Annotated in this window: 58 protein-coding genes and 4 tRNA genes; 34 read left to right on the forward strand and 28 right to left on the reverse strand. The window is 69.4% G+C overall.

The genetic code is table 11. From position 1 onward, the window contains the following. Nucleotides 1-851 precede the first annotated feature (851 nt). Both ABGB14_RS45625 and ABGB14_RS45630 read left to right on the forward strand, forming a co-directional pair. Entirely contained in the window at nt 852-1,634 is a 783-nt protein-coding gene (locus ABGB14_RS45625; protein WP_347650145.1) for an SDR family NAD(P)-dependent oxidoreductase, read from the forward strand. A 138-nt stretch (nt 1,635-1,772) separates the two neighbouring features. Further along, nucleotides 1,773-2,972: an MFS transporter gene (locus ABGB14_RS45630; RefSeq protein WP_347650146.1), complete on the forward strand. Its 1,200-nt coding sequence runs from the start codon at nt 1,773-1,775 to the stop codon at nt 2,970-2,972. A 644-nt stretch (nt 2,973-3,616) separates the two neighbouring features. Here the strand turns inward: ABGB14_RS45630 and ABGB14_RS45635 are convergent. Continuing rightward, nucleotides 3,617-4,567 (reverse strand): MBL fold metallo-hydrolase, encoded by a 951-nt coding sequence (locus tag ABGB14_RS45635; protein WP_347650147.1) that lies wholly within the window; start codon nt 4,565-4,567, stop codon nt 3,617-3,619. Nucleotides 4,568-4,954: 387 nt separating this feature from the next. On the opposite strand from ABGB14_RS45635, the gene ABGB14_RS45640 reads away from it, so the two are divergent. From ABGB14_RS45640 to ABGB14_RS45675, 8 genes are all read left to right on the forward strand, one after another. Next, entirely contained in the window at nt 4,955-6,202 is a 1,248-nt protein-coding gene (locus ABGB14_RS45640) for a helix-turn-helix domain-containing protein (RefSeq protein WP_347650232.1), read from the forward strand. A 108-nt stretch (nt 6,203-6,310) separates the two neighbouring features. Next, nucleotides 6,311-7,147, forward strand: coding sequence for a fumarylacetoacetate hydrolase family protein (locus tag ABGB14_RS45645; protein ID WP_347650148.1), 837 nt, complete (start codon nt 6,311-6,313; stop codon nt 7,145-7,147). A 1-nt stretch (nt 7,148) separates the two neighbouring features. Next, nucleotides 7,149-8,060, forward strand: coding sequence for a VOC family protein (locus ABGB14_RS45650; RefSeq protein ID WP_347650149.1), 912 nt, complete (start codon nt 7,149-7,151; stop codon nt 8,058-8,060). After that, the gene (locus ABGB14_RS45655) at nt 8,057-9,892 is read left to right on the forward strand and encodes an acyl-CoA synthetase (protein ID WP_347650150.1); all 1,836 of its coding nucleotides are present in this window, start codon (nt 8,057-8,059) and stop codon (nt 9,890-9,892) included. Before ABGB14_RS45650 ends, ABGB14_RS45655 begins: the two co-directional genes overlap by 4 nt. Beyond that, nucleotides 9,889-10,308 (forward strand): TIGR03618 family F420-dependent PPOX class oxidoreductase, encoded by a 420-nt coding sequence (locus tag ABGB14_RS45660; RefSeq protein ID WP_347650151.1) that lies wholly within the window; start codon nt 9,889-9,891, stop codon nt 10,306-10,308. The genes ABGB14_RS45655 and ABGB14_RS45660 overlap by 4 nt, the downstream gene beginning before the upstream one ends. Beyond that, nucleotides 10,305-11,225, forward strand: a complete 921-nt coding sequence (locus ABGB14_RS45665) for an amidohydrolase family protein (RefSeq protein ID WP_347650152.1) — start codon at nt 10,305-10,307, stop codon at nt 11,223-11,225. Before ABGB14_RS45660 ends, ABGB14_RS45665 begins: the two co-directional genes overlap by 4 nt. Next, nucleotides 11,218-12,978 (forward strand): FAD-dependent monooxygenase, encoded by a 1,761-nt coding sequence (locus ABGB14_RS45670; RefSeq protein WP_347650153.1) that lies wholly within the window; start codon nt 11,218-11,220, stop codon nt 12,976-12,978. Before ABGB14_RS45665 ends, ABGB14_RS45670 begins: the two co-directional genes overlap by 8 nt. Nucleotides 12,979-13,052: 74 nt before the next feature. Then, nucleotides 13,053-13,166, forward strand: coding sequence for an integrase (locus ABGB14_RS45675; RefSeq protein ID WP_347650154.1), 114 nt, complete (start codon nt 13,053-13,055; stop codon nt 13,164-13,166). 384 nt (nt 13,167-13,550) lie between these two features. On the opposite strand, the gene ABGB14_RS45680 is transcribed toward ABGB14_RS45675, so the two are convergent. Next, complete coding sequence (locus ABGB14_RS45680; RefSeq protein WP_347650155.1) at nt 13,551-15,473, reverse strand: Xaa-Pro dipeptidyl-peptidase; 1,923 nt, start codon at nt 15,471-15,473, stop codon at nt 13,551-13,553. Between the two features lie 255 nt (nt 15,474-15,728). Here ABGB14_RS45680 and ABGB14_RS45685 point away from each other — a divergent pair, with 255 nt between their 5' ends. Next, nucleotides 15,729-15,872: a hypothetical protein gene (locus ABGB14_RS45685; protein ID WP_347650156.1), complete on the forward strand. Its 144-nt coding sequence runs from the start codon at nt 15,729-15,731 to the stop codon at nt 15,870-15,872. 130 nt (nt 15,873-16,002) lie between these two features. Next, complete coding sequence (locus ABGB14_RS45690) at nt 16,003-16,410, forward strand: hypothetical protein (protein WP_347650157.1); 408 nt, start codon at nt 16,003-16,005, stop codon at nt 16,408-16,410. A 763-nt stretch (nt 16,411-17,173) separates the two neighbouring features. On the opposite strand, the gene ABGB14_RS45695 is transcribed toward ABGB14_RS45690, so the two are convergent. The 5 genes from ABGB14_RS45695 to ABGB14_RS45715 all read right to left on the reverse strand — a co-directional run bounded on the left by ABGB14_RS45695 (nt 17,174) and on the right by ABGB14_RS45715 (nt 19,926). After that, on the reverse strand, nt 17,174-18,340 hold the full coding sequence (locus ABGB14_RS45695; protein WP_347650158.1) for a hypothetical protein: 1,167 nt from the start codon (nt 18,338-18,340) through the stop codon (nt 17,174-17,176). Continuing rightward, the gene (locus tag ABGB14_RS45700) at nt 18,337-18,603 is read right to left on the reverse strand and encodes a hypothetical protein (RefSeq protein WP_347650159.1); all 267 of its coding nucleotides are present in this window, start codon (nt 18,601-18,603) and stop codon (nt 18,337-18,339) included. The genes ABGB14_RS45695 and ABGB14_RS45700 overlap by 4 nt, the downstream gene beginning before the upstream one ends. Nucleotides 18,604-18,701: 98 nt before the next feature. Continuing rightward, nucleotides 18,702-19,091 (reverse strand): type II toxin-antitoxin system VapC family toxin, encoded by a 390-nt coding sequence (locus tag ABGB14_RS45705; protein ID WP_347650160.1) that lies wholly within the window; start codon nt 19,089-19,091, stop codon nt 18,702-18,704. Further along, the gene (locus tag ABGB14_RS45710) at nt 19,088-19,333 is read right to left on the reverse strand and encodes a hypothetical protein (protein WP_347650161.1); all 246 of its coding nucleotides are present in this window, start codon (nt 19,331-19,333) and stop codon (nt 19,088-19,090) included. Before ABGB14_RS45710 ends, ABGB14_RS45705 begins: the two co-directional genes overlap by 4 nt. Before the next feature lie 116 nt (nt 19,334-19,449). Then, entirely contained in the window at nt 19,450-19,926 is a 477-nt protein-coding gene (locus tag ABGB14_RS45715) for a histone-like nucleoid-structuring protein Lsr2 (protein ID WP_347650162.1), read from the reverse strand. On the opposite strand from ABGB14_RS45715, the gene ABGB14_RS45720 reads away from it, so the two are divergent. Both ABGB14_RS45720 and ABGB14_RS45725 read left to right on the forward strand, forming a co-directional pair. Next, nucleotides 19,919-20,557: a phage integrase SAM-like domain-containing protein gene (locus ABGB14_RS45720; RefSeq protein ID WP_347650163.1), complete on the forward strand. Its 639-nt coding sequence runs from the start codon at nt 19,919-19,921 to the stop codon at nt 20,555-20,557. The two genes, ABGB14_RS45715 and ABGB14_RS45720, sit on opposite strands and share 8 nt — an antisense overlap. Continuing rightward, nucleotides 20,536-20,961 carry a tyrosine-type recombinase/integrase gene (locus tag ABGB14_RS45725; protein ID WP_347650164.1) on the forward strand — a complete coding sequence of 142 codons (426 nt, stop codon included), beginning with the start codon at nt 20,536-20,538 and terminating at the stop codon, nt 20,959-20,961. The genes ABGB14_RS45720 and ABGB14_RS45725 overlap by 22 nt, the downstream gene beginning before the upstream one ends. A gap of 71 nt (nt 20,962-21,032) precedes the next feature. Here the strand turns inward: ABGB14_RS45725 and ABGB14_RS45730 are convergent. Next, nucleotides 21,033-21,105: transfer RNA gene (locus ABGB14_RS45730), tRNA-Lys, on the reverse strand. A gap of 49 nt (nt 21,106-21,154) precedes the next feature. Beyond that, nucleotides 21,155-22,309, reverse strand: coding sequence for an acyl-CoA dehydrogenase family protein (locus ABGB14_RS45735; RefSeq protein ID WP_347650165.1), 1,155 nt, complete (start codon nt 22,307-22,309; stop codon nt 21,155-21,157). 93 nt (nt 22,310-22,402) lie between these two features. Here ABGB14_RS45735 and ABGB14_RS45740 point away from each other — a divergent pair, with 93 nt between their 5' ends. Continuing rightward, entirely contained in the window at nt 22,403-22,696 is a 294-nt protein-coding gene (locus tag ABGB14_RS45740; protein WP_347650166.1) for a PspC domain-containing protein, read from the forward strand. On the opposite strand, the gene ABGB14_RS45745 is transcribed toward ABGB14_RS45740, so the two are convergent. Both ABGB14_RS45745 and ABGB14_RS45750 read right to left on the reverse strand, forming a co-directional pair. Then, nucleotides 22,697-23,962, reverse strand: a complete 1,266-nt coding sequence (locus ABGB14_RS45745) for an MFS transporter (protein WP_347650167.1) — start codon at nt 23,960-23,962, stop codon at nt 22,697-22,699. 110 nt (nt 23,963-24,072) lie between these two features. Then, a complete protein-coding gene (locus ABGB14_RS45750) occupies nt 24,073-24,414 on the reverse strand; it encodes a metallopeptidase family protein (RefSeq protein WP_132518794.1) in 342 nt (113 codons plus the stop codon). A 102-nt stretch (nt 24,415-24,516) separates the two neighbouring features. Here ABGB14_RS45750 and ABGB14_RS45755 point away from each other — a divergent pair, with 102 nt between their 5' ends. From ABGB14_RS45755 to ABGB14_RS45770, 4 genes are all read left to right on the forward strand, one after another. Next, entirely contained in the window at nt 24,517-26,016 is a 1,500-nt protein-coding gene (locus ABGB14_RS45755) for a metallophosphoesterase (RefSeq protein WP_347650168.1), read from the forward strand. Continuing rightward, a tRNA-Glu gene (locus ABGB14_RS45760) sits at nt 26,017-26,089 on the forward strand. Between the two features lie 91 nt (nt 26,090-26,180). Further along, nucleotides 26,181-26,255 (forward strand) — tRNA-Asp (locus ABGB14_RS45765). A 5-nt stretch (nt 26,256-26,260) separates the two neighbouring features. Then, nucleotides 26,261-26,334: transfer RNA gene (locus tag ABGB14_RS45770), tRNA-Phe, on the forward strand. 153 nt (nt 26,335-26,487) lie between these two features. Here the strand turns inward: ABGB14_RS45770 and ABGB14_RS45775 are convergent. Both ABGB14_RS45775 and ABGB14_RS45780 read right to left on the reverse strand, forming a co-directional pair. Next, nucleotides 26,488-27,189 carry an ATP-binding protein gene (locus ABGB14_RS45775; protein ID WP_347650169.1) on the reverse strand — a complete coding sequence of 234 codons (702 nt, stop codon included), beginning with the start codon at nt 27,187-27,189 and terminating at the stop codon, nt 26,488-26,490. Nucleotides 27,190-27,466: 277 nt separating this feature from the next. Beyond that, nucleotides 27,467-27,946 (reverse strand): hypothetical protein, encoded by a 480-nt coding sequence (locus tag ABGB14_RS45780; protein ID WP_347650170.1) that lies wholly within the window; start codon nt 27,944-27,946, stop codon nt 27,467-27,469. A 568-nt stretch (nt 27,947-28,514) separates the two neighbouring features. Here ABGB14_RS45780 and ABGB14_RS45785 point away from each other — a divergent pair. Further along, nucleotides 28,515-28,895, forward strand: a complete 381-nt coding sequence (locus ABGB14_RS45785) for a hypothetical protein (RefSeq protein WP_347650171.1) — start codon at nt 28,515-28,517, stop codon at nt 28,893-28,895. Nucleotides 28,896-29,034: 139 nt separating this feature from the next. Here the strand turns inward: ABGB14_RS45785 and ABGB14_RS45790 are convergent, their stop codons facing one another. Continuing rightward, complete coding sequence (locus tag ABGB14_RS45790) at nt 29,035-30,171, reverse strand: helix-turn-helix transcriptional regulator (protein WP_347650172.1); 1,137 nt, start codon at nt 30,169-30,171, stop codon at nt 29,035-29,037. A gap of 218 nt (nt 30,172-30,389) precedes the next feature. Between ABGB14_RS45790 and ABGB14_RS45795 the strand changes: the two genes are divergently transcribed. Both ABGB14_RS45795 and ABGB14_RS45800 read left to right on the forward strand, forming a co-directional pair. After that, nucleotides 30,390-30,962, forward strand: a complete 573-nt coding sequence (locus ABGB14_RS45795) for a dihydrofolate reductase family protein (RefSeq protein WP_347650173.1) — start codon at nt 30,390-30,392, stop codon at nt 30,960-30,962. Nucleotides 30,963-30,974: 12 nt separating this feature from the next. Further along, nucleotides 30,975-31,514: a YceI family protein gene (locus tag ABGB14_RS45800; RefSeq protein WP_347650174.1), complete on the forward strand. Its 540-nt coding sequence runs from the start codon at nt 30,975-30,977 to the stop codon at nt 31,512-31,514. A 45-nt stretch (nt 31,515-31,559) separates the two neighbouring features. Here ABGB14_RS45800 and ABGB14_RS45805 read toward each other — a convergent pair whose 3' ends face one another. Then, nucleotides 31,560-32,054 (reverse strand): hypothetical protein, encoded by a 495-nt coding sequence (locus tag ABGB14_RS45805; RefSeq protein WP_347650175.1) that lies wholly within the window; start codon nt 32,052-32,054, stop codon nt 31,560-31,562. 77 nt (nt 32,055-32,131) lie between these two features. On the opposite strand from ABGB14_RS45805, the gene ABGB14_RS45810 reads away from it, so the two are divergent. The 3 genes from ABGB14_RS45810 (at nt 32,132) to ABGB14_RS45820 (ending at nt 34,178) form a co-directional block, all read left to right on the forward strand. Then, nucleotides 32,132-32,632 carry a hypothetical protein gene (locus ABGB14_RS45810; RefSeq protein ID WP_347650176.1) on the forward strand — a complete coding sequence of 167 codons (501 nt, stop codon included), beginning with the start codon at nt 32,132-32,134 and terminating at the stop codon, nt 32,630-32,632. Nucleotides 32,633-32,731: 99 nt separating this feature from the next. Next, a complete protein-coding gene (locus tag ABGB14_RS45815) occupies nt 32,732-33,304 on the forward strand; it encodes an RNA polymerase sigma factor (RefSeq protein WP_347650177.1) in 573 nt (190 codons plus the stop codon). Beyond that, nucleotides 33,297-34,178: a CU044_5270 family protein gene (locus ABGB14_RS45820; protein WP_347650178.1), complete on the forward strand. Its 882-nt coding sequence runs from the start codon at nt 33,297-33,299 to the stop codon at nt 34,176-34,178. The genes ABGB14_RS45815 and ABGB14_RS45820 overlap by 8 nt, the downstream gene beginning before the upstream one ends. Nucleotides 34,179-34,295: 117 nt before the next feature. Here ABGB14_RS45820 and ABGB14_RS45825 read toward each other — a convergent pair whose 3' ends face one another. Then, nucleotides 34,296-36,338, reverse strand: coding sequence for a cellulose binding domain-containing protein (locus ABGB14_RS45825; RefSeq protein WP_347650179.1), 2,043 nt, complete (start codon nt 36,336-36,338; stop codon nt 34,296-34,298). Between the two features lie 175 nt (nt 36,339-36,513). On the opposite strand from ABGB14_RS45825, the gene ABGB14_RS45830 reads away from it, so the two are divergent. Continuing rightward, entirely contained in the window at nt 36,514-37,512 is a 999-nt protein-coding gene (locus ABGB14_RS45830) for a helix-turn-helix domain-containing protein (protein ID WP_347650180.1), read from the forward strand. A 237-nt stretch (nt 37,513-37,749) separates the two neighbouring features. Here the strand turns inward: ABGB14_RS45830 and ABGB14_RS45835 are convergent, their stop codons facing one another. Beyond that, complete coding sequence (locus ABGB14_RS45835; protein ID WP_347650181.1) at nt 37,750-38,268, reverse strand: hypothetical protein; 519 nt, start codon at nt 38,266-38,268, stop codon at nt 37,750-37,752. A gap of 309 nt (nt 38,269-38,577) precedes the next feature. Continuing rightward, a complete protein-coding gene (locus ABGB14_RS45840) occupies nt 38,578-39,936 on the reverse strand; it encodes an alpha/beta fold hydrolase (RefSeq protein WP_347650182.1) in 1,359 nt (452 codons plus the stop codon). Between the two features lie 110 nt (nt 39,937-40,046). Here ABGB14_RS45840 and ABGB14_RS45845 point away from each other — a divergent pair, with 110 nt between their 5' ends. The 3 genes from ABGB14_RS45845 (at nt 40,047) to ABGB14_RS45855 (ending at nt 42,459) form a co-directional block, all read left to right on the forward strand. After that, complete coding sequence (locus ABGB14_RS45845) at nt 40,047-41,084, forward strand: histidine kinase (protein ID WP_347650183.1); 1,038 nt, start codon at nt 40,047-40,049, stop codon at nt 41,082-41,084. Beyond that, nucleotides 41,081-41,713 (forward strand): response regulator transcription factor, encoded by a 633-nt coding sequence (locus ABGB14_RS45850; protein WP_347650184.1) that lies wholly within the window; start codon nt 41,081-41,083, stop codon nt 41,711-41,713. Before ABGB14_RS45845 ends, ABGB14_RS45850 begins: the two co-directional genes overlap by 4 nt. Nucleotides 41,714-41,871: 158 nt before the next feature. After that, nucleotides 41,872-42,459: a class I SAM-dependent methyltransferase gene (locus ABGB14_RS45855; protein WP_347650185.1), complete on the forward strand. Its 588-nt coding sequence runs from the start codon at nt 41,872-41,874 to the stop codon at nt 42,457-42,459. Here ABGB14_RS45855 and ABGB14_RS45860 read toward each other — a convergent pair. Then, nucleotides 42,444-43,064 (reverse strand): TetR family transcriptional regulator, encoded by a 621-nt coding sequence (locus ABGB14_RS45860; protein ID WP_347650186.1) that lies wholly within the window; start codon nt 43,062-43,064, stop codon nt 42,444-42,446. The genes ABGB14_RS45855 and ABGB14_RS45860 overlap by 16 nt on opposite strands. Before the next feature lie 67 nt (nt 43,065-43,131). After that, nucleotides 43,132-43,983, reverse strand: a complete 852-nt coding sequence (locus tag ABGB14_RS45865) for an alpha/beta hydrolase (protein WP_347650187.1) — start codon at nt 43,981-43,983, stop codon at nt 43,132-43,134. Between the two features lie 80 nt (nt 43,984-44,063). Here ABGB14_RS45865 and ABGB14_RS45870 point away from each other — a divergent pair, with 80 nt between their 5' ends. Next, nucleotides 44,064-44,924 (forward strand): fructosamine kinase family protein, encoded by an 861-nt coding sequence (locus ABGB14_RS45870; protein ID WP_347650188.1) that lies wholly within the window; start codon nt 44,064-44,066, stop codon nt 44,922-44,924. A gap of 7 nt (nt 44,925-44,931) precedes the next feature. Here ABGB14_RS45870 and ABGB14_RS45875 read toward each other — a convergent pair whose 3' ends face one another. The 3 genes from ABGB14_RS45875 to ABGB14_RS45885 form a co-directional block, all read right to left on the reverse strand. Beyond that, nucleotides 44,932-45,423 (reverse strand): hypothetical protein, encoded by a 492-nt coding sequence (locus ABGB14_RS45875; RefSeq protein WP_347650189.1) that lies wholly within the window; start codon nt 45,421-45,423, stop codon nt 44,932-44,934. Between the two features lie 155 nt (nt 45,424-45,578). Next, nucleotides 45,579-46,958 (reverse strand): dihydrolipoyl dehydrogenase, encoded by a 1,380-nt coding sequence (gene lpdA / locus ABGB14_RS45880; protein WP_347650190.1) that lies wholly within the window; start codon nt 46,956-46,958, stop codon nt 45,579-45,581. 39 nt (nt 46,959-46,997) lie between these two features. Next, entirely contained in the window at nt 46,998-47,372 is a 375-nt protein-coding gene (locus ABGB14_RS45885; RefSeq protein ID WP_347650191.1) for a tautomerase family protein, read from the reverse strand. 18 nt (nt 47,373-47,390) lie between these two features. Between ABGB14_RS45885 and ABGB14_RS45890 the strand changes: the two genes are divergently transcribed. From ABGB14_RS45890 to ABGB14_RS45900, 3 genes are read left to right on the forward strand one after another with little or no spacing between them, the layout of a single operon-like run. Continuing rightward, the gene (locus ABGB14_RS45890) at nt 47,391-48,041 is read left to right on the forward strand and encodes a response regulator transcription factor (protein ID WP_347650192.1); all 651 of its coding nucleotides are present in this window, start codon (nt 47,391-47,393) and stop codon (nt 48,039-48,041) included. 6 nt (nt 48,042-48,047) lie between these two features. Beyond that, nucleotides 48,048-49,106, forward strand: coding sequence for a quinone-dependent dihydroorotate dehydrogenase (locus ABGB14_RS45895; protein WP_347650193.1), 1,059 nt, complete (start codon nt 48,048-48,050; stop codon nt 49,104-49,106). 9 nt (nt 49,107-49,115) lie between these two features. Further along, the gene (locus ABGB14_RS45900; RefSeq protein ID WP_347650194.1) at nt 49,116-49,670 is read left to right on the forward strand and encodes a GNAT family N-acetyltransferase; all 555 of its coding nucleotides are present in this window, start codon (nt 49,116-49,118) and stop codon (nt 49,668-49,670) included. Nucleotides 49,671-49,772: 102 nt separating this feature from the next. On the opposite strand, the gene ABGB14_RS45905 is transcribed toward ABGB14_RS45900, so the two are convergent. From ABGB14_RS45905 to ABGB14_RS45920, 4 genes are all read right to left on the reverse strand, one after another. Further along, nucleotides 49,773-51,365, reverse strand: a complete 1,593-nt coding sequence (locus ABGB14_RS45905; RefSeq protein WP_347650195.1) for a beta-N-acetylhexosaminidase — start codon at nt 51,363-51,365, stop codon at nt 49,773-49,775. Further along, on the reverse strand, nt 51,362-52,237 hold the full coding sequence (locus tag ABGB14_RS45910; RefSeq protein WP_347650196.1) for an N-acetylmuramoyl-L-alanine amidase: 876 nt from the start codon (nt 52,235-52,237) through the stop codon (nt 51,362-51,364). Before ABGB14_RS45910 ends, ABGB14_RS45905 begins: the two co-directional genes overlap by 4 nt. A gap of 87 nt (nt 52,238-52,324) precedes the next feature. Next, complete coding sequence (locus ABGB14_RS45915) at nt 52,325-52,573, reverse strand: hypothetical protein (protein ID WP_347619506.1); 249 nt, start codon at nt 52,571-52,573, stop codon at nt 52,325-52,327. A 165-nt stretch (nt 52,574-52,738) separates the two neighbouring features. Beyond that, the gene (locus ABGB14_RS45920; protein ID WP_347619505.1) at nt 52,739-53,788 is read right to left on the reverse strand and encodes a LacI family DNA-binding transcriptional regulator; all 1,050 of its coding nucleotides are present in this window, start codon (nt 53,786-53,788) and stop codon (nt 52,739-52,741) included. Between the two features lie 145 nt (nt 53,789-53,933). On the opposite strand from ABGB14_RS45920, the gene ABGB14_RS45925 reads away from it, so the two are divergent. After that, entirely contained in the window at nt 53,934-54,584 is a 651-nt protein-coding gene (locus ABGB14_RS45925) for a TetR/AcrR family transcriptional regulator (RefSeq protein WP_246090052.1), read from the forward strand. Between the two features lie 146 nt (nt 54,585-54,730). Here ABGB14_RS45925 and bldC read toward each other — a convergent pair whose 3' ends face one another. After that, the gene (gene bldC, locus ABGB14_RS45930; protein ID WP_013133571.1) at nt 54,731-54,934 is read right to left on the reverse strand and encodes a developmental transcriptional regulator BldC; all 204 of its coding nucleotides are present in this window, start codon (nt 54,932-54,934) and stop codon (nt 54,731-54,733) included. Nucleotides 54,935-55,023: the final 89 nt, after the last annotated feature.

Here is a 55,023-nt window from a genome sequence, read left to right on the forward strand (position 1 = left end):
GCGCCTGCACCAGGTCGACCGGCCGCTGGTCGGTGGCGAGCATGCCGTCGACGAAGTGGTCGACGATGTCCTGGATGCGCGGGCGCAGCGCGGCCAGCCGCTTCACGGTGAACTCGCCGACGACCGGGCGGCGGGCCGCGGCGTGTTCCGCGCCGTCACCCGCACCCCATCGACCTAGCGCAGGTCGGCGTGGATGCGAGGCGCCCCGTAGATCGCCTCAGATGCCTGGTGGTGCCGGTGGATCCGCTCGGTCAGCACCTGGTCCTGCCGAGCCCGCTCCAAAGGGCCGCGACACTGCCGGGCCGCCCAGGCGGCTGATCGGTGTGGTCTCACATCGGGCTCGCCCAATCTGTGACATGGCACACATCATGCGACCACGTTGTCACAAACGATCGGGTCGCCATCGTCCCGTTTTCATCCGTGTTCAACACCACGAGTGAGGACGATTCATGGGATCCCGATTCAACCTGTTGGACAGCACGACTGCCGCGAAGTTTGTCAAGCGGTTCTACAACGCTTGGTTAGCCCTGGACCGGTCGACACTGCCGAAGCCTCTGCGGGAACAAGTCGAACTGCGCGTCGCGAGTCGACCGTGTTCGCGGAGGCCGAGCTATGTCATTGTGCGCAACCCAGGGGGTTCCTATCAGCCCGGCATGTTCGCCGCGCTGATTCAGGACTGATCGGAGATCATGAGCCCCGGCCCGGCCATGGTCGTTCGATCCGGGCCGGGCCCAGGGCGCTACGCACAAGCGCGATGGCCCGCGCCCGCGCCCGCATCGCCACCTGAGCGGTCTCGATTCCGCGCATGCACTTCGACGTACATCCACTGGAACTCATATGGAGGCAAAGCAATGGATCTGCACCTGACTAACAAGATCGCCGTCGTCACCGGCGCCAGCCGGGGGATCGGCCTCGCGATCGCCCGCGCGTTGGCCGCAGAAGGCGTCACGGTGATCGGGGCCGCCCGAACGATCACGGACGAATTGACCCGCAACAGCGCCGACGCCATCGCCGTCGACCTGTCGACCCCGACCGGACCCGGGGAGCTCGTCCAGTCCGTCCTCGACCGGCACGGCGACATCGACATCCTGGTCAACAACGTCGGCGGCGGCGATCCGGCCGACCTGCGCGGCTTCAACGACTACGACGACGCCATCTGGCAGCGGACGTTCGACCTCAACTTCTTTGCTGCCGTCCGCGCGTGCCGTGCCGCCTTGCCGAGCCTGCTGCGACGCCGAGGAGTGATCATCAACATCTCCTCGGCCGGCGCACGCCTGCCACACCTCGGCCCGGTCCCCTACAACGCCGCCAAGGCGGCACTCAACGCGTTCGGCAAGGCCCTCGCCCAGGAGTACGCCGACCGCGGCGTCCGGGCCGTCACCGTCTCCCCGGCCGGCACCCGAACCGAGCTCTGGACCGAACCCGGCGGCTTCGGCGCAACCCTCGCCGCCGCCCAGGGCATAAGTCACGAAGAACTGCTCAAGAACGCCGCGACGGCGGCAGGCATCAGCTCCGGGGAACTCATCGAGCCCGACCATGTGGCATCCATGGTGACGTACCTGGCATCGCCATTGGCCATCAGTGCTACCGGAAACAACTACCTCGTCGACGGGGGCGCGGTGAAAGCAGTCTGACCGGCAATCGCCTCTTCCACGTGCCCCAGCAGACAGGAGATCGACCGTGTACGACAGGAGCGCTGCTCTCAAGGTGATGCGGGTAAGGCCGAGATCGTGAATGTGCGTCTGGACGCGCCCGACAGTAGCGGCGTTCGAGTGACGAACTGGCTCGTGGTGGTGCTGTGCTTCCTCCCGATCGTCATGGACGGGTTCGACGCGACGGCGCTGTCGCTGGCGGTCCCCGCCCTCGCCGAGAGCTGGGGGCTGGCGCCGGCGGCCTTCACGGTTCCACTGGTGGCGACGAGCGTCGGCGTGTTCGCCGGCTACCTGGGGTCCGGATGGCTGGCGCAGCGGTTCGGCCGTCGCCGGTTGCTGATCGGCAGCGTCGGCCTGTTCTCCCTCGGCACGATGATCATCGCGGTCGTCCTCCCCGCGCACTCGATCGAGGCGCTGGGGGTCGTTCGCCTGGTGACCGGGCTGGGGTTCGGCGGGGCGCTCCCGTCCGCGGTGGCGGTCGCGACGGACTTCAGCTCGAGCCGGCGACGTGACGTCGTGTCCCTGCTGATGGCGCTCGGGGTCGCGTCGGGTGCCACCGCGGCGGGCTTCGTCTACCTGCCGCTGATCGCCTCGGTCGGCGTGACCGGGCTGTTCTGGCTGGCCGGAGCGGTCTCTGCGGTGCTGGTGCTCCCCATGGCGATGTTCCTGCCGCCGGAACCGGCCGCCCGACAGGTCGCCGGCGGCGCCCCGCGCGGCGAGCGCGTCGGGCAGCTGTTCGCCCGCGGCGTGCGGATCAACACGCTCCTGCTCTGGCTGTACGCATTCCTCGTGTTCACGGTGTCCACCGCGCTGTCGGCGTGGGCGCCCGTCCTGCTCACGGATCTTGGGGTCTCGGCGGCCGAGGCGCCGCTGGGGCTGGCGTTCATCTACCTCGGGGCGATCGTCGGCGGGGTGGCCATGATCCCGCTCGTGGCCTGGGCCGGTATAGGCCGGATGCTGATCGCGATGCCGGTGCTCACCGCGATGCTGATACCGGCGTCGGTCAGCCTGGGTCTCGGCGGCCTGGGGTTGCTGATCGCGCTGTGCGGGGTCGGTGCCGCGGTCAGCGCCAGCCAGAACGGCCAGCTGGCGATGGCCGTCGCGCTGTACCCGCGCGAGCAGCGGACGACCGGGATCGGGTGGTCCTCGGCCATGGGCCGGGCCGGTTCGGTCGCGGGACCGGGCCTGACCGGCGCCCTGCTGGCGCTGGGGACCTCGGCCAGCACGATCTTCTACCTCGCCGCGGCCGCCATGGTCGTCGCGGTCGGCTGCGCCGCGCTGCTGCGAGCGAGCATGCGCAGCGGGGCACGAGCGTCCTGACCCGCCGCGCGGCCTCCTCAGCCCGGCAGCGGGCGGCCGGTGGACTCGCTAGCGCAGCACGGCAAGCGTGGACAGCAGCGCCGGCATCATCATGTAGAGCCCCGGCACCACTGCCGGCCTTCACGGTTCCGCTGGTGGTGACGAGCGTCGGCGCGATCCGGGCCGGGCCACGGCGTCCCGGTCGAGCGGAGTCGCCTACCGCGCAGCACCATTTTGCGGTATTCAGGCTCCCACGCTGTCATAGCTCTGGGTCGCGTGGCGTCTCATGGCTAACTGGTCGGGTTCGTAAGTTCTTCGAGGGTTACGCGGCGCTCTCCAGCACGGCAAGCTGATCGGTGCAGTCAGCGGGTTGCATGACTACTTGGTGGCGTCTGGCCCGCGCGATTCGCGGACGGCGTCGATGAACACGGTTTCGGGGGTACCGGTGCGGCGGGCCGGCGCCTGGCGCTGTCCCAGGTCCCGACGTCGGCGCCCATGACGACGGAGAAGGGGTTGCCAAGCCCGTTATGCGGATCGCGGATGTCGACGAAGGCCGAGCTGAACACGACGGAGGTCCGGTGCGGCAGCGTCACCGGCTGGCCCACAGGCATCGCGGCCGGGGGACGACGTCGCATCGGGCAGGAGGCTCGACGTGTACGTGCGGCTCATAGGTTTGGCCAGAGGATGAAGAGGGGGTAGGCACGCCGGCTGGGCCGGTCGCCGATCTCTTTGATCGCCGTACGGATCTCGTGCAGGTGCCTGGTGGTCATCTGCAGTGGGGGCTCGTCGGGCTGGTAGGTGGTGCGGATCGGGTAGTCCACGCCTGGCTGTCTGGTCATCTCGATGTGGCAGCCCAGCACATGGGTGACCGGTCGGCGGTCGGAGAAGTCGATCAGGCGGTCGATGGTCCGGGCGAAGGCTGACCAGTCCTGGATGTAGAGGCGGCCCGGGTAGACCGTGTCGCCGGTGAGCAGGAACCCGGTCCACCGGTCGTAGAACGTAACCGCCGCCTCGTGGTGGCCCGGGGTGGCCAGGCACTCCAGCACGCGGCCTCCCAGGTCGACCTGTGTCACGGCGTCGGAATCCTTGCTGAACCCGAAGTACTCCCAGGCGGTGGCCAGATCCGCGCCGACCACCGTGGTATCGGGGCGGTCGGTGAACTGATCGTCGCCCGCGATGTGGTCACCATGCGGGTGGGTGTGCAGCACCAGCAGGTGGTACCCCTCCCGGGGATGGTGGGCGAGCCAGCCGGCGACGAGCTCATCGACCACCCGGCGCAAGGGGAAGAACTCGGCGGATACCGTGGCGCCGGTGTCGATCAACACCGCCCGTGCGTTTCCGAACAGCAGGAACAAGAACGGCGCCTCGTAGTTGATCGCCATGTTCTGCCGCAAGATGAACGTGTGCTCGTCGTACGCGTGGACCTGGATGTCCGGATCGGTGTTGTGCTTGGCCGACGGTGAACCGTGAATCCACCGGACATCCAGCGCACAAGGCTGTGGAGTCACTCCAGTGAAATCGATCAGGGGTATGCCCGCATCCATGACGTCTCCTCCGAGTGTGTGTGTGTCGTCTAGCAGGCCGGGTACGGCGCACATCTCGTCCGGGGCGAGCACTTGCGGGCTTCCACGGCGACGGTACCACGACAGCGATCACCCAATCTTCGCCGCCGTGGATCGTCTGGGTGCCTGTCGCCGCGGCAAAGCAGCGTCGGAGGATGACTTGGGATCATGGTTCATCGGGTCGCCCGTCGGGTCGACCAGGTCCAGGCGATCGGGAGGATGAGGCTGGCCACGGCAGCTCCGCACTGAGCGAGAGAGCCGTAGCCACCCATCGCCATGCCGAAGCGTCACCGACCAATGAGGTCGTTTGCCGGGATGACGCGACTGACCCGACGCCCGCATCGCCCGCCTTGCCACGTTCGGCTGGGTCACCTGCTACAAGGCGATCCGACGGCCTCAGCGCCGGGCTCAACATGTGCTAGGACTGGCCACGTGAGCGACATGCCGTGCCAGTGGTTGCCGGGCCTACGCGCTCAGGGGGGCGGGCATGCGGCTGCGGCCTCCAGCGCCACCCTGGCCCTCGCCCGCCAGACGCTGGGAGACGGGCCGACGGGATGGGCGGTGGAGACGGCGGTGTGGATGACGCAGCAGGTCATCGAGCAGGTACCGGCCTACGGTGGCGGCCGGACGCCGTTCGAGACGTTGCGGCGCTCGGTGGAGTCGAGTGTGCTGGCAGCGCTGTCCGGGCTCTTCCTGGACGCCCGTCCCTCGCCGGAGCTGGTGCCTGTGGAGGCGGTGGAAGGCAACGCGGACCTGGTACATCGGGGGGTGCCACTGGACCTGGTGTTGCGCGGGGTGCGGATCGGGCACGCGTGCCTGCACCAGCGGCTGATGGACGCCATCGACGCCGAGCCGGAGCCGGTGCGGGTGACGGAGAGCCATCGGGTCAGCGAGTTGTTGTTCTCCTACGCCGATGTGCATGCCAGCCGGATGGCCGAGGAGTACATCGCCGAGCGGAACCGCTGGCAGGCCAGCACCGAGGCGGCGCGGTACCGGATCGTGGACGACATCGTGGCGGGACGGCGTATCGACCAGAAGACAGCCCAGCGCACGCTGGGCTACGAACTGGCCCGCCACCACGTGGCGTTCGTGGTCGTCGCTGACGAGCTCGATACTCCGGCCGAGATGCTGCGGCGCTTCGCGGGGGAGGTGGCGCGGGCGATGGACGGGCAGGGCGTACTGACGGTGCAGGCAGGGCCGTCGGATGTGTGGGCGTGGACGGGACGGCTCTCGGGTTCTGCTCCCGAAGCAGGCGTTGAGGTGCCGGTGGGGCTGCGGCTGGCCGTCGGCCCTGTCGCGTACGGGGTGGCCGGGTTCCGGCGCAGCCATGTGGGCGCCAGAGAGGCTCAGGGGTTTCTGGGAGAGACCAGGTTGTGCCGTCATGCCGATATCCGGGTGCGGTCGTTGCTGGCTTCGAGCGAGGAGCGGGCGCGCTGGTTCGCCGAGGAGATGTTGGGAGGGCTGGCCGGCGGTGATGCGCGGCGGGCGGAGCTGCGCGAGACGTTGCGCGTCTACCTGGCCGCCGGCCGTAGCCCGCGACGCGCCGGTGAGGTGCTGCACGTCTCACGCAACACTGTGGGCTATCGGATCAAGCGGGCCGAAGAGCTCCTCGGCCACCCGCTGCCGGACGACCTGCTGGAGCTGCGGCTGGCGCTGGAGATCGTCCGCACTTCGCGCCGGGCCGACTGAGCCCGCCCAGAGCCCACATGTCGGCGAAAATCTGGGCTTCCGGCACAAGCGGCAGGCGGCAGAGCCTTCGTTGAATCGGCGTAACAACCCGCTGACGAAGGAAAGCCCATGCGTGTTGCCAACCTCGCCGGCCGAGCTGTGCTCCTGACCGGCGACGGCGCGATCGATATCGAGAAGGCCGGCGGTGGCCGCTTCCCCTCCGACCTGCAGGCCCTGTTCGAGCGCTGGGACGAGCTGCGTTCCTGGAATACCGATGCCACGCCCGTCCCGTTCGACGAGGCGGACCTGGAGGCGCCTGCCCCCGCCCCGCGCCAGGTGTTCGCAATCGGCGTGAACTACCGCGACCACGCCGAGGAGTCGGACATCGAGCCAGGGGCGAGGCCGCCGGTCTTCACCAAGTTCGTCTCCTGCCTGACGGGCCAGGACGCCATGGTCGCGCTGCCGCAGGGCGGGCTGACCGACTGGGAGGTCGAGCTGGTCGTGGTGATCGGCCGGCGTGCCCACAGGGTGGCCGCAGCCGACGCCTGGGGCCACGTGGCCGGGCTGACAGTGGGGCAGGACCTGTCCGAGCGGATCACGCAACTGTCGCTGCCACAGGCGCAGCAGTTCTCCCTGGGCAAATCGTTTCCGGGCTTCGGCCCGATGGGACCGTGGCTGGTCACTCCGGACGAGTTCGCGAACCCCGACGACCTGGAGATCTCCTGCTACCTGGACGGTGAGCGCATGCAGCACGCCCGCACCAGTCAGATGATCTTCGGTGCGCCCGAGCTGATCGAGAAGCTCTCGGCCGTGACCCCGCTACTGCCCGGCGATGTGATCTTCACCGGCACCCCGGGCGGCATCGGCGGCACCCGCACTCCGGCCCGCTTCCTGGCGCCGGGTGAGCACCTGCACTCCACGATCGAGGGCATCGGCACACTCCGCACCACCTTCACGGGAGCCTGACATGGCGCTGCACCGCCTGACCCGCATCACCATCGGCGTCCCGAACATCGCCGAGACCGCCGCCTACTACGCCGACTTCGGTCTCGCACAGATCGGCGAGCACACCTTCGCCACCGCCGACGGCGGCGAGCAGCTGCAGCTAGTCCACGCGCCCACCCGCCGCCTGGTCGAGCTGGGCGTCGGCGTGGACGACCCCGACGACCTCGCCCGGACGAAGGCGAGCCTGGCCCGGCTGGACCTGGCGCTGGACGCCGACGGCCGGGTGAGCGACCCGGGCACGAACGTCCGCGTCCGAGTGTCGATCGCCGACCGGATCACCCGTCCGGCCGAGCCCGCCCCGGTCTACAACGGGCCCGGTCGCGCAGACCGGATCGACGCCCGCGCCCCGGGCGTGCTGCGCGAGCAGCCGGTACGCCCCCGCAAGCTCGGCCACGTGGTGCTCGGCTCCACCGACCAGGAGGCCAGCCAGCGCTTCTTCACCGAGGGCATCGGGTTCAAGGTCAGCGACGAGGTGCCCGGCATCGCCGCGTTCCTGCGCTGCTCGACCGACCACCACAACGTGCTCGTCCAGCCGGCGCCCGTGCCGTACCTGCACCACACCTCCTGGGAGGTCGAGGACGTCGACGAGATCGGCCGCGGCGCCCACCACATGCTGGAAGGCCATCCCGAACGGCACGTGTGGGGGCTCGGGCGGCACCACATCGGCTCGAACTTCTTCTGGTACCTCAAGGACCCGGCGGGCAACTTCTCGGAGTACTACAGCGACCTGGACTGCGTGGTGGACGAGGCGATCTGGAAGCCCGAAGTGTTCTCCGACATGCGCATCCTCTACAGCTGGGGGCCGCCGGTGCCGCCGTCGTTCATCGAGCCCGAGGACCTGGCCGCACTGATGGCGGGAGCGCACAGCGCATGAGCCACCACACCGACGGCGACCGGCCGCTGGTGCTGGTCCCCGAAGATTTGCCGCTGGTGGAGGCGGTGCCGCTGACTGAGCGGAAACTGCCCGCCTCCACCTACCACCTCCTGGCCCGTACCGCCGCCGCCAACCCTGACGCCCCTGCCCTGCACCTGCTGGGCGAGGGCGCGGAGATGACGTGGAACTACGGTGAGTTGCTGCGACGCGTGCACCAGGCCGCGAATCTCTACGCGTCCCTGGGACTGACGCCCGGCGGGACGGTGGGTCTGCTGCTGCCCAACAGCGGCCACACCTACGCCGCGCTGCTGGGCGCCCAGGCCATCGGAGTGGCCAACCCGGTCAACCCGATGCTCGCCGATCACCGCATCATCGACATCTTCACCCTTACCCGTGCCGAGATCCTGGTGGTCGCCGGCTCGGCGATGCTGCCAGGACTGTGGGAGAAGGCGCTACGCGTGGCCGAAGGGCTGCCGGGACTGCGGGCGCTGCTGATCGTGGGCGGTAACGCCTCCATCGACGCCGCCCACGCTCCGGCGAAGGTGCGGGGCGGCGACTTCGAGCGACTGGCCGCCGACCAGCCCGGCGACCGCCTGATCACCTCGCACCGGCCTCAGCCCCAGGATCTCGCCGCGTACTTCCACACCGGCGGCACCACCGGCACGCCCAAGGTCGCCCCGCACACGCACGCCATGGAGGTCTACATGGCCTGGGCGCTCGGCTGCTCGGGAGCCTACGCGGGCGGCGACGGGGTGGCGCTGGCGGGGCTGCCGCTGTTCCACGTCAACGCGGTGCACGTCACCGGGCTGGCGCCGTTCATGCACGGCGCCGCCGTGGTCAGCCTCGGCCCGCTCGGCTACCGCGACAAACAGCTCATGGCGGATTTCTGGCGGATCATCGAGCGCTACCGGGTCACCGCGTTCTCGGCCGTCCCGACTGTGTACGCGAGCCTGCCACCGCTGCCCGACGGGGTGGACATCTCCAGCCTGCGCGCCGGCGCGGTCGGCGCCGCGCCGCTGCCCGCCCGGGTCCGCGCCGGATTCGAACAGGAGGTCAGGGTGCCCATGCTGGAGGGGTATGGGCTGACCGAGGCTACCTGCGCCAGCGCCGCCACCCCGGCCTTCGCGCCCCGGGCCGGGTCGGTCGGGCTGCGGCTGCCGTACCAGCGGATCAAGGCCGTCACCGTGGACGCCGCCGACCATCCCACCGGTGACTGCCCACCCGGCCAGGGCGGGGTGCTGGCCATCAGCGGCCCGGCCGTTTTCCCCGGCTACCTCGGCCCCGGCGGTCCCGACCCCACTGACAAGATCTTCGACGGCTGGCTGCTCACCGGCGACCTCGGCCACGTGGACGAAGAAGGCTACGTCTACCTGACCGGACGCGCCAAGGACCTCATCATCCGTGGCGGCCACAACCTCGACCCGCGGCCCATCGAGGAATCCCTGCTGGCGCACCCGCATGTCTCGGGCGCGGCCGTGGTCGGCCGCCCCGACGCGCATTCCGGTGAGGTGCCGGTCGCCTACGTCACCGTCACCGGCGTCGTCACCGAGGCCGATTTGCTGACCTGGGCGCGAGAGCACGCTTCTGAGCCCGCCGCCGCGCCCAAGGCCGTCCACGTCGTCGAATCGCTGCCGACGACCTCGGTCGGCAAGCTGTTCAAGCCCGAGCTGGTCGCCGACTCCATCCGCCGCCTCCTGGCCGGGATCGCTCCCGGCGCCCAGGCCGAGGTGGTGCTGGAGGATGGCCGGCCGACCGTGCTGATCGGCGCGGACCCGGAGTTGGCCGCCACCCTCGATCGCCACAACATCGCCCATCGGATGGTGTCCTCATGATCGACCAGCCGGTCCGCGATCTCCTCGACCGGCAACTCACCGGCGTCCTGGCCACCACCCGGCCCGACGGCACCGCTCGCCAATCAGTGGTCTACTTCGCCCTGGACGGTGACCGCCTGCTCATCTCCACTGAACCGGGTCGGGCCAAGGCCAGGGATGTGGCCCGCACCGGCCGCGCCTCGCTGTGCGTGATGGGCGGCGCGGCCCCCTATCCGTCGGCGACCTTGGAGGGCGGCGCACGCGTCCGCACCGAGGACGTTGGTGGCGACACCGCTCTCGTCTGGTCCCGGATCGGCGACCGGCCGGTGGAGCCGGTGAGCGACGCGGACCTGGCCACCATGAACCGGGTGATCCTGGAGATCATCGTCGAGCGTGTGTACGGCACCAGTTACTTGGATCAGGGAGAAACAACGTGAGCGGTCGTATCGACGTCCATCAGCACATGGTTCATGAGCGGTACGCGCGCTGGCTGCGCTCGCACGGCGTCGACGCGCCGGGCGGTCGGCCATTGCCGTCGTGGAGCCCGCACGAGGCGCTCGAGTTCATGGACCGCCTGGGCATCGCCACCGGCATCCTGTCGCTGACCACGCCGGGGGCCTACCTCGATGACGGCGCCGACGCCGCCTACGTGGCCCGGGAATCCAACGAGTTCGTCGCCGGGGTGGTGAAGGAGCATCCCGGCAGGTTCGGGTTCTTCGCCACGCTCACCCTGCCGGGCGTGAGGGCCGCCATCATCGAGGCCGCCCACGCCTTCGATGAGCTGGCCGCCGACGGGGTGATGCTCCTGGCCAACAGCGATGGCGCCTACCTGGGCGATCCGGCCTTCGACCCGCTCATGGCCGCCCTCGACGAGCGCGCCGCCATCGTCTTCGTCCACCCTGCCCAACTGCCCGGCCCGCCGGTAGAAGGCATCCCGCCGTTCGCCGCCGACTTCCTGCTCGACACCACCCGCGCGGCGTTCAGCTTGGTCAAGCACGACGTGCCGCGGCGCTTCCCGCGCATCCGGTTCATCCTCTCCCACGCCGGCGGGTTCGTCCCCTACGCCGCCCACCGCCTGGCGCTTACCGTCTTCAACGACACCGGCCGCGACCCCAATCAGGTCCTTGAGGACCTGTCCGGCTTCTACTTCGACACCGCCCTGTCGGCCAGCCCTGCCGCGCTGCCCTCCCTGCTGGCCTTCGCCAAGCCCGGCCACGTCCTGTACGGCAGCGACTGGCCCTTCGCCCCCGAACTCGCCGTCGCCTACTTCAACACCTGGGCCACCGACGAGGCGATCAACCACGGCAACGCCCGCAGGCTGTTCCCACGCCTGAAGGAGGCGCCCCGTGCATGACGTGCTCATCGTGGGCGGCGGCGGTGCCGGCCTGACCGCCTCCATGCTGCTGTCCCAGCTCGGCGTCGACCACCTGCTCATCAGCGCGCTGCCGACCACCTCCGTGCTGCCCAAGGCGCACGTGCTCAACCAACGCACCATGGAGATCCTCGCCGACCTCGGCCTCGCCGAGACCATCTACCAGCGCGGCACCCCGCCCGAGCAGATGCGCTACTCCGGCTGGTACGCCGGCCTCGCAGGCCCTACGGAGGACTACGGCCGCCGCTTCGGCCTGGTCGAGTCGTGGGGCTGCGGCGGCCTGTCGGACGACTGGGCCGCCGCCAGCCCGCAGCGCCAGACCAACCTGCCCCAGATCCGGCTGGAGCCCATCCTCAAGGCCCGAGCCGAGGAACTCGCGCCCGGTCGCATCCGCTTCGGCCACGAACTGGTCACCTTCACCACCGACGCCGATGGCGTCACCGCCACCATCCTCGACCGAGACAGCGGCCAGACGTATGAGGTGCGCGCCCGCTACCTGCTGGCCTGCGACGGCGGCCGGACCATCGGCCGCCATCTGGGCATCGTCATGGAGGGCGCCCGCGACCTGGCCCGCATCGCCACCGTCCACCTGAGCGCCGACCTGTCCGCCTACGCCCGCGACCCCGAGGTACTCATCCGCTGGCTGACCCTCCCGCACACCGGCGGCGGCGCCACCATGGTGCCCATGGGCCCCGACCATTGGGGCCCCGACAGCGAAGAATGGGTCGTCCACCTCAACTACGCCACCGACGACCCGCGCGGCCTCGACGACAACCAGGTGATCACCGACCTGCGCACCGCCCTCGGCCTGCCCGACCACCCGCTCACCGTGCACCTGATCACCCGCTGGTCGATCGAGGGCGTGGTCGCCGACCGCTTCCGCGACGGGCGAGTCTTCCTGCTCGGCGACGCCGCCCACCGACACCCGCCCACCGGTGGCCTCGGCCTGAACTCCGCCATCCAGGACGCGCACAACCTCGCCTGGAAGCTCGCCGCCGTCCTGCACGGCCACGCCCACGAGCGACTGCTGGACACCTACGAGCCCGAACGCAAGCCCGTCACCGCCCGCAACGTGCAACGCTCGGTCGAGAACGCCCTCAACCACATCGTCGCCACCCAGGCCGCAGGCATCACCCCCGGCGCCGACCCGGAGACGAACTGGCGGCAACTGCGCCGCCTGTGGAGCGGCCTGCCCGAGGACGCCGAGCACGCCCGCGCCGTCCACCGCGCCATCGCCAGCCAGTCCATGGAGTTCAACGAGCACAACATCGAGTACGGCTACACCTACCCCTCGGCCACCTCGGCCGCCGTCGTCGACGACGGCACCCCCGAACCCGCCAACCCCGATCCCATCCGCCTCTACCAGTCCTGCGCCCGGCCCGGCCACCCGCTGCCGCACGCCTGGCTGGAGGACGACCACGGACGGCGGCTGTCCACGCACGACCTGGTCCGGCCCGGCAGATTCCTGCTCATCGCGGGCGAGGACGGCCAGGACTGGTGTGACGCCGCCACCAAGCTCGCCGACGCCTGGCCGCTCGACGTCGTCCACGTCGGCCACCTGGACGGCGACCTGCTCGACCCCCGCTCCACTTGGACCCGCCACCGCGGCCACGGACCGGCTGGCGCGGTTCTCATCCGCCCCGACCGATGCATCGCCTGGCGCGCTCAGCAACCCGCCGACGCGCCGGCCCAGCTGTCCCAAGCCCTGCAGTCGATCCTCGGAGGGGTCCGATGACCCGCCTGGGCTTCCCCTCGTAACGTGGAAACGCGTCCTACTTGCTGGCCTGCGGCGCCTCGCCTCGAACCGTCATGAAGACACTCGGCCACAGCCAGATCGCGCTGACCATGAACACGTACGGCCACGTGCTTCCCGACATCGAACGGGCGGCGGTCGACGCGGTCGCCAAGCAGTTCTTCGGATGACCTTCAGAACGACCAAGGGCCGGACTCCCATCAGCGGGATTCCGGCCCTCTCGGCTGCAAAAGCTGTCACCAGCGTTTGTGTCAAGCCATGCCTCAATGTACTTTTTTGTACGCTCCGCCCCTTTTCGTCGTCCTCGAAATGCCCCAACATGCCGCCGCAGGTTCACGGGTGCCGTTGACCGAAGAGCAACTCCGGGCAATGGCACGGCCTTGACCATTCGGGTAGCCCAAGAGGGAGCATCGTGTCCTAAGGGGATGGCCGCGAGCTGCGAGAAAGGGAGCGGTCGGCCAGGAAGCAGGGGGCGGTGCCGGCCTGGCCGCACGCATGCGAAGGGCGGCGGCCAGGCTCCGGCAGGTGCAAGGTTGCCCCTTTCCGCTGACGATCTAGAAGAACCGGAACGTGGTGTCCGGCTTGGGCAGGTCGAGCTTCCCGGGACCGCGGAACTTCGTCGTGTCCTTCGGGACGTCCACCAGCGGCGTGCCCAGCATGAGAGGCACGCTCACGCTGCTCCTGGACAGGTCGACGGTGACGTTCGCGCCGGTGCCGGTCTCATCGCTGTAGGTGGAGTCGGTGCCGGCCAGCACGAGGCCGATCCTGTGTCCCTTCTTGAAGGTGTAGTCCTGCGGCAGCGTCAGCCACGTGACCGTGCCGTAGGTGCCCGGCGGCAGCGGCGTGGCCTGGCTGAGCGAGTCGCGGTTCTGCACGTCGATCCAGCCTCGGGCGACGATCTCCAGCGGGCGGGTGGCCACGTTCGTGACGACCTTGCGGTAGCAGGCGTCGTCGGCCGCGGTGCTCTCCCCGTGACAGTCCTCCTCTGCGAGATCGGTGATGCCCTCGTTGGTACGCCAGTCGACGCGGGAGTCCTCGCCGAAGTCCACCAGCAGTGCGGTCAGGTTGGAGGTGGGCTTGTCCAGCTTGACCCGCAGGTCGGCCGTGGGAGTGCCGGACAGGCGCAGGTCCTGCGACAGCTCGCCGGTGGTGAACGCCACCCGCCCCGGGTTCGCCGTGCCCACGTCGGCCACCATGTCGGTCTCGCTCATGGCGACGTCCTTGAAGGACGCGGCACTGTTCGCCGCGGCGGGCTTGGAGCCGAGCGAGCCGTCGGCGGCGGGGTAGAGCGACGTCTTGAGCGCGGACGGCGCCGGCCAGTCGGACTGGGTGATCCACTGCTTCGGGCTGACCTCGACGTCGGCGCGGGGCTCGCCGGTGATCCCGTTGCGCACGCCGTGCAGCCAGTGGTCGAACCAGCGGTGCAGCGTGTCCACCCACAGCCCTCTGCGGCCCTCGAAGTCGAACGGGTCCACGTGTCCGGTCTGGCCCACCCAGATCTTGCGCGGCACGTTCCTGTCGGCCAGAGCCTTCCACCAGGTCGAGAAGTTGTCGGGCTTGACGTTGAGGTCGTTGACCGTGTGCGCGACGAAGACGCTGGCCCTGACCTTGGAGACGTCTCCGAGCAGGCCGCCGATGTAGTCGCGCTCGGACCAGAAGTCGTTGTAATCGCCTGTGTCGTCGGCGTCCTCGGCGTCCATCCTGTCGCGTACCTGCTGGCACTTGGCCTCGGGGTCGGTGTCGACGTGGTTGGCCAGCCCGGCGGCGTAGTCGTAGTTGTAGACGACGCCATTGGATCGCTGGTATTTGTACCAGGAGCTGATCGCCGAGATGGGCACGATCGTCTCCAGACCCTCCACCCCGGTTGCCGCGACCGCGTTGGCCAGGGTGCCGTCGTACGATTTGCCGATCATGGCGGCTTTGCCCGTCGTCCAGTCCGCCACGACCGCGCTGCCGTCGGCCCTGAACGCCCTGGCACGACCGTTCAGCCAGTCGATGACCGCCTTGCCGCCCAGCACGTCAGCTTTGCCGCCGATGTCCGGGCAACCCTCCGACCGGGTGGTGCCGAGCATGTCGACGTTCAGGACGGCGTAGCCGCGAGGCACATAGAAGTTGTCATAGAAGAGCGGAAATTTCGTGACATTTCCGGCGGCGTCGTAGGCCTTGTGCTCCGACTCGTTCCCGCGACCCGAGTTGTCGTAGTACGGGCTCTCGTCGATGACCACCGGCACCTTGAGCCCCGGCCCGGACTCCTTCGGCCGGATGATGTCCACCCGCACCTTGTCAAGGTTGCCGTCGAGATCGCTGTCGACCGGCGACTCGACGTACACGTGCTCGCGGACGGCGTCCGCATAGGAGAAGACCGGCTGCGTACGGCCGTTCTCGATGGTGATCGCCGGACCGGCTGTCGCCTGGGCCGGGATCGGGATCGCGAGGGTGAGCGCGGCGGCGATCAAAGCTGTGCGTAATGATGACATACATGACCTCCGAGGCAGTTGAGTGGTAAGTCAGGGAGTCAGGCAAGTAGTTCGCGAGGCGGCAAGATCGGCAACCGCGGCTGTTGATCACGTCCCGGGGGAGCAAACACCCTCCAGGTCTTCAACGTCAACCCGGGAGCGGGACCGAACGGTCACTGGCCGATGGACGAAGGCCAGGTCGGGGGCCGGCCCGTACCGGGGACGCTCGGCCGCGGCCAGGCGGCGGGAGCAACGGCCGAGTTATGACCGGGCGAGGTGGACGAGGTGCGCGTCTACGGCCGCGTCATGGTCGCCGACCTGGTCGCCGGCGCCATCACCAACGAGGTCCGGGTGGCCGAGCGGGTGCGGAAGCCGCCTGCGGCGATCGCCAGACGGCTGGAGGTCCCGGCCGGGGCGTAGACTCGCGCGCCGCAGTGCAGGCATCGCTGAGCATCTGTGGACTGTCAGTTAACGACATGGCGGATGTTGATTCGGCATGCTTGGACAGCCAAGGAGTCATGTCCCCTATCTGGTCGTGGAGAGCTTTGTCATGCGAGTACGGAAGACGCTGGGCGCCATGGCCGTGGCGGTGGTGGCGGCGGCCGGTGTGAGCACGACCGCCGGGCCCGCCGGGGCCTCGTCGCAGGCGGCCACCGCGTCAACCTCCACCGCGTCAACCTCCACCGCGTCAACCTCCACCGCGTCGGCCTCCGCTCGCTTTTACTGCCGGTTCGGCGGCCGCGGCAAGGCGCCGAAAAACCTGACGATCTACGAGTCGACGGTTTTGATCAGCAACCCCGTGGGCGGGATTCCCAAGGGCAAGGTGTACAACTGCGACTACGGGGTGACCGGCAGCAAGTACACCATGTGCGGCCGGACCTGGAACCGATGGGAGTACGTCAGCTACAACGGCAAGAAGGGCTACATCGTGGCCGCCTGCGCCAAGCCCGCGAGTTAGCCCCACTCCCCGGACAGCGACGGCCGTGCGCGGCGCCGTCGGCCGTCACCGCGGCGCTGAGGTCGGCGAACGTGCTGACCGTCAGGCTGACGTCGCCCGTGCCGGTGCCTTCGGGTCGATGATCACCATGTGGATGCCGGGCGCGGTGCTCCCCAGCTCTCATTCCTGGGCGGCGCAAGAGTCGCCGTCGGAGTCGCTGCACAAGGGGGTCCGGCGCGAAGGCAGTTGTGCGTGTGGAGAGGCTGGGGCCGGCACCGCGATGGTCTGGCTGCGGTCGTTTTTGAGCTTCGGCCTGAAATGAAGCCGAGGGTGATTGCTTGATCGCCTCCGAGCACACCATTCCCGACCTGCAGGACAGCAGCCCTAGTCGCTCCGGGCACGCCGCCGCCGAGACCCGGAAACTCCCCTCGCGCTCTAGCAACCCGCCCCTCAAAAGAGGCTGTCACTAGTCCTGGAGTGATACCCCGATTGTGGAGCCGATGATCGCGTAGTCGGAGAGAGTGGCCTGGTTGTCGACGGGGCGCGGCTGCGACGGAACACCGCCCGCTGTCGAAACGTGCCCTTTTGCGTCGCAGTGTCATGCCTTGCCCGCGTTCGAAATGCCCGATAATGCCGCCCGGTGTTGTGCCGGACCAGTGCCGACGAGCACCCAACGAGCAATCGTGCGACGGTTGGCATCCCTTGACCATGCACTTCTCGGCTGGCCGGGCAGTGCGGGCTACGTGAATGTCGCTGGTGCGGACCGCTGGTCACCAATTGCCGGTCACTCGGTTGTGAGGCCCGCGTCGTTGAGCCGCTTGATGAGGCTGGGCTTGCCCTGGTGCCGTTCCCGGAGGTGAGTGAGGCGCTGGGTGAACGGGCCGACGTGCTTGTCGCGCAGGGCCAGGGCGTGCAGGTCACGCAGGAGCTCGACGGCCAGATCGTATTCGCGAGGCTTCTTGGTGCCAATGGAGGTCTCCACCACGTCCCACGCGGCGTCGAGATCCTTGGCAAGCTGGTTCAGGCGGAGTTCCCTGGCCTGCCGTCGCTCCTGTTCCTGGCGGGCCTGTTCTTCGGCGCGCCGGCCCGCCTCCTGCTGATCGCGTACGTGGCGGCGGGCGGCGGCGGCGTCCAGCAGTTCGGCGACCGTCCGATCTGTTTCCACCTCCTGGCCGGTGGTTCCGCCGCCGAACTCGCGCAGCAACTCCCACCGGACCTTCGCGCCGTCTTCTTCCATCACCCGCAGCAGCAGTGCGTCCTTACGCTTGGCCGGCAGAGTGCCGATCCAGGCGGCCAGGGCCTTTTTATCGTGCTGTACGGGTTGCACGGGCGGGCTGGCTTCGGCGGCGGCTGCGAGCAGGTCGTGGTCCAGGCGCAGGAAGTCGGCAAGGGCCCTTTGCGGCGCGCTGAGCGAGCCCAGCCCTGGTGGGACGGGTGGCTCCAATATGTCCTCGTCGTCGTAGTCGAACGCGTCCTCGTCACGCTCCCATGTCCCGTACGCCGACAGCCAGGCCAGATAGAGCGGCCGCAGGTCGCCGGCGGCCAGTTCGGCGCGGATGCCGACGATGGCCGACAGCGAGCGTTCGACGTCGTCCTCCCAGTACTCCTCTTCGGCTTCGCTGGTGAAGTCGAGGACGAGGTGTCCGCCGCTGGTCCAGGTGTTGACCTGCTCGCCTACGCAGTAGCGTTGGGCCTGCTCGTTGTCGAGCATGGCTTTGGGCAGGCGCAGCATGATGCGGTGGGTGCCCCAGTTGGCCAGGTACAGGTGGGCGTCGTAGTAACGCTCCATCATGCGGGACGGGTCGCCGTGGAAATCGCCCCAGTGGTACTCGTTGGTGAAGCTGGTGGCGGTGATGTGGGCCCGGGTGGACAGGGCGCGCACTTCGGCCTGCTGCTTGTCGGTGAGCGGCCGGTCGATGGCCAGGAACTCGTAGTACTGGTATTCGCTCATGCTAACCCGGCCCAGCGGCGGAAGGCATGGATCCATTCGGCTCCGGTCGGTGGCGGGTCGGGGAGCGGCAGATCGAGGATGCCGATCGCCTGCTCGTGATCGCCGTGGCGGCAGATCGCCACGATGCCACTCCCGAGTGGGAAGTCGATCGCGGTGACGGTGACCTGCAGGCCGAGCACGGTGGTTTCGAACGGCACCGCCAGGCTGTCACCGATCATCACATGGAATCCGGAGAGCTGCTCGTCATCGTCGTAGGCGTCCACGATCGCTCGCTCAATCAGTTCATCCAGATGATCGTCAGGGGGGCGGCGAGTCACAGCAGCACACAATACCCCGGCGAGGGTGGGGGAGTTGTGGACTCTCAGGGTGGTGCAAGGGTGATGTCGGTGTGCGGGAAGTCTTCACCTTTGAAGAGCAGGGGCTGGCCGAGGTCTTTGGCGAGGGCGTAGGCGAAGCAGTCGCCCATGTTGAGCTTGGCCTTGGAGTTGTTGCCCTTGCCGTAGATCTGGTAAGCCCGGCGCGCGATTCTGGCCTGATGGGGCGTTACCGGCTCGATAATGAGGCCCATCTCGTCAACGAGTGTGTCGAAGGCGTTGCGCATGGCCGCGCCACGGTTGTCCGCCACAATGGCTGCTTCGACGTAGTTGACGGCCGAGATGCGACACACGGCTGCGGCGATGGCGTGGGCGAATTGGGTGGCCTCGGGCTCGCCGTTGATGACGGCGATGATGGCACTGGAATCGATGATCACGCGGGAAGGCCGGTTTCCGGGTCATACAGATCATCAACAGACAGGCGATCCCGACCGAGGTGGGTTCGCATACCGGCGGCGACATTCAAGATGCGTTCGGCTCTGCCGGCGGCTTCGGAACGGCGTTCCAGCGCATCCAGACGGCGTTCGAGCACTTGAGCGGCATGCTGGGTTTCCTCGGCCAACCGGATGACCCGGCGGGCGAGGTCATGAATGGGCTCGTGTTCGAGGTCCACGCTCACCGTCGCTCGACTCCTTCCGTGGTGGCGCCTGTGTTGCACCTTCAGCGTAACTGGTGGCCGAGCCTCACTCACGTCGATGGGCGGTATCCGTCCGTGCCACACAGGTTCTCTTCGAGTCACGGGTTCTTCTCGGGCAGGGTGCCTGCGGCGGCATGCCAGGCTTCCCAGATCTCGGGGCGGAGTCTGCCGCGGTCGGCGACAGGGAGTCCTTGTTCGCGAGCCCACGCGCGCACCTGCGATGCGGTCGGTTCCTGGCCGGTTGGCCGGGCGATCTCTGGCGGAGTGGGGATCGAGGGAGCGGCGGCGGTCGGTGTGTGTCCGCCTGAGTCGGATGCTGTGGTGGTGAAGCCGAGGCGGGTGAGGGTGCGGCGCCGCTTGCCGTACATGCGTTCCAGCTGTGGGACCTGTGCGTCCAGATAGTCGTGCACCTCGACGTCGTGCTTGACGGCGGCATCTCGCATGATCCGGCCGACGTGCTGGATCACCTTTCCTTTGAACGAGATCGGCATCGCGAGGAACAGGGCGTCCAGCCGGGGCAGGTCGAACCCCTCACCCGCGCCGCTGAAGGTCAGTGACCTCACGTTGGTGAGCACGTACCGCCCCAAGGTCGAGCACTGGATCATCCCGCGACTGGGCGCCCATCGGCTCGACCGGCTACGCCCGGAACACCTTAACGCCTTCTACGCCTATCTCGCCAAGCAGGGTCTCGCCCAGAACACGATTCTTCAGATCCACCGGATCCTCTCCCGTGCGCTGAAGATCGCAGTGCGCCGAGAGAAGGTCGCCCGCAACGTCTGCACGCTGATCGACGCTCCCACCGCCGAAGGCGTCGAGATCGAACCGCTCGACGCCGACGAGGCCCGCGATGTCCTTGACGTGGCCAGCCGCCAGAGGAACGGAACACGTTGGTCCGTGGCGCTGGCTCTCGGTCTTCGGCAATGTGAAGCGCTCGGTCTTCGCTGGAAGTACGTGGACCTCAAGAGAGGTGTTATCCGCGTCTTCTGGCAGATCAAGCACCAGCGTTATCGCCACGGCTGCAAGGACCCGCACGCCTGCGGCGATCGGCTCCACCGCTACCCGTGCCCGAAGGACTGCCCCAAGGCCAAGCGCACCTCCGGCCGCAAGCACGTGTGCAATAAGGCAGGGCAGAAATTCTGCCCCCCCCCGACTGCACCAAGCACGCGCCCTCCTGCCCCGAACGCGTGGGCGGCTGGACCTTCGTGAAGCCCAAGGGCAAGAGCAAGCGAACCGTCATGATCCCGCCCCCGCTGATCCCGCTCCTCAAGCTCCACCAAGAGGCTCAGCGCGCCGAGAAGGAAGCGGCGGGGGAGCGGTGGCAGGACTATGACCTCGTCTGGTGCCATCCGGACGGACGACCCATAGACGCCGGCCAGGACTGGGACGAATGGAAAGAACTCCTTCGCCTGGCCGAAGTCGACAAGGACGCCCGCGTCCACGACGCCCGCCACACCGCCGCAACACTCCTCATAGAACAAGGGGTGGACATCAGCGTGGTTCAGGAGATCCTCGGCCACTCACAACTGACCACGACGAAGCGCTACACCCACATCACGGCGACACTCTCGACCGAAGCAGAAGCCCGCATGGGCCGCGCGCTCTGGGGATAACTGCAACTGAAAATGCAACCGGGCGGACTTTCTGATCATGAAGATCGGGGAGTCCGCCCAGGTCATTCGGGTAGGGCGCCCGGGGCTCGAACCCGGAACCTACGGATTAAAAGTCCGCAGCTCTGCCAATTGAGCTAACGCCCCCAGCTACAGCAAGGGTACAGAGATTACCGTCCTGTCCGCGACGCCTCCATCATCGGTAGGCGGCCAGCCCGGTCAGCGCTTCCCCCAGCACCAGTGTGTGGATCTCCTGCGTCCCTTCGTACGTCAGCACACTCTCCAGGTTGTTCATGTGCCTGATCACAGGGTACTCCAGGGTGATCCCGTTCCCGCCCAGGATGGATCGGGCCTGGCGGGCGATGTCGAGGGCGGCGCGTACGTTGGCCAGCTTGCCGAAGCTGATCTGCCGGGGTTCGAGGCGGCCCGCGTCCTTCAGCTCGCCCAGGTGCAGGGCGGTGAGCTGGGCCTGGGCGGCGCCGACGTACATCCAGGCGAGTTTCTCCTGCGTCAGCTGGAACGCGCCGATCGGCTTGTCGAACTGGACGCGGGTCTTCGCGTAGTCGACGGCCGACTCGAGGCAGGCGCGGGCGGCGCCGACGACGCCCCAGACGATGCCGTAGCGGGCTTCCGAGAGACACGACAGCGGGCCCTTGAGGCCGGTGACTCCGGGCAGGGCGGCGGAGGCGGGCAGGCGGAGGTCGTCGAAGTAGAGGGAGGAGGTGACGGAGGCTCTCAGGGAGAGCTTCTTGTGGATCTCGGGGGCGGTGAAGCCGGGGGTGGAGGTGGGGACGACGAAGCCGCGTACGCCTTCGTCGGTCTGGGCCCAGACCACGGCGACGTCGGCGATCGAGCCGTTGGTGATCCACATCTTGGAGCCGTTGAGGATCCAGTCGGATCCGTCCTTCTTGGCGTACGTGCGCATGTTGGCGGGGTCGGAGCCGTGGTCCGGTTCGGTGAGGCCGAAGCAGCCGATCGCCTCGCCGGCGGCCATCCGGGGCAGCCACTCCTCTTTCTGCTCTTCCGAGCCGTATCGCCAGATCGGGAACATCGCCAGCGAACCCTGGACGGACACGAATGATCGGAGCCCGGAGTCACCCGCTTCCAGCTCGCGGCAGGCCACGCCGTACGACACCGCGTCCGTGCCGGCGCAGCCGTAACCCTCCAGGTGCATGCCGAGCACGCCCAGCGATCCGAGCGCGGGCGCGAGCTCGCGCGCGGGGAAGGCGGCCTCCTCGAACCAGTCGCCCACGTGCGGGAGGACGCGGTCGGACACGAAGGACTTGACCGTGTCGCGGATCAGCCGCTGATCTGCGTTGAGCCGGTCGTCCAGGCGCAGCAGGTCGTCCATCGCAGAGGTCCTCTCGTCGCGTAAGGGACTACCAGGGTTCTACCAGGGAGAATCCGGATGTGCTATCACCGGCCCCCAGGGCAGTCTTGAGGCATGAGCGATTACGACAACGTCAAGAAGCTGCGCAGGACTCACAAGGGCCGGATCGTCGCGGGTGTCTGCGCGGGCGTCGGCGAGTACGTCGGGATCGACGCCAACATGGTACGGATCGCGCTGGCGATCGCGACGCTGTTCGGCGGGCTGGGCGTCGGCGTGTACGTGATCGGCTGGCTCCTCATCCCCGACGAGCAGGCCGAGACCTCGATCGTCCAGGACCTGGTCAACAAGCAGCAGAACCGGAGCACGCACACCGACTGGAACAGCGGCGAGCACAAGCCCCAGCCGTGATCATGACGGTGCGCGGGCCTTACCACGAGACTCGGTCCAGACCATGGCGAGCACGGCGGCGCTGACCACCCCGGTCACCCCGGCCAGCGCGACCACCGGCTCGGGGCCGAGTCTCTCCGCCGCGAACCCGCCGACCAGAATTCCGATCCCCTGTACGGCCATCAACCCCGACTGGACGAGGCCGAACGCCTGGGCACGCCGTTCGGCCGGTACGTTCTGGACGAAAGCGGCGTTGGCCGCGAGCTGGTAGGCCCCGCCGATCCCCGACAACACCCATGCCGCGAGGACCACGGCCAGCGGGGGTCGCAGCGCGGTCACGATCAGGGGTGCGCAGCTGAGCATGGCCATCCACCCCATGAGCCGCAGCCGCCGCGGCGGCGACACGAACCTGCTGAACAGGAACGCCCCCACGACGGTCCCGGCGGGCATGGCGGCCATCAGCAGCCCGGTGATCACCGGAATCGGCAGGGCTCCGGTGTGGAGCGTGGCCGCGTACGGTGCGGCGAGGCCCTCCGGCAGGATGTAGAAGCCGCACAACCAGGCGAACAGGACGATCGTCCGCAGTTTCTTCGACCCGAACACGAGCCGGGCTCCGGCCACGGTCATGGTCCACATGGACGGCTTGCCGCTCTCACCGTGGGCGGCGGGGCGGCGGTGCACGCCGGAGGCCAGGATCAACGCGGATCCGAGGAACGTCGCGGCGTCGAGGGCGAGCGCGCGGTAGGGGCCCATGGCCGCGATCACGGCTCCGCCGGCCGCGAAACCGAGCATCTGGACGGCCTGGTTCGTCATGTTCTGCAGGGCCGAGCCGATGACGTACATGTCGCCTTCGAGCACCTCGGGCAGCAGCGCCGCCCGCGCCGCCGAGAACGGCGCGCTGAGCAGCACCACGAGGAACACCAGCGCGCACAGCGCCCAGAACGGCATGCCGGGCACGGCCATCGCGGCCACCAGTGCGGCCCTGATCAGGTCGCAGGCCAGCATGACGCCTCTGCGCGCGAACCGGTCGGCCAGGCCGGCCAGCAGCGGCCCGCCCACGATCGAGGGCAGGTAGGTCAGCGCGTAGACGGCGGCGGTGGCCAGCGCCGATTGGGTGCGGTCGTAGACGAGCACCGCGAGCGCGACCTGGGCGAGCTGGTCTCCGAGGAGCGAAAGGCCCTGGCCGTACCAGAGTGCCCGGAATTCTTTGATCGCGATGACTTCGCGATAGGTGACTTGTCGTCCTTCGGCACGCCGATGTCGTCCTGGCAGTTGTCGCGCCCGCATGGCCCCCATTGGACTCCGCTGTGCCTGACTCACTGTGTTCGGTATGTCACCTAAGGTTGCCGAACACAAGGGCAAGCCGCAACCCAAAGAAGTCAACCGGAAGCAAAGGGTTACCAGCCGAGCTCGTGCAGCCGCGCGTCGTCGATGCCGAAGTGGTGCCCGATCTCATGGACGACCGTGATGCGTACTTCGTCGATCACGTCCTCTTCCGTATCGCAGATCTGGCATATCGCATTGCGGTAGATCTCGATCCGGTCGGGAAGAACGGCCGAGTACCAGTCGCCACGTTCCGTCAGGGGGATCCCGGTGTACAGGCCGAGCAGGTTGGGCTCTGGTGGATCGTCGACGACCGTGACGACCACGTTGCTCATGGTGCGTGCGAGGTCTGAGGGGATCGTGTCCAATGCCTCGGCCACGAGTTCCTCGAACTTCTCCCGGGTTACCTCGATCACACTTGCCATTGTGCCCCGTCTGTCGGGTATGCAAGAAACGGTATGAAGTTCGTCCACTGGTCAAAGGCAGCCATCCGGTCGAGGGCCTCGAAAGCCGTCGCGGTGCTCTTTGTCGCCGCTGTGGGCGCCTGGCTGGGCATCTTCTTCAGTGGCACCGTACGCGCCGAGATCGGTCCCGTGGAAACGGGCATGTCGCTGCGGCCGGCGTGGAGCGGCGAGACAGTCGTGGACGCCAGCCCGCTCGGCACCCTCACGTTCCGTACGCACGCGGCCCCGCTCAGGCTGCGCATCACCCTCGAGAACATCGACCAGGACCGCGCCCGGGCCCTCATCGAGGACCCCCGGCTGGCCGACCGCCTGCCGGCGCTGATCGAGTCCGACCTGCTGGACGGCGTGCGCGCGCTGGTCATCCGCTCCCTGCTGTGCGCGGGCGCGGGGGCGCTGGTGGCGGTCCTGATGGTGTTCAGGAGGCCCCGCGTGGCGCTCGTGGGGCTGCTGGCCGCCTCCGTGGCGCTCGCCGGCACGGGAGCGCTCGCCGCGCTCACCTTCCGCCCGAACTCGCTCGTCGAGCCGCGCTACTCGGGCCTGGTCGCCGCGGCGCCGTCCCTCGTGGGCAGCGCCGAGTCGATCGTGACGCGTTTCGAGTCGTACCGGTCGCAGCTCACAAAACTGGTGACGAACGTCTCCAAGCTCTACGACACGGTCTCAACCCTGCCGCTGTACGACGCCGACCCTAAAACCATTCGAGTCCTCCACGTCTCGGACATCCATATCAACCCCATCGCCTGGAACGTCATCAGGTCGCTCAAGGACCAGTTCGCCGTGGACATGATCATCGATACGGGCGACATCTCGGACCATGGCACCAAGGCCGAGAACAAATTCGTCAACGAGATCGGCCGGCTCGGGCTCCCGTACGTTTTCGTCCGCGGCAACCACGACTCGATGACCACCCAGAAGGCGGTCGCGAAGCAGAAGAACGCCATCGTCCTGGACGACAAGTCCAAAACCGTCGAAGGACTGACCATCTACGGCCTGGGCGATCCCCGCTTCACTCCGGACAAATCCGTGCCCGTCTCCGCGAAGCCCGGCACCCTCGACGAATATGCCCGCTCCCACCTGCCCAACGTCGGCGAGCCGGACCTGATCGCCGTACACGACCCCGATGTGGCCGAGGGCTTCTCCGGAGCCGCCCCCATGATCCTGGCCGGCCACACCCATGACCGCAGGACCAAGATGTTCCGCTCCGGCACCCGCATGCTCGTCCAGGGCTCCACGGGAGGCGCCGGCCTGCGCGCTCTCGAACACGCCCAGCCGACCCCGGTCCAGGCCTCGGTGCTGTACTTCGACAAGGAGACGAAACGCCTGCAAGCCTGGGACGACATCACGCTCGGCGGGCTGGGGGAGCAGTCGGTCTACATCCAACGTCACGTGGAGGCCGACCCAGACCGTATGATTTCTCCAGAGCCGACGAACGCCCCGTCGCCAACGGGATCCGTCACTGGCTCGCAGACGCCGACCGCCGGTTCGCCGCTTTGGCATCAGGGGCAATCGTCCCCTATGCTTCAGAGGTCTCCGACGGAAGGCGACAGGGAATCCTGAGCCCCCATCGTCTAGCGGCCTAGGACACCGCCCTTTCAAGGCGGCGGCACGGGTTCGAATCCCGTTGGGGGCACAGCGAGCGCCTGGCAACACCGGAAAAACGGTTGGTCGAGGATCACCGGAAAGCTGGTAAGCTAAGCGAGCGCAAACAGCAAGAAACGCAAGGTCCTGTAGAGCAGTTTGGAGTGCTCGCCACCCTGTCAAGGTGGAGGTCGCGGGTTCAAGTCCCGTCAGGACCGCTCTGGGTCAGGTAGCTCAGTTGGTACGAGCGTCCGCCTGAAAAGCGGAAGGTCGGCGGTTCGACCCCGCCCCTGACCACCTCACACGACCAGGAAGAATGCCCCGTAGCGATCATCGCTCCGGGGCGTTTTCATGTCAGCTGACGGCAGCGTCGTCGTACGGTGCCCGTACCCGCGACTTCCAGGTTTCGCCGAGGCGTGGACACACTCTTACCGGTGCCCGACGGATCGGTCACCCGGCCGCCGGCCGACGTCGCCCCGGAGCATCGGAGTCATTGCCGTGTGCAAGCGAGGGCCATCGGTCCGCGGCCCACTCCGGCCAGCCCAGGCACCCCGGTGGCGGGTCGGGGATGTCACCGCCGCGGAGTTCGGCGGCATCTGGTGCCTGGAACTGCTCGCGCCATGCGTCGATGTCCGCCTCGCTCATCGGAAACGTCGTGTGCGGTGCGGTTGCCTGGCGGTGTGCGATCCGAGCGCGCTGGACGTCCTTGTCGGTGGGCAGGTAGACGACTTGGCAGGCTGCCCCGGACGATGTTGCCAGCCAGCGCAGTGCCGACCGTTCGTCGCGGCTCCAGAGCCCGAAGTCGAGCACGACGCTGGTGCCCAGGTGCAGCGCCTGCAGGGCTAGTGCGATGAGCCGTCCTTCCAGGATGTCGCGCTTGCCGTTGGGCTGCGACCCGTCGAACAGGGAGATCATCCACTCGTCCGGGGTGAGCCGCAGCGCGCGGTGCGTCGCGGCGAGTTCTTCGGCGAGGGTGGTCTTTCCAGCGCCGGGGAGCCCGACCATCAGGAAAAGCCTGGCGGGTTCGGGCCGCACGTCGTGGTTCGGCTTCGCTTTCGCGGTGGCTGCGGCCAGCTTGTCGGTGACGGCGACGAGTGCCTCGGACGCGCGAGAGAAAGGATCTTGGCGCATGGGATGGAACTGCTGCGACATGGATGTGCTCCTCGGATCACGCAGGACGATCCGGCAGCGCAGCGAGACACGCGATGGGGCTGCCGGCGGGACTCTGATCCGGCGGTACGCCCTGGCACTGACCCCAGCGGGGGCAGGCAATGAGGCCGCGGTTCACGGCAACCGCGATACCGCCGCTAGGCGGCGGCGCGGATGTTCACAGCGGCGAAGCAACCCATGCCGCCACTATAGGCGACAGCACCGGCATGGCCGTGGACCGCGGCTGACTTTGCCCCGTAGCACGGGCTGAGGAGTGAGCTCAGCGCTTGGCGAGGTTGTACTGGATGGTGTACTGCCGCGCTCCGCAGCAGCCAGGGTGACTCGGGTTCGGAGTCCGGATCCAGAGCTGCCCGAAGGCGCCGCGGCTGCGTACTTTGACCGTCCTCATGACCGAATATGCCTTGGAGCCGCCGTCGCAGATCTTGCCGTATCGGCCCCGCTGGGCCTTCCAGTCGTTCGCGTTCGCGAAGTATAGGTCAGGAAAGATGCATCCGCCCTTGGGGAAGCCGTTCTCGCGGATCACGATGGACCGCAGCTGCGCGGACTTGGAGGACTTGTAGGCCCAGGTGGTGGTCACCTTGATCGGGTACTTCCTGCCGCGGTGGTCCTTGATCGCGACATAGGTGATCACGGACTGGACCGGCCTGACCCGCTTGACCGAGCTGATTTTCTGGTCGGGCGCGGCGTGCGCGGCGGGCGCCATGAGCAGCCCCGCCCCGAGGGCGGTGGTGAGAGCCACTCCGATCATGGGAGCCCGGAGTCGCGTGAGGGGTCGCACTGATTCTCCTTCACCGTGCAAGGAATTTCTGCACGGACAATCATTGACCGATCGGAAGGCACTGTTGAGGAGTGCGGTCAGGCCGCCGGTCATGACGAATCATTTCTTTCGGGCATTCATTGAGTTTTGCGCCGACGAAACTCTATACGAGCTCGGTATATCCAGGGCACATGGCCGGCATACGGGCGCTGGATCCTGCGGAGGTCAGGCTTACGACAGTAGCCGTAGCGGTGAGGAAACGGAGCCTACAAAGCACCGCCGCGGCGAGAAGTGGCTCTATTAGGGAGCGCAAAAAAGCGCTTCAGCGCTTCGCCGCGCGACGCGACGTGATGGTCAGTTCCGCGTTAAAGCAGACCTATATCGAGCTCGTCTACCATCACGATCCATGCAGACGCCTCCGCCCCCAGGGCGCCCGCCGTACCCTCCGGGCCGGCAGGGCCAGCCAGTGCCGCCCCCGATGGGATGGTCACCACCACCTGCACCGGCCCCCAACCGGACACTCGCCGGTTGTGCCCTGGTCTCGTCAGTCGTGGTCGCGGTCGGCGGCTTCCTTCCGTGGAGCCAGACCTATACGGGGTCTGAGGGGTTCGAGGATGTGACCGGATTCGACGCTGCCCATGCGGGGCCGTTCCTTGTCGCGTGGCTGGGTGCCATGTTCGCGGTCACGGCGCTGGTCGCGGGCAGGACGACGAACGAGGCCGAGATCGTACCTGGCGTGATCGGCGTGATGCTCTGCGGGATCAGTTGGATGGACACCGTCAGGAGTTCTGACGAGCTCATCGTCAGGTGGGTCAGCGACGGGCTCTTCATCTCCATGGCCGGCTCGATCGCGCTGATCGTCATCGGCGTCATGGCGCTCGTCGAGAGCCGCCGAGGTAGGGCAGCCACCACAGGGCCAGCCCGCCGATAAGGATGAGCATCTCGAGGCCGGCGGCAGCATACGCGGAGACGGAGGTGCGCATGACGGCCAGTGGGCCAGCAGCGGCGCCCGGTCCACCGTGGTGAGCATCTCCCGCCATGGGACGGTCAGGTCGGCGTCGCCGTGCAGCTCATGCGTGACCTGGTCGGCGAGCGCCTGGAGCATACGGGGCCGGCGAAGCGGTCAGCGACGTGGCGCGCTGGTCGAAGAACAGGCGGGCGACCAGGTCACCCCGGGAACCGGTGCCGGACTTGGCGAAGATCGACTTCAGATGGTCCTGAACGGTGTAGGTCGTCATGTGAAGCCGGTTGGCGATCTGCCGGGTCGGCAGGCCTTGCGCGACGAGTTCGGTGACCCGTTTCTCCCGCGCCGTCAGGCCGTACATGTCGGCCAGTAGAGGCGCCATCTCTGCTGGTCGGGCCGCTTCGAGCAGCACGGCGACCGGCGCCAGCGGTCCCTCTCCCAGCAGGGACGCCCGGACGATCAGCCAACGGCCCGTACGGGTGCGGACGCGCGCCCGGGCCAGCCCGATGCCGGAGACCCGCATGCTGCCGTCGGCGATGGCACGAGCCTGGCCGGCGACGGAGCGGATCACGAGCGGCAGTCTGGTGCCGGCTCGTTCGCCGACGCCGAGTTCGTCGACCCAGTGTTCGGCCTCCCGATTGGCAAGGTCGACACCGTCGTCGGGATCCAGCACGAGCATCCCGGTGTCAGGGCGGTCGGCACAGGCATCATCCAGGAGGAGCGCCCGGCGCAGTCCGTCGGAGATCAACCCGGTCAGCGACGAGAGGAGCCGGACCTCGGGCAGCGAGAAGTGCGGGCTGCCCGTCTCGCGGAACACGGTGAGAGCGCCCCACGTACCGGTGCTGTTGGAGAGGACGATCCGGAGCTCGTCGGAATAGCCTCCGGGACGCCGGACCTCTCGCTGGCGGCGACTGAGGTCGAGATCGCCTGCGGTGGCCTCGCTCAGGCTCGCCGCCGCTGTGCGGGTGCGCACCATGTCGACCCACTTGGTGTAATCCGGTTCGCGCAACTCGATGTCGACGAGCCGGCTGATCGAGTCCGCGGTCAGCCCGTTCTCGACGAACTCCGCCGTCGGCAGCATGGTGGCCGGGTCCATGATCATCAGGCAGGTGCCCGCCGACGGCACCGCGACATCCAGGGCATCGCTCACCGCGCGCCAGTAGTGCTTCACGGACATGCCGCGATGAACCAGTTGTACGAGGTCGTCGCGGATCCGTCCGCGCATCGCCTGGTCGTGGACCATGGTCCAGCGTAGCCGGACCCCCAGAAATATGGGATACCCCCGAACACCGCGGTCGAGGAATGCTGGTCGCGTAAACGGGAGGAGTCACGATGGAGACCTTGCACGTCGGGCTGCGAGTCGCAGACCTCAGGCGACCGCCGGCGTTCCACGAGGCGGCCGGGAGCGTGCCCCGGACGCCGATCACATGTTCGACCTGCCGGACGAGAGAGGTGCCTGCGATGGCTGACGCGCCGCTCCGTCTGTACATGGCCATGTCCGTCGACGGTTTCATCGCCGGGCCGGACGACCGGGAGGGCCAGGAACTCGGGCGCGGTGGTGGGCGGCTGTTCAACTGGCTCGACGAGCGGAGGTCCGCCGGGGTCAACGGGCAGGTGTACCGCGAGGCTCTGGCCACCGGCGCCGTGATCTCGGGACGCCGGACGTTCGAGCTGGCGGGCAGGTGGCAAGGCGATCATCACGACGGCGTGCCGATCCACGTGCTGACCCACCACGTCGACGAGGGTGACGTGCCACCTGGCAGCGCGAAGTTCTACACCGACGTCAACGTGTGCGCCGCCGAGGCCAGGGAAGCCTCGCGAGGCCGTGCGGTCCTGGTGCACGGGGCGGGTGCCGCGCAGGCGTTGCTGGCGGCCGGTCAACTCGACGAGCTGGAGCTGCACCTTGTCCCCGTGCTGCTGGGAGGTGGCCGCCGGCTGTTCGAGGAGACGGGCCTCGGTCACATCGAGCTGGAGCCGGTCCGCCGGCTCGAAGGTCGCAACGCCACGCACTTGAGATACCGCATTGTTCGTTGAGAAGGAGATTCAGTGACGACCGTCGCTCTCGACAAGGTTCCCGCAGGGACCTGGACCATCGATCCGATGCACAGCACGGTCGGGTTCTCGATCCGTCATCTGATGGGCAAGGTGCGCGGAACCTTCGAGGAGTTCACCGGTTCCGTGACCACCGCCGCACGGCCGAGCGACTGCTCCGCGACCGCCACGGTCGCCATGAGCTCGGTGAACACCGGGGTCCGGATGCGTGACGACGACTTACGGTCCGCCAACTTCTTCGACATCGACCGGTTCCCCCATATGGTCTTCGAAGGTACCGGCCTTACCGAGAATGACGGGCTTTTCGAAATCTGCGGGAAGCTGATGATCCGCGGCGTCACGCGCGACATCGCCATGGGGGTCGAGTTTCTCGGTTTCGACGAGACCGGCCTGCAGGGCGAGCAGCGGATCGGCTTCTCGGCGGCGACGACGATCCGCCGCTCCGATTTCGGTGTGGGCGCCGTGGGGGAGGGCGAGAAGGTCGTCGTCGGCGACAAGGTCACCGTCCTGCTCGACGTCCAGGCCGTACGCTGAATCACGGTCTGCCGTCGCCAGGCATGCCTTCCACGTGCGGTGGCTCTAGCCGAGCGAGAGTATCGAGATGAGGATCAGCAGGAGCAGGAGCGCCAGCCCGCCGCCCGCGACCACCAGCAGGGCGATCATGCAGCCCTGGCCGTTCCACGGTTGGGGGGCGGGGCCGAGGGCGCCCCGGGCGTAGGCGAACACGGGGGCGCGGTATTCGATCTCGAACGCCATCCCGGGCTGGAGCCAGAGAGTGAAGTCCGCGGGGCCGATCTGTGCGGGAAGCAGGTAGGGCAGGTGGACGTGAAGGTGGTACTGGCCGGGCGGGAGCGGGATCACGTTGCGGCCCCACCGGCCCAGCATCGGCCGGCCGTTCAGGATGATCTTGGGGGTGATCATGGCGAGCATGAAGCCCATCCAGTGCCGCTTCACGTCGAGGACGAGCTGCGCCTGACCGCCGTGAGGGCCTGCCGGAGGGCCCCCGTGAGGCACTCCATGAGGGGCGGGTGGAGGAGGCTGGTTCCACGGGTGGTGGGGGCCGGGCGGATGCATGGCGGCCATGCTAGTGCTCTCCGGACCTTTCATGATCTCCCTGCACAAGGTTGCGAAGCGTGGTGAGGAGTGCGGGCATGCAGGTCCTGGTGCTGTCCGGGCCTCCGGCGGCGGGCAAGAGCACGGTGGGGCGGCGGGTCGCGGGCACACGCGCCCGATGCGCCTTCATCGACGTGGACGACGTGCGCCAGCTCGTGCTCGCCGGGATGGTCGCTCCGTGGGACGGCGCCGAGGGGCGCAGGCAGCGACGGCTCAGCGCGGTCAACGCGTGCAGCCTGGCCGCGAACTTCGTCGCCGCCGGGATGGACGTCGTCATCGCCGACGTGCTGAACGAGGAGACGCTCGCGGTGTACCGGGCGTCACTGCGGGACCTGCTGGTGGTGCGCCTGGAGGTGGCGTACGGGTGCGCGCGGGAGCGGGCCATGGGACGGCCGGTCCACCTCACCTGGGACGAGTTCGCGATGCTGCACCGGGAGCAGGAGTCGGTCGCCGGAGCGGATCTGTGGCTGGACACCACTGAACTGGCCGTGGACGACACGGTCGGGAGGCTGCTGGAGATGTGGGAGCCGGCGGGATAGCCGGTTCGCGGTGCGGCGGGAAGACGATCCTGGTTTGCGGCGAAGGATGGGTGACCTTTGTCCGCGACCCGGAGGCATGCTCATGACGGAGACGGCGACGTGACCGCCGACCTGGGCGAGCAAGTGACCGACGCCGAACTCGTCGCCCAGTACCGCAGGAACTCCGATCGGTTCACCGAGGTGCACGATCGGTACTTCCGTGACATCTACCTGTACGTGGCGGGCCGGCTGGACACGCAGGCCGCCGAGGACATAGCGGCCGAGACCTTTCTGCTGGCCTTCGACCAGCGGGACCGGTTCGACCCTGCACGCGGCGGGCTGCGGCCCTGGTTGTTCGGCATCGCCACCAACCTGGTCGCCAGGCACCGGCGCAAGGAGGCGCGCCACTACAGGGCGCTGTCCCGGATGGCGCCGGAGCCGGCGGCGGAGGGCCCCGAGAACAGCGTGGTCACCTCGGTCTCCGCGCAGCGTATGCAGCCACGCCTGGCGCAGGCGATGGCCACGCTGTCCAAGGGCGAGCGTGACGTCCTGCTGCTCGTGGCGCTGGGCCAGCTCGGCTACGACGAGGTGGCCCAGGCACTCGGCATCTCCCCGGGCACGGTGGGTTCACGGCTCAGCCGGGCGCGTGCGAAGTTCCACGCCATCATCGACAAGGAGTCCGTCCATGGATGACGAATTGAGGCCGCTCGCCACCGTGCTGGCCAAGCCCGAGCCGCCCCGCGAGGTGGAGCTGCGCAGCAGGAACCGGCTGCTGGCGAGGATGGGCGAGAGCCCGCGCCGGCGCTACGGATGGCTCGTGCCGGGGTTCGGCATGGCCGCCGCCGCGGCGGTGATCGCGCTGGTGGTCGGGGTGGCGGTGGTCGGCACGACCTCCGCGCCGGGCTCGGGCAGGGAGGTCCTGCTCGTGGCGGCCACGAGTGCGGAAAGCGCGCCCGAGGGCTCAGGAAAGTACTGGTACACCAGAGCGGAGGCGGAAGGCAGCGACCTGGTCGTGGAGAACTGGGTCAGCCGCGACGGCGGGCGCTGGTCCAAGGGCACGCCTGCCAATCCCCACAAGGTGGGGCCCGACCGGCCGCAACTGTTCGTCCTGGGGGACGCGGAGCTGACGTGGGAGGAGCTCCAGGCGTTGCCGGCCGATCCCGGGAGGTTGACGACCTGGATCCGCGAGACCCATGAACGTGAGGAGCTCACACCGGCGGCGGCCGAGGAGCTTGAGGATCTCGGCATGACGGCGGCCGATCAGGAGCGCTTCGCCGTCGTCCACAGGCTCGCTGCGCTGATCACGTCGATGCCGGCGCCTTCGGATGTGCGCGCGGCGGCATTCCGGGCGCTCGCCGACCTGCCGGGTGTCGAGAACCGGGGCGCGGTCGAGGGCGGCGAGGCCCTCTCGATCCCCACGAAGGTGGGGGAGATCAATCTGGTCGTGGATCCCGAGACCTCGCGCGTGAGCCGCGCCAACGTCGTCCAGGGCAACGACGGAAGCAGCCTGGGGAGCCGGAGCTCCTACCGGCTGACCGCCGAGTGGACGGATCACCTGCCCCGGTAGCGGAGGTACGCGCCCGACGCGGCCGGGTTCGTCTCCCTGCGGGCGGCGGTGACGAGCCCGGACGGCGCCGGGCTGACCCGGACGATCACCCGCGCCTACGCCGTCGGCTGAGCGGCGTCACAGCGGCCCGGACGTGCAGACCGCTCCGTTGAGCTTGAAGACGGAGGGCAGCACGTTCGGGCCGCTGTAGTCGCCGACGAAGCCGATCGAGGTCGACGCGCCGGTGGCGAGCGTGCCGGCGCCGGGTTCGTTGACGACCTTGACCTCGCGCCCGTCCTCCGTCCAGACGCCGCCCCAGCCGCTGCCCAGGCTCTGCCACGACCTGGGCCAGGAGAAGGTCAGGGTCCAGCCGTTCACGGGGGCGCCGTTGTTGGTGATGTCGATGGCGCCTACGTAGCCGCTGGCCCAGTCGGACTGGACGCTCAGCCGCGCCGTGCAGGAGCCGGTGGCGGGCGTCGTGGTCGTGAACGTCAGCGGCGGGGATGACCAGGACAGGCCGCCGCCGCTGTCGCGGGCGATCACGTTGACCGTGTAGCGGGTGCCCGGTTCGAGGTTGTCCACGGTGAACGACGTGCCGCCGGTCTCGCCGAGCTGCTCGGTGACGGCGCCGTGCCGGCGGTGCAGCTCGTACTTGGCGATCGGCCGCGAGCCGGCCGTGGCGCGCGGCCAGGTGATGGTGGCGGTGGTGGCGGTCACGGCGGAGGCGGTGGGTTGCCCGGGCGCGCCGGGGCGGCCGGACTCGGGTGTCTCCGGGTGCAGGACGAGCGTGGTCAGCGAGAGGGGCGGGAGGGTCTGGGCGGTGGCGCTGCCCGTGGTCGTGGTGGTGATGGACGTGGCGCCGTTGGTGTGGGTCAGCACGGTGGGCGGCCCGGCGGCGGGCGTGTAGCCCTCGTAGTCGATGGTCACGGGGTGGGACGTGCCGGACGAGGTGTTGATCAGCAGGACGGCGAGGTCGCCGCCGGGCCGGCGGACGGCGTGCGCGGTGACGGCGGGCTCGTCGGTCGCCGCGCTGACGAACTGGTCGCCGGGCCGGGCGAACGCGCTCGTCATCCGCAGCGCGTGGTAGGGCGCGAAGGGCGTGTTCAGCGGCGGCTCGCAGACGCTCCCGTCGGACGTGCAGGCCGCGCTCGACAGCAGGCCGAAGTCGCCGTAGTCGGTGTGCCCCTCGACCTCGGTGACGGCGCCGATGCCGTTGTGAACGTTCCACCAGTCGACCGTGAACACCCCGTTCGCCAGCAGCGTCGCGTAGGAGTCGGCGGCGGCCAGCGCGCCGGGCTGGGTGTTGGTGCCGTTGCTGCTCGAACCGGTGTTGAACTCGGTCATCGCGATGCCGATCCGGCCCGCGTCCGGCCCCGCGTGCCGGGCGATCTGCTCGCGGGTGAGCTGGATCATGTCGGGTACGTGGCCCGCGCGGTCGAGGGCGCCGGGATACCAGTGCAGGACCACGAAGTCGATCTTGGAGCCGGCGGCCGACAGGACGACCTCGTTCCAGCTGCCGGCGTCGCCCTCGGCCACGATCGCGTCGGGCCAGTTCGCGGGCGTTGTCAGCACCGCACCGATCTTGATGTCCGGGTCGACGGCCTTCATCGCGTCGGAGTAGGCGACGACGTGGCGGGCGTACTCGGCGGGGCTCTTGTCGGGGTGGTCGTCGGCCTCCCACGCGGCCCCGTAGTGGCCGTTGCCGTAGATCTCGTTGCCGATCTCCCAGTACGTGATGCCGTAGCCCTTGGTGACGTTGGCGTGCCGCACCCAGGCCGCGGCTTCTTCCGCCGTTCCCGTGCCGTAGTTGGCGGTCACCATCGCCTGGGCGCCGGTGCGCCGTACGCCGCGCATGAAGGTGTCGAAGTCGGTGTCTGGCGCGACGTAGCCGCCCGGGGCGGTGTGGTCGGCCCAGTGGTAGATGTCGGAGTAGGAGCCGCCGGGGTAGCGCAGCAGTTTCACGCCCGCGTCCTTCAGCAGGTCGGCTGTCTCGTCGGAGCCCAGGTGGGTGTCCCAGATGGCATGGTTGGTGCCGATGCCCGTCTCGGGGACGCCGGCGAGGGCGGCGCGCGCGTTGACGGTCACCTCGACGGGTGCGGCGCCGGCGTACGCGGTGGGGGTGTTGAGCGCGGTCAGCGTCAGCAGGAGCGCGGACGCGGCCCGCAGCAGGGTGGTCGGCATCGGTGCACCTCGCCCGTGGACAGTGGTCATCACTCGACGCCTCCTCCTGACCAGGAGGCAGCATGATCATGAGCGGCGGGCGGCGGGCTCGTCAACCGGCGATGAAACTTTCACCGGGCGAATGCACCATATGTGAGCATATGTGCCCTTTGGTGTGCATGTCATCATGGAGGACATGCTGGAGGTTGCCGGGCTGGGCGAGGTGGAGGAGCGGGCGTACCGGTTACTCGTACGGGCCGGCGAGGCGGATCTGACCGGGCTGGCCGAGGAACTGGACCTCACGCGGGAGGCCGCGGCCGCCGCGCTGGCGTCCATGGAGGGCATGGGGCTCGTCCGCGAGGTCGCGGGCGGCGCGGGCGGCGCGGGGCGCAGGTTCGCGCCGGTCGCGCCCGAGATCGCGCTCGGGCCGCGCCTGGTGCGGCAGCAGGAGACGATCGACTGGGCCCGGCAGGCGGTCGACCAGCTCGCCGAGGAATACCGCGCGAGCCTGCGCCGCAGCGACGCCGACCGGCTGATCGAGGTGCTGCCGAGCCGGGCCGCGCTGCGCGAGCAGGTACGCCACCTCCAGGACAGCGCCCGCGAGGAGGTCATGTACTTCTGCCGGGCCGGGCACGTCGTGATGCCGTCCACGGACAACACCGAGGAGCTCGAGGCGCTCGGCCGCGGCGTGGCCTACCGGGTCATCTACGAGCGGGCCCTGCTGGAGGAGCCCGGGATGGTGGCCAACGTGGCGTTCGGCATCAAGCTGGGCGAGCAGGCGCGGGCCGTGCGCTTCCTGCCCGTGCGGATGATGATCGCCGACCGGTCCACCGCGCTGCTCCCCCTGGTGCAGTACGCCGGCCGGACCACCGAGCCGACCGCCGCCCTCGTGCGCGGGAGCAGCCTGCTGGAGGCGCTGATCGCGTTGTTCGAGGCCCAGTGGGAGCGGGCCACGCCGATCAGGTTCCTGGAGGACGGGCAGGTCACCGACACCGCGCCCGGCTGCCCCCTGGACGCCGACGAGCTCTACCTGCTCTCCCTGCTGGTCGCCGGGGTGCCGGAGAAGTCGATCGCCAGCCAGCTCGGGCTCAGCCTGCGTACGGTGCAGCGCCGCGTCTACCACCTGATGCGGCTCGCGGGCGCGCAGACCAGGATGCAACTTGCCTGGCATGCGGCCCGCGAGCGCTGGTTGTGACTACTTCACCCCGTACACCCGGGTGACGGTCTGCTCGAACCGCTCGCCCGAGGCGCCGGTCGCGACGACCCTCAGCGACACCCCGGTTCCGGTCTTGCGATGCGAGACGAGCGCCTTGTACCGGCCCTGGCCGAGGGGGAGGAGCGGCCGCTTGCGCCAAGTCCTGCCGTACTCCCGCCCGCGTAGCCGTAGTGGCCGTCGGCGTCGACGAACTCGGGCACCTGCACCGACAGCACGTCACCCGTGCGGGTGGCGGCCGGGCGTACGACAGGGGCGAACCACCGCTCCCTGGCGATCTCGCCCGACGGCGACCTTCACCCCCTTGCCGTCGTACCCGTCCTGCCATGCCTGCGGCGCTCCCACCTGCGGGACGCTGTGCTCCAGCGACGCGGCGACCTTCCCGTCGAGCCAGATCCTGGCCAGCCCGTCGCGCAGCCGCGGCTCGCCTCCGCGAGCTTCGGCGCGCTCGGCTCCCCAGAGCACGGGCAGCGCGTCCTTGTCCGCCCGCAGGGTGCGCGCGTTGACGCTCTTCAGCGTGACGGCCTGCTTGCTCTCCTTGTACGCCAGGATCAGCGGCAGGACGTCGCTGCTCTCGTCGTCGTACCCCTGCTCGATCAGGTCGCCGACCGAGAACAGCCGTCGGTCCATGAGCCCCTGCGAGAGGTAGGGGACCATGTCGGCGGGGGTGACCACGAGGTCGCCGTTCTCCTCCTTGGTGAAGAACCTGACGTCCTCGCGGCCCTTGCCGGGCTGCACGGTCGCCGCGCTTGCCGCCCGCGAACTCCTGGACCGTCACCACGTCACCGGTGATCAACGTCACCCGGTGCGGGTCTGAGCCGGCCGCCGGCTCGGGTGCCGCGGCGTGCGCGGGCACCGGTACGGCAATCATCGCCAGGCCCGCGCCGACGGCGGCGAGGCGGGTGATCCATCGTATGAACGACCCGATCTGTCTGTGGGGGTGACCCGGGTTTCACTCGTTCAAGAGAATGGAGCATCGCGCCTGTTCGCAGGGCATGTGCCGCGTGAGTAAACAACGACATGTCGTCAAAACGACATCCGAAGGGGTCAGGCGCACTCGGTGTTGCGCGGCGGGAGCTTGCGCGTGGTGACGTAAGCGCTGACGTGGTCGATGACGCAGGCGTTCGCCATCGCGGCGAAGAGGTTGTGCCCCGGGCCGTCAAATTTGATCATCCGGCTGCCCCTGACCTGCTCGACCACCCGTGACGTCGGCGCGTAGTCCAGCCACGTCCCTGCCCCCAGCATCGGCGGCAGCTTCCGGGGCAGCGGCGACGGCGGGTTGGCGACCTGCGCGGGCCAGCCCACGCAGGTGAGCGGCGCGTGCCAGGCCAGCGGGAACGCGGCCCCCATGCTCGGCGCGACCTTCCGCAGGCGCCTGACCGTGCGCGCCAGCTTCCGCTGGCTTTCCGGCCTGGGGAAGTCGAGGCACTCCTTCACCCCGCCGCCCATGAGGGCCGGGTACGGATCCCGCCCACCCGGCGCGAACCCCGAGGCGTCGCCGCCCTCCGCCGCCTTGATGGCCGCCAGCAGGCCCTGCCACTCGGCGGGACCGCGTTTCCCCTTCTGGGTGGCGAGCAGGCGCAACTGCGTGCCGTCGTAGCGGGCCTTCACCTTCGGGGCGGGGATCGGCTCCTTGGCGGCCCTGGCCACCAGCTCGCGCCAGCGCCGCTCCGTGCCCTTGGGCGCCCAGGCGAAGAACCGGTCCATCAGCCGCTCGTTGTCGCGGGCGATGGCGGTCAGCTCGCGCTCCCAGTCGCGGGTGCTGTGGTTGCCGGTGCCGTCGACGTACATGGTCCGCACCCGCTCGGGGAACTGCCGGGCGTACGCCTGGGCGATGGTGCCCCCGTACGAGGTGCCGATGAAGTTCATCGTGTCCTCGCCGAGGGCGCGCCGGATGGCTTCGGCGTCGCGGGCGTCGCTCGCGGAGTCCATGTGGTCGAAGAGCTCGGGATCGGTGTTCCGGCACCGGTCGCCTCTGGCCTTGTTCGCGGCGGCGAGTTCGTCCAGCCCGGCCTGGTCGTCGGGGAAGGCGGGGGTGCGCAGCGGGCTCCAGTCGCACTGGAGCACCGGCTTGCCGAGCCCGGGGTAGCCGCGTGGGTCCCACGTCACGACGTCCATCGACTTCCGGATCTCGGCGAAGATCTTCCCCCAGGACCGCATGATGGCGATCTGGTCACCCTGCGGGCCGCCGAAGTTGATCATTACGGTGCCCTTCTTCTCGCCGGTGGCGGGCAGCCGGGCCACCTTCAGGGTGAGCTTCCTGTCGCTGCCGGGGGCGATCGCGACGAGCAGGTCCGCGCATTGGAGCTCGGACTCGGTGTCCCCCGGGCAGGCGGCCCACTGGAGGTCCTGCGCGGCCGGGGCGGGTGTGGTGAGCACGGTGAGTGCCAGCAGAGTTCGGATCACGCCGGCACGCTACGGACCGTTCGGTCCGCGCGTCTGCCGCCGGAAGTCGCCGGACGTTGTTCTCCAAAGTTAACGAAAGCCGACGGGTGCCGATGAGTAAGGTGAGGCGTATGGCCTGGGTTGTGGCGGTCGCGGCCGCCGATACGGCGCTGTTGTGGCTGGCCGGGACCGAGGGCTGGGTGCTGGCCGCGTTCGCTGCGGTGACGGGCCTGGCCATGGCGGTGTCCCCGCGCAGGCCACTCGCCGCGTTCCTGGCGGCCCTGAGCCTGGCGGTGCTCACCGGCGGTTCGTACGCCCTGCTCGTCTGCACCGGCTACCAGGCCGGGCGCCGCATGTCCGCGCGGCGGGACACGATCGTGGCGTTCGCCGCGACCGTCGCCCACCTGGGCGCGATCCTGATGATCGCGCAGCGCACCGCGCTGGCGCCGGAGCCGTTCGTGGTGCTGGCCCGCGCCGGGGTACTGACGGCGCTACCGGTGCTGGCCGGTCGCTACCTCGCCCAGCAACGCGAGCACCAGCGCAGGGAACGGGAGCTCATCGCGGAGCGCGAACGGCTGCGCATCGCCCGCGACATGCACGACTCGCTCGGCCACCTCCTCGGCCTGGTCTCCGTGCAGGCAGCCGCGCTGGAGATCTCCGCTCTGCCCGCCGAGCAGCGCGGCGCCGTACGCAGCCTGGCGGGCACGGCCCGTACGGCCATGGCGGAGCTGCACGAGGTGGTCGGCGCGCTGCGCCACGCGGACCGGCCGGGCGTCGAGGGCATCGACGAGCTCGTGGCCAGGGCCGCGGCCGCGGGGCTCGCGGTGACGGTCGAGCGGTCCGGCTCGGCCGCGCCGCTCGCGGAGCCGGACGCCGGGCACGCCGCCCACCGGGTCGTCCAGGAAGGGCTGACCAACGCGGCCAGGCACGCGCCCGGCGCGCCGATCCGCGTGTCGCTCGACTGGCAGCCCGACGCCCTCCTGGTCAGCGTGGCCAACCCGGCCGTCACCCGCACCGGGCAGGCGACGCAGGGCGGCGCCGGGCTGGCCGGGCTGTCCGAGCGGGTGCGCGCGGCGGGTGGGCTGCTGCGGGTGCGCGCGGAGCCGCATGAGTTCCGGCTGGTCGCGATGTTGCCGCTGGCCCAGGACGCGGTGGGGGCGCCGGCGTGATCAGGGTGCTGATCGCCGACGACGAGCCGCTCATCACGGCCGGCATCCGCGCCGTTCTGGAGTCGGCGGGCGACATCGAGGTGGTGGCGTGCGCGGGCGACGGGCGGGCGGCGGTGCTCGCCGCCCGCCGCCTGAACGTGGACGTGGCGCTGCTCGACATCGCGATGCCGGTGCTCGACGGGCTGGCCGCGGCGGCGGAATTGGGGGAGACGCGGGTGGTGATGCTGACCGCGTTCGGCGACGAGGAGAACGTACGGCTGGCGCTCCAGCGGAACGTTTCCGGATTCATCCTCAAAAATTGTGAGCCGGCGGAATTGATTAGGGCAGTCCGTGCCGCGCACGCGGGACAGGCGTACCTCTCACCCGAGGTGACGCGCCACGTTCTGGGCATGGTCGCGTTCGACGCGGGCGAGCGCGACCACGACGCCGAGCGGCGGCTGGCCGCGCTCACCCCGCGCGAGCTCGACGTGCTCAGGCAGGTGGCGGAAGGGCTGTCCAACGCCGAGGTCGGCAGGCGCGTCCACATGAGCGAGGCGACGGTCAAGACCTACGTGAGCCGCATCCTGACCAAGCTCGGCTGCGCGAACCGCGTCCAGGCGGCGCTGCTGCTCCGCGACGCCGCCTCCTGAAGTTTCATCCGTCGAACGGCCCTTTCGGCAATTTCGGAAGGTCTTTCCGGCAAGCTTTCTTTTCGCCGGGGAAAGCGCGGAAAAAGCAGGCCACGAGGCCATCGCGCCTCGGGCCGAACCTGCTCCTCGCGTTGTGGCGAATCTGGCAGAGTTCACCCATGGCCTTCGATCACAATGATCACTATCACGGGATGCTCCTCAGCCTGGTCCCCCGTGAGAGCCGCACCGCGCTCGACGTCGGATGCGGCACAGGACGCTTCGCGCGGCGGCTCACGGAGATGGGCATGGAGGTCGACGCCGTCGACCCGTCGGCACGTGTGATCGAAACCGCCGTCGCGGGCTCGCGGGATCGTGGCGGGCCGCGTTTCCGCTGCGCCGACATCACGGAGACGCCGCTGCCCAAGGACCACTACGACTACATCTCGTGCCTGGCGAGCATCCACCACGTGCCGTTCGGCACCGTCGCCACGCTGCGCGACGCGCTCGCCCCCGGCGGCGTGCTGGCCATTCTGGGCTGCTACCGCGAGGCGACCCTCGCGGACCTGACCTGGAGCCTGGCCGCCGTCCCGGTCAACGCGGCTGCCAGGCTCGCCATGGCCGGCCGGGGCGAGCCGTCCCCCGCGCCGGTCACGCAGCCCCGGATGACGCTGGCGGAGATCCGGCAGGAGGCGGGCGTCCTGCTGCCCGGCTTCCGCCTGCGGCGGCTGCTGTTCTGGAGATACCTGCTCGCCTACCGCGAACCCTGACGCGGCAGGGCCAGGAGGACGAGCGCGTCGGCCAGGAGGAGGGCCTGCCGCTCGCAGCTCGCCTCGTCCGACGTTTCCGCGAACTCGAAGACCAGGCCGTCCATCCGGTGGATGAGGAACCGGGCCAGCTCGGGCACCGGCACGGCCGTGCGCACGCCGTCCCGCTCCGCTGCGGCGGTCAGGGCGGAGTCGATGAGGTCACCGCCGAGCGGGGCGTTGACCTCGGCCCAGACGTCCCGGCCGGGGAGGAGCGTCTCCTTGTTGCGGATCGCCCACATGAGCAGCTCCATCAGCGCGAGATGCAGCCCGTGGTGATCGCGGATCCACCGCCAGTACGTCGCCACGACCTCGCGCACGGTCGCCTCGAACCCGGCCCCCCGGTCGAGCTCCTCGAAGGCGGCCAGCATCGTGGCGCGGCCGCGTCCGAGGATGAGCATGTTGAGCTCGTCCTTGTTGCGGAAGCAGTAGTGCAGGGTGCCGAGCGGCACTCCCGCCTGCTCCGCGATGCGGCGGGTGGTCGCGCGGGCCAGGCCCTCGGTGGCGATCACGCGGACGGCGGCGTCGACGATGACGCGCCGCCGCTCGTCGGCGGACAGGTACGTCATCGCGGCGCCCCGCCGAACGCGGCCGGGAAGGTGGTCATGGCGCCTCGATGAACGCGGCCGCGGATCGTCATGGCGCCTCGATGAAGGCGCGCAGGAGCGCGAAGAACCGTTCGCCCTCCGTGTCGGCGATGAAGTGGCCCGACTCCTCGAAGATCTCCAGCCGTGCCCCCGCGGGCAGGCCGGTCATGATCTCCCGCATCGAGGCGAGCGGTGTGATCGGATCGCGCGCGCCCGCCGCCACCAGCGCAGGGCAGCGGACGTTGCGGAGCTCGCCCCGCAGGTCGAACCGCTCCCGCGACATGAACCTCATCGTCAGCTCCGGGTTGGGGATCATCCGCGTCATCGCCTGGATGTCCTCGAAGGACGGAAAGGCCGGATCCGGGCTGTAGGACGGCGCGCACAACCGCCCGAACTCCGCGAACGTCTCCGGCGTGCCTTCCGTGAGGAACGCCTTGGCCGCCAGCGCCGCCGCCTCGCCCGCCTCCGCGCGGAACCCCTCGACGACCTGGTCGACGTCCATGCGGGCCATCGTGCTCTGCAGGATCAGCTTCGCGGGATGATCGGGATGCCTGGCGGCGTAGTGCATGGCGACGATGCCGCCGAATGACCAGCCGAGCACGATCGGCTTGGTGATGCCGAGAGCGTCGCACAGGGCGGGGATGTCGTCGGCCCACTGGTCGAGGTGCCAGGTGGAAGGGTCGGAGTCCTGGCTGCGGCCGTTGCCGCGCTGGTCGACGTAGACGATCTGGACGAGGTCGGCCAGCCGCGCGTACGCCGGCCTGAAGATCGAGTGGTCGTGGCCGGGACCGCCGTGCAGCAGGAGAAGCGTGGGCTTGTCTCGCATCGTGTCACCGTCGGGCACGAGGGCGGGGCCCTCGACGTCCACGAACAACGACGTGCCGTTCACCGTGACGCGCATGGAGGCATCCTCTCCGCAAATGTTGGTCCCGTGACCAAGTCATGTGACCAACATAGCCGGTTCGGGTTGGATATGTGGTCATGGACCTTCTTCTCGACCGGCTTCGTACGGCCGGATTCGACGCGGTGGCGGCGGAGGCCGCTCAGGGCGGGGTGGTGGCGCTGGCCGGGCTGGCGACCCTGCGCGACGGCTCCCGCGTGTTCGCCAAGACGTTGCGCGCCGACGTCCTCGACCTGTTCGAGGTCGAGGCGGAGGGGTTGCACGTGCTGCGTGCCATGGGCGGCGTCACCACGCCCGAGGTGCTGGCGGTCACGCCCCGCCTGCTCGTGCTGGAGCCGTTACCGCCGCGCCGCGACGACGACGGACGCTTCTGGGAAGAGCTGGCCCGTGCCGTCGCCCACCTGCACACCACCACGCGGAGCGACCGGTTCGGCTGGCACCGGGACGGCTGGCTCGGGCGCCTGCGGCAGGACAACACCTGGGACACCGACGGGCACGCCTTCTTCGCGCGGCGACGGATCCTGCGCTGGCTCCCGGAACCACTCGTGGAAGCGGCTTTCGACGCCGCCGAACGGCGCGCGCTCGAACGCCTCTGCGCCGCCCTGCCCGACCTGCTGCCGCCACGGCCGCCGGTGCTGACGCACGGCGACCTGTGGCGCGAGAACATCCTCTCCGGCCGGACCGGCGGCCCGGCGCTGATCGACCCGGCCGTCTCCTACAGCTGGGCGGAGGCCGACCTCAGCATGTTGTGGTGCTCGCCGCGCCCGCCCGCCTCCGACCGCTTCTTCGAGGTGTACGCGGACGCGGCGGGTCTCGACGACGGCTGGCGGGACCGCCTGCCCCTGTTCCACCTGCGGGAGCTGCTGAGCAGCATCGCGCACGACGACCACGCCGCCGAGTGCGCCGAGGCCGTGCGCGAGATCATCGCACCGTTCGCCTAGCGGCGGCTCACTTCGCCGGCCGCTGGACCGTGGAGACCAGCAGGAGCAGGAGCGCGCTCTGGGCGAGCATGCCGGGCGCGAGCGGGGGCGCGTTGCCGACCGACTTCGTCAGCGCCGACCACCACTGGGCGAGCGGCGACAGCGAGTCCCACGCGGGGTCCATCGCGCCCATGCCGTGGTTGACGGACACGTGGGTGAACACGCCGTACGCCGCCGCGACCAGCACGATCAGGGCGAGCGCCCGGACCACGGTGAGCGTGCCGGGGGAGTCGCCGAGCGCGACCAGCACCAGCGCGACCGTCAGCAGCGCCAGCGTCACCCACGGGATCAGCTGCGTCGGGCTGCCCCAGTGGCGTTCGAAGGCGAGCTCGGCCGCCGCGCCCGCGATGCCGATCGCGACCAGGGCGAGCAGGCCGAGCCTGAGCATCGAGGGGCCGGCGGGGGCACGCCGGCGGCGGGCGGACTGCACAGTGGTGTCTTCGGCGGGGGTGGAGGTCATGCGGGACACCGTCCGATGCGAAGGAGGTCTTCGGTCGACTCCAAACTCTCCAGGCATCCTGGGAGAAAAATGGATGGTTTCTGAAGATCTGGTGAGAAAACGCCGCTGCACCAGCCGATCGGTACGGCGGCCCGCCGTACCGATCGCCGGCCGTCCTACATGTTGATCATGTGTCCGGCCAGGCCGTGCACGGCCTCCTTGACCGCCTCGCCGAGCGTCGGGTGCGCGTGCACGTTGCGCGCGACCTCGTGCACCGTCAGGTCCCACTGCTGGGCCAGCGTCAGCTCGGGCAGCAGTTCGGTGACGTCGGGCCCGATCAGGTGGGCGCCGATCAGCTCGCCGTGCGTGTCGTCACTGATGATCTTGACGAAGCCGGCGCTGTCGCCCAGCCCGTGCGCCTTGCCGTTGGCCGTGAACGGGAACTTCGCCACCTTCACGTCGTAGCCCAGCTCGCGCGCCTGCGCCTCGGTGTAGCCGAAGCTCGCGACCTGCGGCTGGCAGTAGGTCGCCCGCGGGATCATCACGTAGTCGAGCTCCATGGTCTCCGCGTCGCCGATCGTCTCGGCCGCGATGATGCCCATGGACTCCGCGGCGTGCGCCAGCATGAGCTTGGCGGTGACGTCGCCGATGGCGAAGATGTGCGGCACGTTCGTCCGGCAGCGACCGTCGACGGCGATCGCCCCCCGGTCGGTCAGCGCCACGCCCGTCTTCTCCAACCCGTAGCCGTCGACGCGCGGCTGGAAACCGATGGCCTGCAGGACCTTGTCGGCCTCGAGCACCTGCGTCTGGTCGCCCTTGGTGACGGTGACCTTGACGGAGGAGCCGGTGTCCTCGATGCCGTCGACGCGGGTGGAGGTCATCACCTCGATGCCGAGCCGCTTGTAGCGCTTGGCCAGCTCGGCCGACACCTCCTCGTCCTCCAGCGGCACGACCCGGTCGAGGAACTCCACGATCGTCACCTTGACGCCGTAGTTGTGCAGCACGTACGCGAACTCCACCCCGATCGCGCCCGCGCCCGCGATGATGATGCTGCCCGGCAGGTTCTCGGTGAGGATCTGCTCTTCGTACGTCACCACGCGTTCCGACAGCTGCGTGCCCGGGATGAGCCTGGTGGTGGCCCCGGCCGCGATGATGCAGTGGGAGAACGTGATCGTCTCGCCGTTCACCTGGAGGGTGTTGGCGTCGAGGAACGTGCCCCGGCCGTCGTACTCCGTGATGCCGTTCTTCTTCATCAGGTAGTGGACGCCCTTGACCCGCCCGTCCGCCACCTTGCGGCTGCGCTGGAAGGCCGCGCCGAAGTCGAAGCTGACCTCGCCGCTGATGCCGAAGGTCTTGGCCTCGTGGTTGAAGATGTGGGCGAGCTCCGCGTTGCGCAGCAGCGCCTTGGAGGGGATGCAGCCCACGTTCAGGCAGACGCCACCCCAGTATTTCTCCTCGACGACCGCGGTCCGCAGTCCGAGCTGGGCGGCGCGGACGGCGGCCGTATATCCTCCTGGACCCGCGCCGAGAACGACGACGTCATAGTGAGTGCTCATGAGTCGGACCATACCGTCCGGCCGCCGTCACCCCACACGTCAGACCTCCACGTTGTACGGCAGAGCGAGCTCGTCAGCGGGAACCCCGCGAATGCCCCAGTTGACCTTGGGCATCTCGATGATGGTGATCTCGACGTCTTCGGGATCATAGCCGGATCTAGCGTAGATCTCCCGGATCAGCGCCCGCTTGGCGTCGTCACTGCGGCCGGTGAAGCAGACGACCTCGATGATGAGGTAGCGCTCGCTCCGCTGCGGGCAGACGAAGTCGTCGGCGTCCAGCAGCACGAACCGGTGGAACCTCTTCTCCTCGGGCAACCCCCAGGCGCTCACCAGACACGACTGCACCAGGTCCGACACCTCACGCTGCCGGCCCGCCCACACGTCCCTGCGCCCGTAGACCTTCACCTGTGCCATGGGGCCAATATAGAAGGCGTGATCCGCATACTCCTCGCCGACGACGAGGCCATGATCCGAGCGGGCGTCCGGGCCATCCTCGCCTCCGACCCGTCGCTCGAGGTGGTGGCCGAGGCCGCCGACGGCAGGCAGGCCGTCGACCTGGCCATCAGCCACCGGCCCGACGTGGCGCTGCTCGACATCCGCATGCCCAGGCTCGACGGGCTGTCGGCCGCGGCCGAGCTGCGCAGGGCCGCGCCGGGCGTGGCCGTGGTGATGCTGACCACGTTCGGGGAGGACGACTACATCGCCAAGGCGCTCGACGTGGGAGCCGGCGGGTTCCTGCTCAAGTCGGGAGACCCGCGCGAGCTGATCACCGGGATCCACGCGGTCGCCGAGGGAGCCGCGTACCTGTCGCCCAAGGTCGCCCACCGGGTGATCACCCAGCTGTCGGGCGGCCGGATGGCCAGGGGCGCCGAGGCGCGTGACCGCGTCGCGAGCCTCACCGACCGCGAGCGCGAGGTGCTCGCCCTGCTCGGCGCCGGCCTGTCCAACGCGGAGATCGCCCGCAGGCTGCACATCGTGGAGGGCACGGTGAAGGCGTACGTCAGCGCCATCCTCACCCGGCTCGACGTGCGCAACCGGGTGCAGGCCGCGATCATCGCCTACGAGGCCGGGTTGGTAGCCTGACCCGTGATGTATCGCCTCGTGTTCACGCAGGTCTTGCGACGTTTCGACGCCGAGGCCGTGCACCACTTCACCGTGAGCGCTCTCGCGCTCCTCGCGCGGCTGCCGCTGCTCAAGCGGCTGCTGCACCGGGCGTTCGCGCCGCACGACCCGGCCCTGCGGGTGACGGCGTTCGGGGTGCACTTCCCCGGCCCGCTCGGGCTGGCCGCCGGGTTCGACAAGGACGCCGCGTGCGCCGAGGGCATCGCCGCACTCGGCTTCGGGCACGTCGAGGTCGGCACCATCACCGCCCACGGCCAGCCGGGCAACCCCAGGCCGCGCCTGTTCAGGCTGGTGCGCGAGCGGGCGGTGATCAACCGGATGGGCTTCAACAACGCCGGCGCGGCCGCCGCGGCCCGCAGGCTGCGCCGCACGCGTGGCCTCCCGGTCGTGATCGGGGTGAACATCGGCAAGACCAAGGTGGTGCCCGAGTCCGAGGCGGTGGCCGACTACGTCACGGCCGCCAAGGAGCTCGCCCCCATGGCCGACTACCTGGTGGTCAACGTCAGCTCGCCCAACACCCCCGGCCTGCGCAACCTGCAGGCGGTCGCCCTGCTGCGGCCGCTGCTGACCGCGGTCAAGGAGGTCGCCGGCAGCACGCCGCGCCGCACGCCGCTGCTGGTGAAGATCGCGCCCGACCTCGCCGACGAGGACGTCGACGCGGTCGCCGACCTGGCGGTGGAGCTCGGCCTCGACGGGATCATCGCGACCAACACCACGATCAGGCACGGCGGCGAGACCGGCGGGCTGTCCGGGCGCCCGCTCAAGGCCCGCTCGCTGGAGGTGCTGCGGCGGCTGCGGGCCAGGGTGGGCGACCGTCTCACGCTGGTGTCGGCAGGCGGCGTGGAGGACGCCGACGACGTCTGGGAGCGGCTCCTGGCCGGGGCGACGCTGGTGCAGGGCTACACCGGCTGGATCTACGGCGGCCCGCTGTGGGCCTCGCGCATCCACCGGCAGCTGTCCCGCCGGGTGCGCCGCCACGGCATGACGTCGATCGCCGACGCGATCGGGCGCACCGCCCGAGACTAGGGTGTAACGGTGATCCCCGAGGTGCCCCTTACAGACGGTGTCGTCCTGCGCCCGGCCGCTGAACGCGACGCCGAGGGCCTGCTCCACGCGTACGTCCGCAACAGCGAGCACCTGCGCCGGTGGGAGCCCCGGCGGCCGGCCGAGTTCTTCACCCTGCCGGGCCAGGTCCACCGGCTCAAGGACCTGCTCGCGCAGCAGGCGCAGGGCCGGGCGATGCCGTGGCTGCTCGTCCACGGCGATCGCGTCGTGGGCCGCATGACGCTCAGCACGATCGTGCGCGGCCCGTGGCTCAGCGCCGACCTCGGCTACTGGATCGACGCCGGCTACGCGGGGCGCGGCCTGACCACCCGGGCGGTGCTGGAGGTGTGCCGCATGGCCGACCAGGATCTCGGCCTGCACCGGATCGCGGCGGGCACCCTGCTCGACAACGTGGCCTCGCAGAGCGTGCTCCGCAAGGCGGGTTTCGAGCTCTACGGCACCGCGCCGCGCTATCTGGAGATCGACGGCCACTGGCAGGACCACCGGCTCTTCCAGCGCATCCTCAACGACCGTCCGGCTTTCTGACCGGCAACCCGGCGCGAGCTCCGGACTCGTCCGCCCTTCGGCGGCGGGACCGGACGCGCCCGCCCTGCCCTTCTCCTGCGGTCCCGAGAGCGCCCACCCGGTCTACAGGCTGGGCCGGGTCGATTCCGGGTCGTGCGTCATGGCCTCGATGCGGGCCATCCGCTCGGACATGGGGATCTCGCTCGGCCGGTGCGGGCGGCGCCGCTGCCACGGGTGCGGCCCCGCGAGCGGCCGATACTCCACCCCGATGGCGTCGAGCCGGCCCAGGTGCCGCCCCAGCCGCTCCGTGAAGCCCTCGGCGGGCGAGCCCGACCAGGCCACTTCCGCGAGCGCGCAGGCTCGAGGCCAGAGCTTGTAGTCGACCGTGCGGGCGTCGGGCACGCGCTCGCTCCAGAGCTGCGCCTGCGCGCCCACGACCCGGGCGCGCTCGTCGTCCGTCCAGTCGTCAGGCGCCGGGCGGAAGGCGGCGACGTCCTCAAGGGCGATGGTGTCGCCGATGGCCCTCGGCTCGTCGGGGGAGCCGGACTCCGCGTAGTCGAAGTAGAGCGGGAACACCGGCGTCGCGATCACGTCGTGCCCCGCGGCGGCGGCACGGCGGCCCACGCCCATGCCGCGCCACGGCATGACGATCGTGTCCTGGCGCAGCCCTCCTCCGACGAACGCCTCGTCCCACACCACGGTCCGCGCCCCCCGCTCGGCCAGCGCGTCGGCCAGCCGCCGCAGGAACCACGCCTGCAACTCGACGGACGTGGACAGGCCCAGGGAGTCGCGGTAGGCGGCGATCTCCGCCGAACCGGTCCAGTGGTCGAGCACCACCTCGTCGCCCCCGATGTGCACGTAGGGGGTCTCGCCCAGCGCCCCGATCAGCTCGTCGAAGATCGTGGTGAGGAACTCGACGGTCGGCGGCAGGGGAGACAGGATCGCGGGGGAGATGCCCCACCGGTCGAGCACGTCGTAGCGCTCGCCGGTGGCCCCCAGCGACGGGTAGGCGGCCAGGATCGCCGAGGCGTGCCCCGGCACGTCGATCTCGGGCACGATCGTGACGCACCTGGCGCGGGCGTAGGCGCCGATCTCCGCCAGGTCGTCGAGCGTGTAGTAGCCGCCGTGCGGGACGTCGTCGTAGGCGGCCGGCTCGCCATGGGCGTGGACCGCCGTGCGCGGCCGGTGCGAGGAGACCTCGTGCAGCAGCGGGTAGGCCCGGCTCTCCACCCGCCATCCCTGGTCGTCGACCAGGTGCAGGTGCAGCCGGTTGAGCTTGTGCACCGCCATCAGGTCGATCAGGCGCAGGAGCTCACGCTTGGGGAAGAAATGCCGGGCCACGTCGAGGTGCAGCCCGCGCCAGGGGAAGCGCGGCGCGTCCTCGATCCGCACCCCTGGAACGGGCCACGACGCCTGCTCGGAGAACCGGTAGGAGGCGTCCGGCAGCAACTGGTGCAGCGACTGGGCCGCGTAGAACGCGCCTGCCCGCCCGCCGGCCACGATCTCGACACCCCTGGACCCGGTGGTCAGCCGGTAGGCCTCCGCGCCGAGCGCGGCGTCCTGCCGGACGTCGATCTCACCCGAGTCGCCCGGCCGCAGGTCGAGCAGGGGAAGGGCGAGGCGGACGGCGTCGGCCAGGTCGCCGGACACCGTGGCGCCTGAGGCCAGCTCGAAGGGAACGGAAAGATCACTGTGCAGCTTAGCGTGAGGAATCATGCTTTGAGATAGTGCTGTAATCCGTTGGCCAGCGCCAGCGCGATCTTCTGCCGGAACTTCGGGCGCCGGAACTTGGCCGCCTCGGCGGCGTTGCGCATGTTGCCGCACTCGACGAAGATCTTCGGCACCGTCGACAGGTTGAGCCCGCCGAGGTCGCTCCGGTAGTCGAGCGCCTTCCTGCCGATGTAGGTGGAGTAGGGCAGGCCCGTGCCCTTGGCGAAGGCGTCACGCACCGCGATGCCGAGCTTGCTCGAATCGCCCACGACCTGGTCGACCGGACCGTTGATCTTCTTGGGCATGATCACGTGGAAGCCGTGGTTGGCCGGCCCCGACCCGTCGGCGTGCACGGAGATCGCGGCGTCCGCCTCCGCCTTGTTGCCGATGGCGGCGCGCCGGGTGATGCAGGGGCCGACGCCGTCGTTGCCCGACCTGGTCAGCTTGACCGCGGCGCCGCGCCTTTCGAGGATCTTGACCATCCGGGTGGACACGTCCCAGGTGAACGCGGCCTCGCTGTAGCCGTCGTTGGTGGAGGTGCCGGTGGTGTCGCAGGCCTTCTTCTTGGTCAGCACGTCGACCTGGCGGTTGATCTCCTTCGGAGCGCGGTAGTTGCCGCCGTTGTGGCCCGGGTCGATGACGATGACCTTCCCTTCGAGCGGCCGCGCCTCCCGCGCCCGCTCGGCGCCGCCGGCGGTCCCCGCGGGCTCCGCGGTCTCCGCGGGATCGAAGGTCTTGGCGGGCGCCGTGGAGGGAGCTTGCTCCTCCGTTCTCGTGGTGGCGGCCTGACCTGCCGCGGCGTCACCGGAGCCGGTGGCGCCACACGCGGAGGCGATCAGGCCGCAGACGGCGAGGACCGTGACGGGAAGAGCACGCATGCCGTCCAACTTACGTGAAGCCCAGAGACAGGACGGCTCATATGCCGAGTGCGGTGCGAACGCGCCGCGTCCTCGCCGGGCGTGCTCCTACCAGACGCGCTCGGCGACCTCCTGCCGTTCGAGCAGGGCGGCCAGCTCCCGCGCGTCCTCCGCGTCGAGGCCGAGAACGACGCGGGGACGGCCCCACGGATGGTCGAGAGAGTGGGCGACGTAGCTGGCGACCGACTCGGCGGTGGCGTCGGCGCCCCGCCCCCGGCCCGCTCGCCAGTGGCCCCAGGCGCGCTCGAGCTCCGCCGCGGCGCGCTGGGCGCAGGACACCAGTTCCGGATCACGCATGACTGTTCCCCCGGATCAGACCGTGACCGGACCGAGCCGGCCACTCTTAGCATGACCCTGACGAGTAAACCGGCGCGTCATCGCGCCGCCACGCGGCTTGACCCAGGTTTGGGCAACAGGAAACCTGCCGCGGCGCAGCGTCGCCGTGCAGGTTTCCCGTTCGCCTCAGGCGGGCCCCGTGCTCCGTCGCACGATCAGTTCCGAGCGCACCTCCCGCAGGCGGGAGCCCTTGGCGGGGTCTCCGATGCGGTCGCTGAGCAGTGCCGCCGCCGACCTGCCCATGGCACGGCGGGGCTGGTCGACCGAGGTGAGGGAGATGTGACGGGAGGCCGCGAGGTGCGTGTTGTCGTAGCCGACCACCGACAGGTCGTCGGGCACGCGCAGGCCGAGGTCGCCGGCGGCCGACAGCACGCCGAGCGCGACCGCGTCACTGGCCGCGAAGATCGCGGTTGGCCTGGGGTCGCGGGTCAGCAGGGCGAGCGCCGCCTCCCTGCCGCTGTCCTCGGTCGCGTCCGCGGCCTCGACCATGATGTACGGGGCCAGCGAGTGCCTGCGCATCGCCACGAGGTAGCCCTCGCAGCGCGACGAGCGGGGCCCCTCGATGTGGGCGATCCGCTTGTGGCCGAGCTCGACCAGGTGGTCGATGGCCAGGCGGGCGCCGAGCTGGTCGTCGTCGACCACGATGTCGACGCCGTCGAGCTCGATGTCACGTTCCCCCACGACGACCGTGGGCGTGTAGGAGGTGGCCTCGATCAGCGTCTCGCTGGTCGGAGCGATGCCCAGCAGGACCAGTCCGTCGACTCTGAGCTCGAGGAAGGCCTCCACGGCCTCGTCCTCGAACGCCGGATCCCACTGGCTGTTCCCGATCAGCATGCGCAGGCCGTCGCCGTGCAGGCTCTCCTGCAGTCCGTCGAGGAACTCGGCGTAGAAGGGGTTGTGCAGGTTGGCGACGAGCGCTCCCACCAGGTGGGTACGCCCTTCGACCAGGCTTCGCGCGACCGCGTTCGGCCGGTAGCCGAGCTCACGTGCGGCCTGCAGCACGGCCTGGCGCCGGTGCTCGCTCACGTGCGGAGATCCGCGCAGCACGAGTGAGACCAGCGATTTCGAGACGCCGGCTCGTTCGGCGACGTTGCGGATGGTGGGTCTGGGCCGAGGCAGGGTGTCTACCTCTCTGAGCTCGGCGATGGATGAGGTGTTGACGGGCGGTCCTGACATGTGTCTCCCCCGCGATGCGGATATGGGCACCTGTCTGACCAAACGATCGAGTTAGCCGCAGGGTACGGCCTCCGTTACAGAGAGCCCGATATTCGCCGAACAGAGGCCACCTTCGGCTGGGGCGCACGTCGGATACTGTGCAGGTGTGACACCAGGTAAGTCAGCCGAGAAGGCGCGCCCGGCTCGGCGCAGGCTCAGCGTCGACCGGCGTCGCGAGGAGCTCATGGCGGCGGCTCTGGAGCTGTTCAGCACGCGCGACGCGGAAGACGTCTCGATCGATGACGTGGCGTCGGCGGCGGGGGCTTCGCGGGCCCTGGTCTACCACTATTTCGGCGGCAAGCAGGAGCTCTACGTGGCCGCGCTGAGGAGCGCGGCGGAGCAGCTGGAGTCCAGGCTGCGGCCGCATGAGGGCGGCAGGCCGCTCGACGAGCTGGCCTCCGGGCTCAAACGTTATTTCGACTTCGTCGAGGAGCACGCTGCCGGGTTCGCCGCGCTCCTGCGCGGCGGTCCCGCCAACAGGGCGGGCGAGGTGGGCGAGATCGTCGACGGCGTGCGCCGGCGCCTCTTCCGCCTCATCCAGAAGCAGATGCGCGTCGAGGAGCCCAGCCCGGTGCTGCGCACGACCCTGAGGTCGTGGATCGCCTCCGTGGAGACGGCCGGTCTCGACTGGCTGGAGCACCGCGACGTGGAACGACCGACGCTCGAGAAGATGCTGGTCGATCACATGGTCGCGCTGCTCGGCGTCGCCGCGAGGTATGACGGCGACGTCGCTGGCCTGCTGGAGCGGCTGGCGTAACGGCGGGAGGCGGAAGCCGGGAAGGATGGCGCCGGGCGGGCGGCGCCAACTTCCCATGCGACGTCACGTCGTCACACGGTGGACCTGGCTTCGTTGCGCGCCTGGTCCACCCTCAACCCCCCTGAGGTCCGTGACGACCCTCTCGGCTACTCCGAGCGCTGCTGCGGGATCCCCGCGAGCAGTGCGCGGACCTCGGTCTCCCGGTAACGCCGATGACCGCCGAGGGTACGAATCGACGTCAACTTGCCCGCCTTGGCCCACCGCGTAACGGTCTTGGGGTCGACCCTGAACATGGTCGCGACCTCAGCGGGCGTGAGCAGCGGCTCGGCCTCGGGTGTACGAGCTGACATTTGTGCGGCCTCTCCTCCGTGTGGACCGGCTTAGCGATCCTGTGACTGCCTTTGCGCGTGTCACGGATGTCCCCCTATGGCGCAGAGCG

The sequence above is a fragment of the Nonomuraea sp. B10E15 genome (assembly GCF_039871615.1).
Taxonomy (GTDB): domain Bacteria; phylum Actinomycetota; class Actinomycetes; order Streptosporangiales; family Streptosporangiaceae; genus Nonomuraea.

Bases quoted from the DNA above. Each gene is read 5' to 3' on its own strand.
- ABGB14_RS45625 (WP_347650145.1), top strand. From the start codon at position 852: ATGGATCTGCACCTGACTAACAAGATCGCCGTCGTCACCGGCGCCAGC.
- ABGB14_RS45640 (WP_347650232.1), top strand. From the start codon at position 4,955: ATGCCGTGCCAGTGGTTGCCGGGCCTACGCGCTCAGGGGGGCGGGCAT.
- ABGB14_RS45645 (WP_347650148.1), top strand. From the start codon at position 6,311: ATGCGTGTTGCCAACCTCGCCGGCCGAGCTGTGCTCCTGACCGGCGAC.
- ABGB14_RS45650 (WP_347650149.1), top strand. From the start codon at position 7,149: ATGGCGCTGCACCGCCTGACCCGCATCACCATCGGCGTCCCGAACATC.
- ABGB14_RS45655 (WP_347650150.1), top strand. From the start codon at position 8,057: ATGAGCCACCACACCGACGGCGACCGGCCGCTGGTGCTGGTCCCCGAA.
- ABGB14_RS45660 (WP_347650151.1), top strand. From the start codon at position 9,889: ATGATCGACCAGCCGGTCCGCGATCTCCTCGACCGGCAACTCACCGGC.
- ABGB14_RS45675 (WP_347650154.1), top strand. From the start codon at position 13,053: ATGAAGACACTCGGCCACAGCCAGATCGCGCTGACCATGAACACGTAC.
- ABGB14_RS45680 (WP_347650155.1), bottom strand. From the start codon at position 15,473: ATGTCATCATTACGCACAGCTTTGATCGCCGCCGCGCTCACCCTCGCG.
- ABGB14_RS45690 (WP_347650157.1), top strand. From the start codon at position 16,003: ATGCGAGTACGGAAGACGCTGGGCGCCATGGCCGTGGCGGTGGTGGCG.
- ABGB14_RS45695 (WP_347650158.1), bottom strand. From the start codon at position 18,340: ATGAGCGAATACCAGTACTACGAGTTCCTGGCCATCGACCGGCCGCTC.
- ABGB14_RS45735 (WP_347650165.1), bottom strand. From the start codon at position 22,309: ATGGACGACCTGCTGCGCCTGGACGACCGGCTCAACGCAGATCAGCGG.
- ABGB14_RS45740 (WP_347650166.1), top strand. From the start codon at position 22,403: ATGAGCGATTACGACAACGTCAAGAAGCTGCGCAGGACTCACAAGGGC.
- ABGB14_RS45745 (WP_347650167.1), bottom strand. From the start codon at position 23,962: ATGCGGGCGCGACAACTGCCAGGACGACATCGGCGTGCCGAAGGACGA.
- ABGB14_RS45775 (WP_347650169.1), bottom strand. From the start codon at position 27,189: ATGTCGCAGCAGTTCCATCCCATGCGCCAAGATCCTTTCTCTCGCGCG.
- ABGB14_RS45790 (WP_347650172.1), bottom strand. From the start codon at position 30,171: ATGGTCCACGACCAGGCGATGCGCGGACGGATCCGCGACGACCTCGTA.
- ABGB14_RS45795 (WP_347650173.1), top strand. From the start codon at position 30,390: ATGGCTGACGCGCCGCTCCGTCTGTACATGGCCATGTCCGTCGACGGT.
- ABGB14_RS45805 (WP_347650175.1), bottom strand. From the start codon at position 32,054: ATGCATCCGCCCGGCCCCCACCACCCGTGGAACCAGCCTCCTCCACCC.
- ABGB14_RS45810 (WP_347650176.1), top strand. From the start codon at position 32,132: ATGCAGGTCCTGGTGCTGTCCGGGCCTCCGGCGGCGGGCAAGAGCACG.
- ABGB14_RS45820 (WP_347650178.1), top strand. From the start codon at position 33,297: ATGGATGACGAATTGAGGCCGCTCGCCACCGTGCTGGCCAAGCCCGAG.
- ABGB14_RS45825 (WP_347650179.1), bottom strand. From the start codon at position 36,338: ATGCCGACCACCCTGCTGCGGGCCGCGTCCGCGCTCCTGCTGACGCTG.
- ABGB14_RS45830 (WP_347650180.1), top strand. From the start codon at position 36,514: ATGCTGGAGGTTGCCGGGCTGGGCGAGGTGGAGGAGCGGGCGTACCGG.
- ABGB14_RS45845 (WP_347650183.1), top strand. From the start codon at position 40,047: ATGGCCTGGGTTGTGGCGGTCGCGGCCGCCGATACGGCGCTGTTGTGG.
- ABGB14_RS45855 (WP_347650185.1), top strand. From the start codon at position 41,872: ATGGCCTTCGATCACAATGATCACTATCACGGGATGCTCCTCAGCCTG.
- ABGB14_RS45860 (WP_347650186.1), bottom strand. From the start codon at position 43,064: ATGACGTACCTGTCCGCCGACGAGCGGCGGCGCGTCATCGTCGACGCC.
- ABGB14_RS45865 (WP_347650187.1), bottom strand. From the start codon at position 43,983: ATGCGCGTCACGGTGAACGGCACGTCGTTGTTCGTGGACGTCGAGGGC.
- ABGB14_RS45870 (WP_347650188.1), top strand. From the start codon at position 44,064: ATGGACCTTCTTCTCGACCGGCTTCGTACGGCCGGATTCGACGCGGTG.
- ABGB14_RS45875 (WP_347650189.1), bottom strand. From the start codon at position 45,423: ATGACCTCCACCCCCGCCGAAGACACCACTGTGCAGTCCGCCCGCCGC.
- lpdA (WP_347650190.1), bottom strand. From the start codon at position 46,958: ATGAGCACTCACTATGACGTCGTCGTTCTCGGCGCGGGTCCAGGAGGA.
- ABGB14_RS45885 (WP_347650191.1), bottom strand. From the start codon at position 47,372: ATGGCACAGGTGAAGGTCTACGGGCGCAGGGACGTGTGGGCGGGCCGG.
- ABGB14_RS45895 (WP_347650193.1), top strand. From the start codon at position 48,048: ATGTATCGCCTCGTGTTCACGCAGGTCTTGCGACGTTTCGACGCCGAG.
- ABGB14_RS45905 (WP_347650195.1), bottom strand. From the start codon at position 51,365: ATGATTCCTCACGCTAAGCTGCACAGTGATCTTTCCGTTCCCTTCGAG.
- ABGB14_RS45910 (WP_347650196.1), bottom strand. From the start codon at position 52,237: ATGCGTGCTCTTCCCGTCACGGTCCTCGCCGTCTGCGGCCTGATCGCC.
- ABGB14_RS45915 (WP_347619506.1), bottom strand. From the start codon at position 52,573: ATGCGTGATCCGGAACTGGTGTCCTGCGCCCAGCGCGCCGCGGCGGAG.
- ABGB14_RS45920 (WP_347619505.1), bottom strand. From the start codon at position 53,788: ATGTCAGGACCGCCCGTCAACACCTCATCCATCGCCGAGCTCAGAGAG.
- bldC (WP_013133571.1), bottom strand. From the start codon at position 54,934: ATGTCAGCTCGTACACCCGAGGCCGAGCCGCTGCTCACGCCCGCTGAG.